At 62.8% G+C, this 53820-nt stretch carries 47 protein-coding genes, 3 tRNA genes and 3 pseudogenes; 37 read left to right on the forward strand and 16 right to left on the reverse strand.

The window, feature by feature from the left end; all coding sequences use genetic code 11:
* Positions 1-8 precede the first annotated feature (8 nt).
* The 14 genes from ACP2WS_RS10195 (at position 9) to ACP2WS_RS10260 (ending at position 18534) form a co-directional block, all read left to right on the forward strand.
* Positions 9-84, forward strand: a tRNA-Trp gene (locus tag ACP2WS_RS10195).
* Between the two features lie 143 nt (positions 85-227).
* Positions 228-608: a preprotein translocase subunit SecE gene (secE, locus tag ACP2WS_RS10200; protein WP_426460712.1), complete on the forward strand. Its 381-nt coding sequence runs from the start codon at positions 228-230 to the stop codon at positions 606-608.
* 2 nt (positions 609-610) lie between these two features.
* A complete protein-coding gene (gene nusG / locus ACP2WS_RS10205; protein ID WP_374494229.1) occupies positions 611-1177 on the forward strand; it encodes a transcription termination/antitermination protein NusG in 567 nt (188 codons plus the stop codon).
* 106 nt (positions 1178-1283) lie between these two features.
* Positions 1284-1715, forward strand: a complete 432-nt coding sequence (rplK, locus tag ACP2WS_RS10210; RefSeq protein ID WP_374494228.1) for a 50S ribosomal protein L11 — start codon at positions 1284-1286, stop codon at positions 1713-1715.
* Between the two features lies 1 nt (position 1716).
* Positions 1717-2412, forward strand: coding sequence for a 50S ribosomal protein L1 (gene rplA, locus ACP2WS_RS10215; RefSeq protein WP_374494226.1), 696 nt, complete (start codon positions 1717-1719; stop codon positions 2410-2412).
* 307 nt (positions 2413-2719) lie between these two features.
* Positions 2720-3226, forward strand: a complete 507-nt coding sequence (gene rplJ / locus ACP2WS_RS10220) for a 50S ribosomal protein L10 (RefSeq protein WP_374494224.1) — start codon at positions 2720-2722, stop codon at positions 3224-3226.
* A gap of 51 nt (positions 3227-3277) precedes the next feature.
* Positions 3278-3658 (forward strand): 50S ribosomal protein L7/L12, encoded by a 381-nt coding sequence (gene rplL, locus ACP2WS_RS10225; RefSeq protein ID WP_374494223.1) that lies wholly within the window; start codon positions 3278-3280, stop codon positions 3656-3658.
* A gap of 352 nt (positions 3659-4010) precedes the next feature.
* Positions 4011-8123 (forward strand): DNA-directed RNA polymerase subunit beta, encoded by a 4113-nt coding sequence (rpoB, locus tag ACP2WS_RS10230; RefSeq protein WP_426460713.1) that lies wholly within the window; start codon positions 4011-4013, stop codon positions 8121-8123.
* A gap of 89 nt (positions 8124-8212) precedes the next feature.
* Complete coding sequence (gene rpoC, locus ACP2WS_RS10235; protein WP_426460714.1) at positions 8213-12463, forward strand: DNA-directed RNA polymerase subunit beta'; 4251 nt, start codon at positions 8213-8215, stop codon at positions 12461-12463.
* A 194-nt stretch (positions 12464-12657) separates the two neighbouring features.
* Positions 12658-14166, forward strand: a complete 1509-nt coding sequence (gene rsmB / locus ACP2WS_RS10240; protein ID WP_426460715.1) for a 16S rRNA (cytosine(967)-C(5))-methyltransferase RsmB — start codon at positions 12658-12660, stop codon at positions 14164-14166.
* 181 nt (positions 14167-14347) lie between these two features.
* A complete protein-coding gene (locus ACP2WS_RS10245; RefSeq protein ID WP_426460716.1) occupies positions 14348-14926 on the forward strand; it encodes a DUF4390 domain-containing protein in 579 nt (192 codons plus the stop codon).
* A gap of 30 nt (positions 14927-14956) precedes the next feature.
* Positions 14957-17458, forward strand: coding sequence for a sensor histidine kinase (locus ACP2WS_RS10250; RefSeq protein ID WP_426460717.1), 2502 nt, complete (start codon positions 14957-14959; stop codon positions 17456-17458).
* Between the two features lie 146 nt (positions 17459-17604).
* A complete protein-coding gene (locus ACP2WS_RS10255; protein ID WP_426460718.1) occupies positions 17605-18360 on the forward strand; it encodes a response regulator in 756 nt (251 codons plus the stop codon).
* Positions 18361-18458: 98 nt separating this feature from the next.
* Positions 18459-18534 (forward strand) — tRNA-Phe (locus ACP2WS_RS10260).
* Positions 18535-18828: 294 nt separating this feature from the next.
* On the opposite strand, the gene ACP2WS_RS10265 is transcribed toward ACP2WS_RS10260, so the two are convergent.
* Positions 18829-19059, reverse strand: a complete 231-nt coding sequence (locus ACP2WS_RS10265) for a DUF2188 domain-containing protein (protein ID WP_426460741.1) — start codon at positions 19057-19059, stop codon at positions 18829-18831.
* 160 nt (positions 19060-19219) lie between these two features.
* Between ACP2WS_RS10265 and ACP2WS_RS10270 the strand changes: the two genes are divergently transcribed.
* The 7 genes from ACP2WS_RS10270 (at position 19220) to ACP2WS_RS10300 (ending at position 24504) form a co-directional block, all read left to right on the forward strand.
* Positions 19220-20287 (forward strand): ABC transporter ATP-binding protein, encoded by a 1068-nt coding sequence (locus tag ACP2WS_RS10270; protein WP_426460719.1) that lies wholly within the window; start codon positions 19220-19222, stop codon positions 20285-20287.
* Positions 20288-20315: 28 nt separating this feature from the next.
* Positions 20316-21314 (forward strand): NAD(P)H-quinone oxidoreductase, encoded by a 999-nt coding sequence (locus ACP2WS_RS10275; RefSeq protein WP_426460720.1) that lies wholly within the window; start codon positions 20316-20318, stop codon positions 21312-21314.
* Between the two features lie 3 nt (positions 21315-21317).
* Positions 21318-21935 (forward strand): glutathione S-transferase family protein, encoded by a 618-nt coding sequence (locus ACP2WS_RS10280; protein WP_426460721.1) that lies wholly within the window; start codon positions 21318-21320, stop codon positions 21933-21935.
* 11 nt (positions 21936-21946) lie between these two features.
* The gene (locus ACP2WS_RS10285) at positions 21947-22429 is read left to right on the forward strand and encodes a type II 3-dehydroquinate dehydratase (RefSeq protein ID WP_426460722.1); all 483 of its coding nucleotides are present in this window, start codon (positions 21947-21949) and stop codon (positions 22427-22429) included.
* Between the two features lie 6 nt (positions 22430-22435).
* A complete protein-coding gene (locus ACP2WS_RS10290) occupies positions 22436-23380 on the forward strand; it encodes a 2-hydroxyacid dehydrogenase (RefSeq protein ID WP_426460723.1) in 945 nt (314 codons plus the stop codon).
* A gap of 102 nt (positions 23381-23482) precedes the next feature.
* Positions 23483-24100 (forward strand): uracil-DNA glycosylase family protein, encoded by a 618-nt coding sequence (locus ACP2WS_RS10295; protein ID WP_426460724.1) that lies wholly within the window; start codon positions 23483-23485, stop codon positions 24098-24100.
* Between the two features lie 20 nt (positions 24101-24120).
* Positions 24121-24504, forward strand: a complete 384-nt coding sequence (locus tag ACP2WS_RS10300) for a DUF488 domain-containing protein (protein WP_426460725.1) — start codon at positions 24121-24123, stop codon at positions 24502-24504.
* A gap of 20 nt (positions 24505-24524) precedes the next feature.
* Here the strand turns inward: ACP2WS_RS10300 and ACP2WS_RS10305 are convergent, their stop codons facing one another.
* The gene (locus ACP2WS_RS10305; protein WP_426460742.1) at positions 24525-24881 is read right to left on the reverse strand and encodes a dihydrofolate reductase; all 357 of its coding nucleotides are present in this window, start codon (positions 24879-24881) and stop codon (positions 24525-24527) included.
* 11 nt (positions 24882-24892) lie between these two features.
* A pseudogene (locus tag ACP2WS_RS10310) lies at positions 24893-25087 on the reverse strand (transposase); the annotation flags it as partial.
* On the opposite strand from ACP2WS_RS10310, the pseudogene ACP2WS_RS10315 reads away from it, so the two are divergent.
* The 3 genes and pseudogenes from ACP2WS_RS10315 to ACP2WS_RS10325 all read left to right on the forward strand — a co-directional run.
* A pseudogene (locus ACP2WS_RS10315) lies at positions 25067-25495 on the forward strand (DUF4194 domain-containing protein); the annotation flags it as partial. The pseudogenes ACP2WS_RS10310 and ACP2WS_RS10315 sit on opposite strands and share 21 nt — an antisense overlap.
* Position 25496: 1 nt before the next feature.
* Positions 25497-25689, forward strand: a pseudogene (locus ACP2WS_RS10320) (transposase); the annotation flags it as partial.
* On the forward strand, positions 25680-26708 hold the full coding sequence (locus ACP2WS_RS10325; protein WP_426460743.1) for a Wadjet anti-phage system protein JetD domain-containing protein: 1029 nt from the start codon (positions 25680-25682) through the stop codon (positions 26706-26708). The pseudogene ACP2WS_RS10320 and the gene ACP2WS_RS10325, both read left to right, overlap by 10 nt.
* A 43-nt stretch (positions 26709-26751) precedes the next feature.
* Here the strand turns inward: ACP2WS_RS10325 and ACP2WS_RS10330 are convergent, their stop codons facing one another.
* From ACP2WS_RS10330 to ACP2WS_RS10350, 5 genes are all read right to left on the reverse strand, one after another.
* Positions 26752-27261 (reverse strand): PIN domain-containing protein, encoded by a 510-nt coding sequence (locus ACP2WS_RS10330; RefSeq protein ID WP_202635546.1) that lies wholly within the window; start codon positions 27259-27261, stop codon positions 26752-26754.
* Positions 27242-28321, reverse strand: coding sequence for an XRE family transcriptional regulator (locus tag ACP2WS_RS10335; protein WP_045468382.1), 1080 nt, complete (start codon positions 28319-28321; stop codon positions 27242-27244). Before ACP2WS_RS10335 ends, ACP2WS_RS10330 begins: the two co-directional genes overlap by 20 nt.
* An 89-nt stretch (positions 28322-28410) precedes the next feature.
* Positions 28411-29022, reverse strand: coding sequence for a type IV toxin-antitoxin system AbiEi family antitoxin domain-containing protein (locus tag ACP2WS_RS10340; protein ID WP_426460744.1), 612 nt, complete (start codon positions 29020-29022; stop codon positions 28411-28413).
* A 90-nt stretch (positions 29023-29112) separates the two neighbouring features.
* Positions 29113-29661 (reverse strand): hypothetical protein, encoded by a 549-nt coding sequence (locus ACP2WS_RS10345; protein ID WP_426460726.1) that lies wholly within the window; start codon positions 29659-29661, stop codon positions 29113-29115.
* Complete coding sequence (locus tag ACP2WS_RS10350; RefSeq protein ID WP_426460727.1) at positions 29645-30007, reverse strand: helix-turn-helix transcriptional regulator; 363 nt, start codon at positions 30005-30007, stop codon at positions 29645-29647. The genes ACP2WS_RS10345 and ACP2WS_RS10350 overlap by 17 nt, the downstream gene beginning before the upstream one ends.
* 486 nt (positions 30008-30493) lie before the next feature.
* Here ACP2WS_RS10350 and ACP2WS_RS10355 point away from each other — a divergent pair, with 486 nt between their 5' ends.
* Positions 30494-31891, forward strand: a complete 1398-nt coding sequence (locus ACP2WS_RS10355; protein WP_374494212.1) for a GntP family permease — start codon at positions 30494-30496, stop codon at positions 31889-31891.
* 118 nt (positions 31892-32009) lie between these two features.
* On the opposite strand, the gene ACP2WS_RS10360 is transcribed toward ACP2WS_RS10355, so the two are convergent.
* Positions 32010-32096: transfer RNA gene (locus ACP2WS_RS10360), tRNA-Leu, on the reverse strand.
* 88 nt (positions 32097-32184) lie between these two features.
* On the opposite strand from ACP2WS_RS10360, the gene cysM reads away from it, so the two are divergent.
* Both cysM and ACP2WS_RS10370 read left to right on the forward strand, forming a co-directional pair.
* Entirely contained in the window at positions 32185-33096 is a 912-nt protein-coding gene (gene cysM, locus ACP2WS_RS10365) for a cysteine synthase CysM (protein WP_426460728.1), read from the forward strand.
* An 85-nt stretch (positions 33097-33181) separates the two neighbouring features.
* Positions 33182-33418 carry a sulfurtransferase TusA family protein gene (locus ACP2WS_RS10370; protein WP_374494209.1) on the forward strand — a complete coding sequence of 79 codons (237 nt, stop codon included), beginning with the start codon at positions 33182-33184 and terminating at the stop codon, positions 33416-33418.
* Positions 33419-33704: 286 nt separating this feature from the next.
* On the opposite strand, the gene ACP2WS_RS10375 is transcribed toward ACP2WS_RS10370, so the two are convergent.
* Positions 33705-34163: an OsmC family protein gene (locus ACP2WS_RS10375; RefSeq protein ID WP_374494207.1), complete on the reverse strand. Its 459-nt coding sequence runs from the start codon at positions 34161-34163 to the stop codon at positions 33705-33707.
* Between the two features lie 124 nt (positions 34164-34287).
* On the reverse strand, positions 34288-34938 hold the full coding sequence (gene coq7, locus ACP2WS_RS10380) for a 2-polyprenyl-3-methyl-6-methoxy-1,4-benzoquinone monooxygenase (protein ID WP_426460729.1): 651 nt from the start codon (positions 34936-34938) through the stop codon (positions 34288-34290).
* A 317-nt stretch (positions 34939-35255) separates the two neighbouring features.
* Here coq7 and ACP2WS_RS10385 point away from each other — a divergent pair, with 317 nt between their 5' ends.
* Together ACP2WS_RS10385 and ACP2WS_RS10390 are read left to right on the forward strand one after the other, a co-directional pair.
* A complete protein-coding gene (locus ACP2WS_RS10385; protein ID WP_426460730.1) occupies positions 35256-36293 on the forward strand; it encodes a porin in 1038 nt (345 codons plus the stop codon).
* A 248-nt stretch (positions 36294-36541) separates the two neighbouring features.
* Positions 36542-38005, forward strand: a complete 1464-nt coding sequence (locus ACP2WS_RS10390; RefSeq protein ID WP_426460731.1) for an OmpP1/FadL family transporter — start codon at positions 36542-36544, stop codon at positions 38003-38005.
* 84 nt (positions 38006-38089) lie between these two features.
* Here ACP2WS_RS10390 and metK read toward each other — a convergent pair whose 3' ends face one another.
* Positions 38090-39271, reverse strand: a complete 1182-nt coding sequence (gene metK, locus ACP2WS_RS10395; protein WP_426460732.1) for a methionine adenosyltransferase — start codon at positions 39269-39271, stop codon at positions 38090-38092.
* 236 nt (positions 39272-39507) lie between these two features.
* Between metK and ACP2WS_RS10400 the strand changes: the two genes are divergently transcribed.
* Positions 39508-40422 carry a lysophospholipid acyltransferase family protein gene (locus ACP2WS_RS10400; protein ID WP_426460733.1) on the forward strand — a complete coding sequence of 305 codons (915 nt, stop codon included), beginning with the start codon at positions 39508-39510 and terminating at the stop codon, positions 40420-40422.
* Complete coding sequence (locus ACP2WS_RS10405; protein ID WP_426460734.1) at positions 40415-41368, forward strand: lysophospholipid acyltransferase family protein; 954 nt, start codon at positions 40415-40417, stop codon at positions 41366-41368. The genes ACP2WS_RS10400 and ACP2WS_RS10405 overlap by 8 nt, the downstream gene beginning before the upstream one ends.
* Here ACP2WS_RS10405 and yihA read toward each other — a convergent pair.
* Positions 41356-42105, reverse strand: a complete 750-nt coding sequence (gene yihA / locus ACP2WS_RS10410; RefSeq protein ID WP_426460735.1) for a ribosome biogenesis GTP-binding protein YihA/YsxC — start codon at positions 42103-42105, stop codon at positions 41356-41358. The genes ACP2WS_RS10405 and yihA overlap by 13 nt on opposite strands.
* 173 nt (positions 42106-42278) lie before the next feature.
* Between yihA and ACP2WS_RS10415 the strand changes: the two genes are divergently transcribed.
* From ACP2WS_RS10415 to ACP2WS_RS10435, 5 genes are all read left to right on the forward strand, one after another.
* Positions 42279-42896, forward strand: coding sequence for a c-type cytochrome (locus ACP2WS_RS10415; RefSeq protein WP_426460745.1), 618 nt, complete (start codon positions 42279-42281; stop codon positions 42894-42896).
* 297 nt (positions 42897-43193) lie between these two features.
* Positions 43194-45356 carry a cytochrome c biogenesis protein ResB gene (locus ACP2WS_RS10420; protein WP_426460736.1) on the forward strand — a complete coding sequence of 721 codons (2163 nt, stop codon included), beginning with the start codon at positions 43194-43196 and terminating at the stop codon, positions 45354-45356.
* Between the two features lie 8 nt (positions 45357-45364).
* A complete protein-coding gene (gene ccsB / locus ACP2WS_RS10425; RefSeq protein ID WP_426460746.1) occupies positions 45365-46744 on the forward strand; it encodes a c-type cytochrome biogenesis protein CcsB in 1380 nt (459 codons plus the stop codon).
* A gap of 256 nt (positions 46745-47000) precedes the next feature.
* Positions 47001-47990 carry a protein-methionine-sulfoxide reductase catalytic subunit MsrP gene (msrP, locus tag ACP2WS_RS10430; protein WP_426460737.1) on the forward strand — a complete coding sequence of 330 codons (990 nt, stop codon included), beginning with the start codon at positions 47001-47003 and terminating at the stop codon, positions 47988-47990.
* Between the two features lie 43 nt (positions 47991-48033).
* Positions 48034-48669, forward strand: a complete 636-nt coding sequence (locus tag ACP2WS_RS10435; protein WP_426460738.1) for a protein-methionine-sulfoxide reductase heme-binding subunit MsrQ — start codon at positions 48034-48036, stop codon at positions 48667-48669.
* 96 nt (positions 48670-48765) lie between these two features.
* On the opposite strand, the gene lysA is transcribed toward ACP2WS_RS10435, so the two are convergent.
* Together lysA and lptM are read right to left on the reverse strand one after the other, a co-directional pair.
* A complete protein-coding gene (gene lysA, locus ACP2WS_RS10440) occupies positions 48766-50049 on the reverse strand; it encodes a diaminopimelate decarboxylase (RefSeq protein WP_374493789.1) in 1284 nt (427 codons plus the stop codon).
* Between the two features lie 39 nt (positions 50050-50088).
* A complete protein-coding gene (gene lptM / locus ACP2WS_RS10445) occupies positions 50089-50334 on the reverse strand; it encodes an LPS translocon maturation chaperone LptM (RefSeq protein ID WP_426460739.1) in 246 nt (81 codons plus the stop codon).
* A gap of 23 nt (positions 50335-50357) precedes the next feature.
* On the opposite strand from lptM, the gene cyaY reads away from it, so the two are divergent.
* Entirely contained in the window at positions 50358-50684 is a 327-nt protein-coding gene (gene cyaY / locus ACP2WS_RS10450) for an iron donor protein CyaY (protein WP_374493785.1), read from the forward strand.
* A 133-nt stretch (positions 50685-50817) separates the two neighbouring features.
* Here cyaY and ACP2WS_RS10455 read toward each other — a convergent pair whose 3' ends face one another.
* Positions 50818-53340, reverse strand: coding sequence for a penicillin-binding protein 1A (locus ACP2WS_RS10455; RefSeq protein ID WP_426460740.1), 2523 nt, complete (start codon positions 53338-53340; stop codon positions 50818-50820).
* Positions 53341-53820 lie beyond the last annotated feature (480 nt).

A 53820-nucleotide genomic window follows, 5' to 3' on the forward strand; every position in this document is an offset into this window, starting at 1 on the left:
CCGGTTATAGGGGTATAGCTCAATTGGCAGAGCGTCGGTCTCCAAAACCGAAGGTTGTAGGTTCGATTCCTACTGCCCCTGCCACCTAAGTGTGGCAAAAAAGAGAGCCCGCCTTGTGCGGGCTTTACTGTCTGCATGAGGCAAGGTAGAATCAAAAGCTTTGCTGAATTCGCAGCGTATTCTTGTGTCGCTCTCAACGAGTGGCACCGTTATCGGAATTGCCCTCAATGGCTACATCTCAGGTCGAAACAGTCAATACGGGAGCCGACAAGGCGCGGCTCGCTGTAGCTGCCCTTCTGGTCGTGGCAGGCTTTGTTGCCTATTTCCTGCTAGGAGCGCAAGGCGCTTATGCGCAGTGGGGTGCCCTCCTGGTTGGGGTGCTGGCTGGTGTGGCGATCTTCATGACGTCGGGTGCCGGTCGTGCGCTGTGGGGCTTTGGTCAGGATTCTGTGCGCGAGATGCGCAAGGTGGTATGGCCCACGCGCAAAGAGGCAACGCAAACCACGCTGTTTGTATTTGCCTTTGCGGTGACCATGTCGCTCTTTCTCTGGCTGGTGGACAAGCTTCTTGAGTGGGTCCTGTACAGCCTGGTTCTGGGGTGGAGATAAATATGTCCAGTATGCTGCTTGAAGCGCCTGCCAATCCCGACTTCCGTTGGTATGTCGTGCAGGCCTATTCCGGAATGGAGCGCGCCGTGGAGCGCAATATCCAGGAACGCATCACGCGTGCCGGCATGCAGGACAAGTTCGGGCGCATTCTGGTGCCCACCGAAGAGGTCGTGGAAGTCAAGAATGGTCAGAAGCGCACCACCGAACGCAAGTTCTTTCCGGGCTATGTTCTGGTGGAGATGATCATGGATGACGAGACCTGGCATCTCGTCAAGCAAACAAGCAAGGTGACGGGGTTCGTGGGGGGGGCGCGCAATCGTCCCACTCCCATCTCGCAGGCGGATGTCCAGAAGATCGTTGGGCAGATGCAGGAAGGCAGCGAGAAGCCGCGTCACAAGGTGGAGTTCGAAGTGGGTGAGGCCATTCGTGTCAAGGAAGGCCCATTTGCCGATTTCAATGGCTCCATCGAGGAAGTCAATTACGAGAAGAGCAAGCTGCGCGTGTCGGTCACGATCTTTGGTCGGGCCACTCCGGTGGAGCTTGAGTTTTCGCAGGTCGAGAAGACCTGACGGATATGGTGCGCCGGCTTCGATGCCCGGCTGGCGCATGTCGATTGATGGGCTGTAACCCCGGGGAGCCTGCTGTGGCAGGCGTTGAACCCGCAAGGAGAAAAGTATGGCGAAGAAAATCGTCGGCTTTATCAAGCTGCAAGTGCCGGCTGGCAAAGCCAATCCGTCGCCGCCGATCGGTCCTGCTCTGGGCCAGCGCGGTCTGAACATCATGGAATTCTGCAAGGCGTTCAACGCCCAGACCCAAGGCGTTGAGCCCGGTCTGCCGCTGCCCGTGGTGATCACTGCCTTCGCCGACAAGAGCTTCACCTTCATCATCAAGACGCCTCCGGCTACCACGCTGATCAAGAAGGCCATCAAGCTCGACAAGGGGTCTTCCAAGCCCCACGTCGACAAGGTCGGCAAGATCACTCGTGCGCAGCTCGAGGAAATCGCCAAGACCAAGATGAAGGATCTGAACGCCGCCGATCTGGATGCTGCCGTTCGTATCATTGCTGGTTCCGCCCGTTCCATGGGCGTGACCGTGGAGGGAGTGTGACATGGCCAAACTGACCAAGAAGCAACAAGCCCTGCAAGGCAAGGTCGACAGCGGCAAGCTGTATCCGGTGGCTGATGCTCTTCAGCTGGTGAAGGATTGTGCTACGGCCAAGTTCGATGAGTCCATCGACGTGGCTGTGCAGCTCGGCATCGATGCCAAGAAGTCCGACCAGGTGGTGCGCGGCGCCGTGGTGCTGCCCAACGGAACGGGCAAGACCAAGCGCGTGGCCGTGTTCGCGCAGGGTGCCAAGGCTGAGGAAGCCAAGGCTGCCGGCGCCGATATCGTCGGCATGGAAGAACTGGCCGCCCAGGTCAAGGCTGGCGACATGCCCTTTGACGTGGTGATCGCTGCTCCCGATGCCATGCGCGTCGTCGGCAGCCTGGGTCAGATCCTGGGGCCTCGCGGCCTGATGCCGAACCCGAAGGTGGGTACGGTGACTCCCGATGTGGCCACGGCTGTCAAGAACGCCAAGGCTGGTCAGGTGCAGTTCCGTGTCGACAAGGCAGGGATCGTGCATGGCACCATCGGCCGTCGTTCCTTCGAAGCCGACAAGCTGCAGGCCAACCTGGCTGCACTGATCGAGGCCCTCAACAAGGCCAAGCCGGCTTCTAGCAAGGGTGTGTACCTGCGCAAGGTGGCGGTTTCCTCCACCATGGGTGTGGGCGTTCGCGTCGACACGCAGTCCATCGCAGCCTGATTGTCCGGTCAGCGATGACGCAATTTGCATCCCGTGTCTGCACGGGATGCAGGTGATGGGTCGATTCTCTCGTGTGGGCCGTGCATGCATGGTCTGCAAGGGGAGTCGGGTCATCCAAGACCGCTGGTGTTCCTGGGCTTCAAGGAGTCTGGGGACTTAATCCTTCAGCCAGCGCAGATGGCGATCCCGCACCGGACGGATTTCCTGGAGTGGATGCAGATTCACCCTGGGCCCGAAAGTGAGTTGGTCGCTTGATTTATGGGCGTGCGAACGGAATGGTCCGGCGCACATATTCAAGGAGTACATCTTGAGTCTCAATCGCAGTGAGAAAGAAGCGGTCATCAAAGAAGTGACCGACCTCGCCGCTAAAGCTCAGACGCTCGTGATGGCGGAATACCGTGGCATGACGGTGGCCAGCATGACCGAGCTGCGTACCAAGGCACGCGAAAGCGGCGTCACCCTGAGCGTTCTGAAGAACACTCTGGCGCGCCGTGCCGTGGCTGGAAGCAGCTTCGAGTCGGCGGTCGACCAGATGACCGGTCCGCTGATCTACGGCTTTTCCGAGGACGCCGTGGCAGCTGCCCGCGTGGTGGCTGACTTTGCCAAGACCAACGACAAGCTGGTCCTGCGCGGTGGTGTGTATGACGGCAAGGCACTCGATGTGGACGGCGTCAAGCAGCTGGCCAGCATTCCCACCCGGGAAGTGCTGCTGTCGCAGCTGTGCGGCCTGCTCATGTCGCCCATGTCGAGCACGGCACGCGTGCTCGCGGCTCTGGCCGAGAAAAAGGGCGAAGGTGCTGCCGCTGCAGCGTGATGCAGGCGCACTTTCCTCCATCCCCCATCTCATTTTTCAGGAAGATACAAAATGGCATTCGATAAAGACGCATTTCTGACCGCTCTGGACAGCATGTCCGTGATGGAACTCAACGAGCTGGTCAAGGCCATCGAAGAGAAGTTCGGCGTGAGCGCTGCCGCTATGGCTGCTCCTGCTGCTGGTGGCGCTGCTGGCGGTGCTGCCGCTGCTGCCGAAGAAAAGACCGAGTTCGACCTGGTGCTGACCGAAGCCGGCGCACAAAAGGTTGGCGTGATCAAGGTGGTCCGCGAAATCACCGGTCTGGGCCTCAAGGAAGCCAAGGACATGGTCGACGGCGCTCCCAAGACCATCAAGGAAGCGATGCCCAAGGCCGACGCCGAAGCTGCCAAGAAGAAGCTCGAAGACGCTGGCGCCAAGGCAGAACTCAAGTAATTGGGTTGCCGCAGGGGGCTGGAACATCTCTCGAAGGTGTTCCAGCCTTTGGCGTTTCTGTGAATGGCGCCATGCTGTCGTCGTCCGTTCAGGCGGAGGAAGGACAGCATGGAGGGCCATTTCCCCAGATCGCACCTTCAAGCGCAGGATTTGGCATGATGATGCCGAGTGCTTGAAAGTGTCTTCTGTTCCCGATGGCGGAAGACCCTTGGTTCGGGCTGCGTGCAATGCGCAGCCGTCTGCCATGGCTGGTAGGGGCCAGCCACCAAGTTGACCAGCCGGCACCACCTGGTCATTCATTCGAGGAAAGACTTACCGCCACACCCAGCCAACGTCTTCACCTGGAGAGTTCATGTCTTATACCTATACCGAACGCAAACGCATTCGCAAGAGTTTCGGCACCCGCGACAGCGTGCTGAAGATTCCCTATCTGCTGCAGATGCAGCGCGACGCTTACACGGCCTTCCTTCAGGCGGATGTGCCTCCCCAGAAGCGCCGGCATGAGGGCTTGCAGGCAGCGTTCGAATCCGCGTTTCCGATTGTCTCGCACAACGGCTATGTCGAGATGAAGTTCGTGGAGTACAACCTGGCCAAGCCCACCTTCGATGTGTGGGAGTGCCAGACCCGCGGCCTGACCTTCGGGTCGGCCGTGCGCGCCCGCGTGCAGCTCATCATCTATGACCGCGACGCCTCCACGGCCCAGTCCAAGGTGGTCAAGGAAGTGAAGGAGCAGGAAGTCTATATGGGCGAAGTGCCCCTGATGACCGACAAGGGCTCGTTCATCATCAACGGCACCGAGCGTGTGATCGTGAGCCAGCTGCACCGCAGCCCGGGCGTGTTCTTCGAACACGACAAGGGCAAGACGCACAGCTCCGGCAAGCTGCTGTTCTCTGCACGGATCATTCCGTACCGTGGCTCCTGGCTCGATTTCGAGTTCGACCCCAAGGACATCCTGTATTTCCGGGTCGACCGCCGTCGCAAGATGCCCGTGACGATCCTGCTCAAGGCCATCGGCCTGAACAACGAGCAGATCCTGGCGAATTTCTTCGTCAATGACAATTTCCGCCTGATGGACAGCGGCGCGCAGATGGAATTTGTGCCCGCCCGTCTGAAGGGGGAGGTTGCCCGCTTCGACATCACCGATCCGAGCGGCAAGGTGGTGGTGGCCAAGGACAAGCGCATCACGGCCAAGCATGTGCGCGAGATGGAAGCTTCCAACACCACCCATGTGAGTGTGCCGGAAGACTTTCTGCTTGGCCGCGTGCTGGCGTCGGGCATTGTCGATCAGGACACTGGCGAGATCATTGCCAAGGCCAACGAGGAACTCACCGAGGCACTCCTCAAGAAGCTGCGTGAGGCAGGCGTGCAGGACATCGCCTGCATCTATACCAACGAGCTCGATCATGGCGCCTACATCAGCCAGACGCTGCGCATCGACGACACGACCGACGAATTTGCGGCTCGTGTGGCGATCTATCGCATGATGCGTCCCGGCGAACCGCCGACCGAGGATGCTGTGCAGGCCCTGTTCCACCGCCTGTTCTTCAGCGAGGATACGTACGATCTGTCGCGCGTGGGCCGCATGAAGTTCAATGCCCGTATCGGACGCGATGAGGCCGAGGGCTCCATGGTGCTGTCCAACGAGGACATCATGGCCGTGGTCAAGCTGCTGGTCGAGCTGCGCAATGGGCGTGGCGAAGTCGATGACATCGACCACCTGGGCAATCGTCGCGTGCGCTGCGTGGGTGAACTGGCCGAGAACCAGTTCCGCACCGGCCTGGCCCGCATCGAGAAGGCCGTGAAGGAGCGTCTGGGGCAGGCAGAGCAGGAACCGCTCATGCCCCATGACCTGATCAACTCCAAGCCGATTTCCGCGGCGCTCAAGGAGTTCTTCGGTGCTTCCCAGCTGTCGCAGTTCATGGACCAGACCAACCCGCTGTCCGAAATCACGCACAAGCGTCGCGTTTCGGCGCTTGGCCCGGGCGGTCTGACCCGCGAGCGTGCCGGCTTCGAGGTGCGCGACGTGCACGTGACCCACTATGGTCGTCTGTGCCCGATCGAAACGCCTGAAGGTCCGAACATCGGTCTGATCAACTCGCTGGCTCTCTATGCACGCCTGAATGAATACGGCTTCATCGAGACGCCCTACCGCAAGGTGGTGGACGGCAAGGTGACCAACGAGGTGTCCTATCTGTCCGCGATCGAGGAAGGCAAGTACATCATTGCGCAGGCCAATGCCCAGCTCGACGCCGAGGGGCGTCTGACTGGCGAGCTGGTGTCGGCGCGCGAGAAGGGCGAGTCGGTGCTGATCGACCCGGCCCAGGTGCAGTACATGGACGTGTCCCCGGCGCAGATTTCGTCGGTGGCGGCCGCTCTGGTGCCCTTCCTGGAGCACGATGATGCGAACCGCGCATTGATGGGTGCCAACATGTCCCGCCAGGCCGTGCCGGTGCTGCGTCCCGAGAAGCCCATGGTGGGCACGGGCATCGAGCGCGTGGCGGCAGTCGACTCCGGCACCGTGGTGACGGCCCGTCGCGGCGGTGTGGTGGACTATGTCGATGCGACGCGCATCGTGGTGCGTGTCAACGACGCAGAGACCGTGCCGGGTGAAATCGGTGTGGATATCTACAACCTCATCAAGTACCAGCGTTCCAACCAGAGCACGAACATTCACCAGCGTCCCATCGTCAAGCGCGGCGAGCGTCTGGCCAAGGGGGATGTGGTGGCGGACGGCGCGTCGACCGATCTGGGCGAAATCGCCATCGGCCAGAACATGCTGATCGCGTTCATGCCGTGGAACGGCTACAACTACGAGGACTCGGTGATGATTTCCGAGCGCGTGGTGGCCGAGGACCGCTACACCAGCATCCATATCGAGGAACTGGTGGTCATGGCCCGCGACACCAAGCTGGGGGCCGAGGAAATCACCCGCGATATCCCGAACCTGAGCGAGGCTCAGCTCAACCGTCTCGACGACTCGGGCATCATCTATGTCGGAGCCGAGGTGCAGCCGGGCGACGTGCTGGTCGGCAAGGTGACGCCCAAGGGCGAGACCACGCTGACTCCCGAAGAGAAGCTGCTGCGTGCGATCTTCGGCGAGAAGGCCAGCGATGTGAAGGACACCTCGCTGCGCGTGGATCAGGGCAGCTCCGGCACCGTGATCGACGTGCAGGTGTTCACCCGCGAGGGCATCCAGCGCGACAAGCGTGCCCAGCAGATCATCGACGACGAGCTCAAGCGCTTCCGTCTGGATCTCAACGACCAGATGCGGATCGTGGAAATCGATGCCATGGACCGCGTGCGCAAGCTGCTCCTGGGCAAGGTGGCCAACGGAGGACCGCAGAAGCTCGCCAAGGGCAGCGCGATCGAGGCCGCCTATCTCGACGGGATCGACAAGCACCAGTGGTTCGACATCCGTCCGGCCGACGATGCCGTGGCCGACCAGCTCGAAAGCGTCAAGAAGTCGCTTGAGCAGGTGCGTCACAATTTCGATCTGGCGTTCGAGGAAAAGCGCAAGAAGCTCACCCAGGGCGACGAGCTGCCGGCTGGCGTGCTCAAGATGGTCAAGGTGTACCTGGCCGTCAAGCGCCGCCTGCAGCCGGGTGACAAGATGGCCGGCCGTCACGGCAACAAGGGTGTGGTCTCCCGCATCGTCCCGATCGAGGACATGCCCTACATGGCCGACGGCACGCCTGCCGACATCGTGCTCAACCCGCTGGGTGTGCCTTCGCGGATGAACGTCGGGCAGGTGCTCGAAGTGCATCTGGGCTGGGCCGGCAAGGGCATTGGCCAGCGCATCGGCGACATGCTCCAGAAGCAGGCCGCCATGAGCGAGATCCGTGGTTTCCTCGACAAGGTCTACAACTGTTCCGGCCACAAGGAACACCTCGAAGACCTGCAGGACGACGAGGTCATGCGCATGGCGCAGAACCTGACGACCGGCATGCCGTTTGCCACACCGGTGTTTGATGGAGCCTCGGAAGAGGAAATCCATCAGATGCTGTGCATTGCCTATCCCGACGAGGTGGCTGAAGCCAAGGGGCTGACCCCGACGCGCACCCAGGCCTACCTGTACGACGGTCGCACCGGCGAGCGCTTCGACCGTCCCACCACCGTGGGCTACATGCACTTCTTGAAGCTGCACCACTTGGTCGACGACAAGATGCACGCCCGTTCCACCGGTCCGTACTCGCTCGTGACGCAGCAGCCGCTCGGCGGCAAGGCCCAGTTCGGCGGCCAGCGTTTCGGGGAGATGGAAGTGTGGGCGCTGGAGGCCTATGGCGCTGCCTACGTGCTGCAGGAAATGCTGACCGTCAAGTCCGACGACGTGCAGGGTCGCACCAAGGTGTACGAAAGCATCGTCAAGGGCGAGCACGCCATCAACGCCGGCATGCCCGAATCCTTCAACGTGCTGGTCAAGGAAATCCGCTCTCTGGGCATCGATATCGAACTGGAACGCGACTGACGTCCTGTGCACGCCTCCGGCCTTCTGCGGGAGGCGTGCTGCTCCCGTTCCATTCAATATCGCATTCGTGTGATTAAGGAAAGCAACCCATGAAATCTTTGCTCGACCTGTTCAATCAATTCAAGCCCGATGACCATTTTGATGCCATCAAGATCGGCCTGGCATCGCCCGAGAAAATCCGTTCCTGGTCCTTCGGGGAAGTGAAGAAGCCCGAGACCATCAACTACCGCACGTTCAAGCCCGAGCGTGACGGCCTGTTCTGCGCCAAGATCTTTGGCCCGATCAAGGACTACGAGTGCCTGTGCGGCAAGTACAAGCGCCTCAAGCATCGCGGTGTGATCTGCGAGAAGTGCGGCGTGGAAGTGACGCAGACCAAGGTGCGCCGCGAGCGCATGGGCCACATCGAGCTGGCTGCGCCCTGTGCCCACATCTGGTTCCTGAAGTCCCTGCCGAGCCGTCTGGGCCTGGTGCTCGACATGACGCTGCGCGACATCGAGCGCGTGCTGTATTTCGAAGCCTATGTGGTGACCGACCCCGGCATGACTCCGCTGAAGAAGTTCAGCATCATGTCCGAGGATGACTACGACAAGAACGTGATCGAGTACGGCGATGAATTCCAGGCCAAGATGGGCGCGGAAGGCATCAAGGAACTGCTCGAGAACATGGACATCGAGACCGAGATCGAACGCCTGCGCGGCGACCTGACAGGTTCCGAGGTCAAGATCAAGAAGAATGCCAAGCGCCTCAAGGTGCTCGAAGCCTTCAAGAAGTCCGGCATCAAGCCCGAGTGGATGATTCTGGAAGTGCTGCCTGTGCTGCCGCCGGACCTGCGTCCGCTGGTGCCGCTCGACGGCGGTCGCTTCGCTACCTCCGACCTCAACGACCTGTATCGCCGCGTCATCAACCGCAACAGCCGTCTCAAGCGCCTGCTCGAGCTCAATGCGCCCGAGATCATCGCGCGCAACGAGAAGCGCATGCTCCAGGAAGCCGTCGACAGTCTGCTCGACAACGGCCGTCGCGGCAAGGCCATGACGGGGGCCAACAAGCGTGCGCTCAAGTCCCTGGCCGACATGATCAAGGGCAAGAGCGGTCGCTTCCGCCAGAACCTGCTGGGCAAGCGCGTCGACTATTCGGGCCGTTCCGTGATCACGGTGGGCCCGACCCTGAAGCTGCATCAGTGCGGTCTGCCCAAGCTGATGGCGCTCGAACTGTTCAAGCCCTTCATCTTTGCCCGTCTGGAGCAGATGGGCATCGCCACCACCATCAAGGCGGCCAAGAAGGAAGTCGAGAACAACAATCCCATCGTGTGGGACATCCTCGAAGAGGTGATCCGCGAGCACCCGGTGATGCTCAACCGTGCGCCGACGCTGCACCGTCTGGGCATCCAGGCCTTCGAGCCCATCCTGATCGAAGGCAAGGCCCTGCAGCTGCACCCGCTGGTGTGTGCGGCGTTCAACGCCGACTTCGACGGGGACCAGATGGCCGTGCACGTGCCGCTGTCCGTCGAGGCGCAGCTCGAAGCCCGCACGCTGATGCTGGCCTCGAACAACGTGCTGTTCCCGGCTTCCGGCGAACCGTCCATCGTGCCGTCCCAGGATATGGTGCTGGGCCTGTACTACACCACCCGCGAGAAGATCAACGGCAAGGGTGAGGGGATGCTGTTCACCGATCTGCGCGAGATCGAGCGTGCCCTCGAGAACAAGCAGCTGGAGCTGACCGCCCGCATCACCGTGCGCCTGACCGAGTACACCAAGGACAAGGCCACCGGCGAGTTCGTGCCCTTTACCCATCTGGTCGAAACCACGGCCGGCCGGGCACTGCTGTCCGAGATTCTGCCTCGGGGCCTTCCCTTCAGCGTGATCGACAAGCCGCTCAAGAAGAAGGAAATCTCCAAGCTGATCAACACCTCCTTCCGCAAGTGCGGCCTCAAGGAAACCGTGGTGTTCGCCGACAAGCTGATGCAGAACGGCTTCCGCCTCGCCACCCGTGCCGGCATCTCGATCGCCATCGAGGACATGCTGGTGCCGCCGCAGAAGCACGACATCATCGGACGTGCCGAAGCCGAAGTGAAGGAAATCCAGCAGCAGTACGCATCCGGTCTCGTGACCGCAGGCGAACGCTACAACAAGGTCGTGGACATCTGGGGCAAGGCCGGTGACGAAATCTCCAAGGTGATGATGTCGCAGCTCGCCAAGCAGAAGACCACCGACCGCCACGGCAAGGAAGTGGACCAGGAGTCCTTCAACTCCATCTACATGATGGCCGACTCGGGGGCGCGGGGTTCCGCCGCTCAGATCCGTCAGCTCGCCGGCATGCGCGGCCTGATGGCCAAGCCGGACGGCTCCATCATCGAGACGCCCATCACGGCCAACTTCCGTGAAGGCCTGAACGTGCTGCAGTACTTCATCTCCACCCACGGCGCCCGGAAGGGTCTGGCCGACACGGCACTGAAGACCGCCAACTCCGGGTACCTGACCCGCCGTCTGGTCGATGTGACGCAGGATCTGGTGGTGACCGAGGACGACTGTGGCACCCATGATGGCCAGGTCATGCGCGCCATCGTCGAAGGCGGCGAGGTGATCGAGTCGCTGCGCGACCGGATTCTGGGACGTACGGCTGCCGAAGAGGTGCTGCACCCCGAGACCCGCGCCGTGCTGACGCACCCGGGCGAAATGTTCGACGAGGACATGATCGAAACGCTGGAACAGGCGGGCGTGGACGAGGTCAAGGTGCGTACTGCTCTGACCTGCCAGACGCGCTTCGGCCTGTGCGCGACCTGCTATGGACGCGATCTGGGCCGTGGTGGCCTGGTCAACGTCGGCGAGGCGGTCGGCGTGATCGCGGCGCAGTCGATCGGCGAGCCGGGCACGCAGCTGACGATGCGGACCTTCCACATCGGGGGTGCGGCCTCGCGTGCAGCCATTGCGAGCAGCGTGGAAGCACGCTCCAGCGGCACGATCGGCTTCAACCCGACCATGCGCTACGTGAGCAACACCAAGGGTGAGCTGGTGGTCATTTCCCGTTCGGGCGAGATCATCATTGCCGATGACAACGGACGCGAGCGCGAGCGCCACAAGGTGCCTTACGGTGCCACGCTCACCATCAAGCCCGACCAGCAGATCAAGGCCGGCACGATCCTTGCCAACTGGGACCCGTTGACGCGCCCGATCATTACCGAATACGCCGGTCAGGTGAAGTTCGAGAATGTCGAGGAAGGTCTGACCGTGGCCAAGCAGGTCGACGAGGTGACCGGCCTGTCCACTCTGGTGGTGATCGATCCCAAGCGTCGCGGCTCCAACAAGGTCGTGCGCCCGCAGGTCAAGCTCATCGATGCCGAAGGCAAGGAAGTCAAGATTCCCGGCACCGATCACTCGGTGACGATCGGCTTCCAGGTCGGCGCGCTCATCCAGGTGCGTGACGGCCAGGAAGTGGGCCCCGGCGAAGTGCTGGCCCGTATCCCGATGGAAGGCCAGAAGACCCGCGACATCGTGGGTGGTCTGCCGCGCGTGGCCGAGCTGTTCGAAGCCCGCACGCCGAAGGACAAGGGGGTGCTTGCCGAGATGACGGGCACGATCTCCTTCGGCAAGGAAACCAAGGGCAAGGTCCGCCTTCAGATCACCGATCCCGAAGGCAAGGTCTGGGAAGAACTCGTGCCCAAGGAAAAGAACATCCTGGTGCACGAAGGGCAGGTGGTCAACAAGGGCGAAAGCATCGTCGATGGTCCGGCCGATCCGCAGGACATCCTGCGGCTGCTGGGCATCGAGGAACTGGCCCGCTACATCGTCGACGAAGTCCAGGACGTGTACCGTCTGCAGGGCGTGAAGATCAACGACAAGCACATCGAGGTGATCGTGCGCCAGATGCTGCGCCGTGTCGTGGTCGAGAATCCCGGCGATTCCGGCTACATCGCAGGCGAACAGGTCGAGCGCAGCGAGATGCTCAACACCAACGACCAGCTCCAGTCCGAGGACAAGATGCCCGCCACCTACAGCAACCTGCTGCTGGGGATCACCAAGGCTTCGCTGTCCACCGATTCGTTCATCTCTGCGGCATCCTTCCAGGAAACGACGCGCGTGCTCACCGAGGCGGCCATCATGGGCAAGCGCGACGAGCTGCGCGGTCTCAAGGAGAACGTCATCGTCGGTCGCCTGATTCCGGCCGGCACGGGCCTGGCGTACCACAAGGCGCGCAAGGCCAAGGACGAAATGGACGAGGCCGAGCGTCTGGCCATTGCCGAGGCAGAAGCCCTGGAACTGGCTGGCGAGACTGCCGATGCGCAGGCCGAGGTGCATGCCGAAGCCGATGCCCCTGAAGGGACTGAACCTCCGGCGGCCGAGTAAGCCATCGGTGCGGCCGGAGCCGCGCGGAGTCTGTAAGGAGACTCCGACGCTGCCCCGGCTTGCCATGCAAGGACCTGTGCAGCCCTGCTGTACAGGTCTTTTTTTTGGCATGATCGACCGTATCCCTGTGCTGCCGACCGTCCTGATCCGTGCGTGCCCGCGCAGCCTCTTTCTTGCCCTTGTTCTCCGTTTCGATGAATACCTCGCCGACACCTCCCTCCAGACCTCTGCGTCCGCACCGGTCCGGCCCTGGCCGCACCTCCCGCACGCAGGAGGCTGCGCGCACCGACGCACGCGCTTCCCAGGGCGTGCCCCTGTGGCAGCAGCTGCAGGAGGCGGCGCGGGTGCTGCAGGGAGTGCAGACCGGCAGCAGTGTCTCGGTGCGGCTCGAAGCCGTGCCGGAACCCCTGCGCCCCGGTGTGCAGGCACTGACCTATGCCGTCCTGCGGCATCTGGGAGAGGCACGCTGGCTGCGCGACCAGCTGGTGCCCCGGCGTCCACCACCTGCAGTCGATGCGCTCCTGCTCGTGGCGCTGGCCCTGGCCGCGCGCATGGACGGAGGAATGGCGGGAGAGGTGGGCGCCCAGTACACGGCCTTTACGCTGGTGAACCAGGTGGTGGAGGCAGCCAAGCGACAGCCGCGCGCGCGGGCTCAGGCGGCGCTGATCAATGCGGTGCTGCGCCGCTTCTTGCGGGAGCGGGAACACTGGATGGAGGCCCTGTGCCAGGCCAGTCCGCGCCAGCAGCCTGCCCTGCTGAACGTGCCGGGGTGGTGGTGGCAGCGTCTGGAAAGAGAGCATGGGGCGGAGGTGGCAGAACGCATCGTGCGCGAAAGTGCCACGGCGGCACCCATGACCCTGCGCATACATCCCCGTGCAGGCACGCCCCGCGAGTATCTGGAGCATCACCTGCGGCCAGCGGGGCTCGATGGGGTCTGCAACGGTGCGCATGGCGTGACCTTGCAGCAGGCCGTGCATGTGTCCCGGTTGCCCGGCTTCCAGGAAGGCTGGGTGTCGGTGCAGGATGCCGGCGCGCAGCTGGCGGCGCCCCTGCTGGTGCAGGCGCTGCAGCAGAGCCTGCCCGCACTGTCACGTCCATGGACCGTGCTCGATGCCTGTGCCGCGCCTGGAGGCAAGACAGCCCATCTGCTGGAGCTCGGGGTAGAGCAGGTCACCGCCCTGGATGTGGATCCGGCGCGGTGCACCCGCATCCACGACACGCTGCAGCGGCTGGGAGTGCAGGCCCGGGTGCAGGCAGCCGATGCCGCCGATCTGGCAGGGTGGTGGAAGGGCGAAACCTATGATGCGATCTTGCTCGATGCACCGTGCACGGCGTCGGGCATCGTGGCGCGGCATCCCGATGTGGTCTGGCTGCGCCGCCCCGAGGACATCGACGCCCTGGCCCGGCAGCAGCGCCGCCTGCTGGAGGCTCTCTGGCCGCTGGTCAAGCCCGGGGGCGTGCTGCTGTATTGCACCTGCTCGGTCTTCACGGAAGAGGGCGCAGCCCAGCAGGAGGCGTTTCTTTCGCACCACAATGAAGCAGCCGCCCTTCCGGCGCCGGGGCATTTGTTGCCACTGCACCTTTCGTCGTCTCTGGATGAAGGGGACAATAGCCCCCACGACGTGCACGGAGGGGTGAGCCTCAAGCCTCCGCTGCGCGATCATGACGGATTTTTCTATGCCCTGTTCCGCAAGACTCCCTGAGCGTTCCTCTGCGACGAACGGAGTCCGGCAGCGGGGCTTCCTTGTGTGGCACGTGTCTTTCGCAGCGTTTTCCTCCTCCTTTCCTCGATCTGACCGCACGGCGCAGAACGGCAGCCGCAGCCGTCTGGGCCAGTGTCGCGGTGTCGGCGCCTGGCGTGCCCGCCTACTGGCGCTGGTTCTCATGGCGCTGTCCCTGTGGGGGGCACTGGGGTTCACCCAGTCGGCGCAGGCGGCTTCGGCTGCCTTCAGCGATGTGCGCTTCGAAATGGCGGGCGATGCCGTGCGCATGACCGGCAACATCCGCTTCACGCTCTCGGAGCCCGTGCAGCAGACCCTGCTCAAGGGGGTGCCGGTCTATTTCGTCTTCGAGACCGACACCACCGTCAACCGCTGGTACTGGACCGACCGCTCGCTCTACAGCCATCGCCGCTACATGCGGCTCGCCTATCTGCCGCTGCTGCGCAAGTGGCGGGTCAATGCCAGCAACGAGCCCTTCAGCCGGGGATCCACCGGTGTCGTGCTCAATCAGAACTTCGATTCGCTCGCCAGTGCCCTGTCCGTGATCCAGCGCATCTCCAATTGGCAGGTGCTCGACAAGGAAGACTGGAGCAGCGATGCGCGCTACACGGTCCAGGCCCGTCTGCGGCTCGACACCTCCCAGCTGCAGGGCCTGCTGCAGATCGGGGCAGGCAGCGCCGACTGGCATCTCGACGTCCAGCGCAACTTTCGGCTGACGCAGCAGGACCTCTCCCGGTCCTGATCCCGGATCGGCCATCCTGCGGGGATCTGCATGCTGCGCACCTTCTTTCAGTATTGGCGCAATTCGCGCAACATCCGGTGGGGCGTCACGGTAGGGGCCGCCCTGACCGTCGCCATGTCGCTGGTGCTGATGTTCCTGCTCGCCCAGGCCACCAACGATCCCGAAGCCTACGAGCGCAACTTCCAGACCCTGCTGGTGGCCAATCTGGTTGTCGGATGCATGCTCGCAGCCGTGGTCGGCTGGATGGGCTGGCGGGTGTGGAAGCGCTTCCGGCGCCGCAAGTTCGGCAGCCGCCTGCTGCTCAAGCTGGTCGCCGTGTTCACTCTGGTCGCCAGCGTGCCGGGGGCCCTGACCTACCTCGTGTCCTATCAGTTCGTGACACGCTCCATCGAGAGCTGGTTCGATGTGCGGGTCGAACACGCGCTCGATGCCGGCCTGAGCCTCGGGCGCAATGTGCTGGATGCGCTCACGGCCGATACCGCCAGCAGGACGCAGGCCGCCGCTACCCAGCTCGGGGTGGCACAGCCTTTTGGCCTGGCCCTGACCCTGGAACAGCTGCGGGTGCAGCAGAATGCCGATCAGCTCATCCTGTGGGACCAGAACGGCCAGCGCATCGCCAGCGCTGGGATACAGTCCTCCACCCATGCCTTGCCGGCCCCCACCGCCGACGTGCGCGCCGCGCTGCGCACCAAGCCTGTCTACACGTCGCTCGAAGGGCTCGACGATGCAGGAGATGCCTCCACCTCCTTTGCCCCCGACAGCCCTGCGGCCAGCACCACCCCTGCCGCGACCCCCCGCACGATCGACAAGGCTCCGGCCGCGCGCATCGTGGCCTACAGCCTCGTGCGACCGGGCCAGTTCGGACTACTGGATCAGGCCTGGGTGCTGGAAGTCGTCAAGACCGTCCCCCCCGAGCTGCTGCGCAATGCCCTTGTGGTGCAGGACACCAACCGGGAATACCAGGAACGTGCCCTGGCGCGCACCAGCATGCAGCGCATGTTCATAGGCACCCTCACCCTCACGCTCATCCTGGCCGTCTTTGGGGCTGTGCTGCTGGCGGCGCTGCTGGCATCCCAGCTCACTCGCCCTCTGTTCATGCTGGCCGAAGGCGTGCAGCAGGTGGCCGAAGGCAATCTGGGTCCCAAACCCATCTACCAGGGGCATGACGAGCTGGGCACCCTGACCCACGCCTTCGCGCGCATGACCCAGCAGCTGGCCGACACCCAGCAGGCACTGCGCAGCAGCGTGGTGGAGCTCGACGCATCCCGCAGCGAACTGCAGACCATACTCGACAACCTCAGCACCGGTGTTCTCATGCTGCGAGCCAACGGATGCATCGTGTCGGCCAACCCTGCAGCCACCCGCATTCTGGGACAGGAGGCGGCTGCGCTCGAAGGCCACACCCTGGGCAGTCTGCCCGGCATGTCCCGGCTGGGCGAGGTCGTGCAGCAGCAGTTCGACAACCTGCAGGAACCTTCCGGCGACTCTGCTGTCGTGGCTGCCGTTTCCGCACCCTCTGCCGCCCAAGCGCTCCAGGGAGCGCAGGAGGCCGCTGCTCCTGCGACTCCGGGCGCCGGAGAGGCAGCACCGGCCGCCCGGTCCTCTTCCCCCTACTGGCAGCAGACCCTCGAACTCAATCCCGCCGAGCACGAAGGGCTGCAGCACGATGCCATCACCCTCGTCCTGCGCGGAGCCACCCTGCACGACGCCGCCATCCCCGACGCGCGCCTGCTGGTCTTTGAAGATATCTCGGCCATCGTCTCCGCACAGCGCACCCAGGCCTGGGGAGAGGTGGCACGGCGCCTGGCGCACGAAATCAAGAATCCCCTCACCCCCATCCAGCTCTCGGCGGAGCGTCTGGAACTCAAGCTCATGCACACCCTGCCCGAGAAGGAGCAGGCCGTGCTGCGCAAGTCCGTGCGCACCATCGTCGAACAGGTCGACGCCATGAAGCGGCTGGTCAACGAATTCCGCGACTATGCGCGCCTTCCTGCTGCCCAGCTGCGCCCCCTCGATCTCAACGGCCTCATCACCGACATCCTGCATCTCTACGGCGACGAGAACGCCACCGTCCCCATCCGGGCCGAACTCGATCCCGGGTGCATGCCCGTGCTCGCCGATGCAGCACAGCTCCGGCAGGTCATACACAACCTCGTGCAGAACGCCCAGGATGCGCAGGAGCAGGCCGGGCGCGCCAGCGAGCCTGTGCTTCTGCAGACCCAATGGCGTCCGGCCAGCCGCCGGGTGCGCATGAGCATCCTGGATGTAGGGGGAGGCTTCCCGGACAACATCCTGCAGCGCGCCTTCGAGCCCTATGTCACCACCAAGGCCAAGGGAACCGGGCTCGGACTGCCCGTCGTCAAGAAAATCGCGGACGAACACGGGGCCAGCCTCACCGTCACCAATCGCGTGCAGGACGGGCAAGTCATCGGCGCCCAGATCTCCCTCATCTTTCAGGCTGCAGATAGCGTCGAATCCAACGCCGCCAGCACACCCCGCAGCGCATCGTCCCCGGAGACGCCTTCCGCCTGAACATGAATGCACGGTCCCGCAACACAGGCCGTCTCACAGGGCGATTTTTTGCATGGCGGGAAGTCCATACCCCTTTCGCGGATGGGGCAAATTCCCTGTATCATTGACGCAACATCCCGCGTATTTGTGGAAAGGCACCCATCGAAATGGCGAACATTTTGGTAGTCGACGACGAGCTTGGCATTCGGGAGCTGCTGTCAGAGATCCTCAACGATGAAGGCCACACCGTGGACCTGGCGGAAAACGCTGCACAGGCGCGCAAGGCACGGCTGGAAAATCATTACGACCTGGTTCTGCTCGACATCTGGATGCCGGACACCGATGGGGTCACTCTACTCAAGGAATGGGCAGGGCAGGGCCTCCTCACCATGCCGGTCATCATGATGAGCGGACATGCCACGATCGAGACCGCGGTCGAGGCCACCCGCATCGGGGCGCTCTCCTTCCTCGAAAAACCCATCACGCTGCAGAAGCTGCTCAAAGCGGTGCAGCAAGGCCTGCAGCGTGAGGCAGCTCCAGCTGCGACCGCTGCAGTTCCCGTCATTGCCGCTCCCGCACCGGTCGCGACCGGTGGAGCCGTGGCGGGAGGGCAGATTCTTGCAGGCATCGAGCAGCCTGTCCTGCCGGTGCAGGCGGCACCGGTGGCCTATGTCCAGTCTTCCCTGGCAGCCACATCCCCTGCAGCCAGCGGCCCCGTTTCCTCGCAGAGCTTCGATCTCGATCGTCCTCTGCGCGAGGCACGCGACATCTTCGAGCGCGCCTACTTCGCGTTTCACCTCCAGCGCGAGAACGGTTCCATGACCCGCGTGGCCGAAAAGACAGGGCTTGAACGCACCCACCTCTACCGCAAGCTCAAGCAGCTGGGAGTCGACATCGGCCGCGACAAGAAGGCCGCCAGCTGACACTGTCGGGCACCGCAGCATCCTGATACTCACAGGGGCAGGCAAATTTTCACTCCGTTTTTGTAAACCTCTTTTTTGACGCTATAATTTCAGCTTCAGGCTCGGTAGCTCAGTTGGTAGAGCAGCGGATTGAAAATCCGCGTGTCGGTGGTTCGATTCCGCCCCGAGCCACCACAAATCGACGCCCAACCGTTCTCGGTTGGGCGTTTTCTTTTGCGGATTCCGCACACCACGCGGGCTTCCGCGCCGTTCTGCGTGTGCCAGCCGTGCAGGGCACAAGTGGCATGACCCGCCCGGTTCGCTCCTGTTCCGCCCTATCTTCTCTCGAAACCTGCGCCAACTTCTTCGCCGTGGCACACGCAGACGACGTTGTTCGTCAATGACTTGTGCGTGTGCCGATGGGAATGGTTGCCTCGCGGGTTTGCACGAGCAGAGCAGAACGGCAACCCCGCGAGGACAACCCCAACATCAACCCTTGGGCCGGAACGGGTCATGACCGTAGCTGTTGCGCTCACGGATCTGGCCGTCACGACCTTGGATGAACATCTCGCTCTGTTGGTTGATGGCGATGCCACGGGCGTGGTCAATCGCCTGCTGCTGCGTGTCATGGATGGACGTGAGGCGGTCGTTGCCCTCACCACGCACGCCCCACTGATCACCGCCGTTGACGGGAACGACCCATTGGTTTTTTCCGCTCATTGCAATTACTCCGAAAATTGAAAAGGACAGGCTCTTGATGTCGGCGCGAGCCAAGGCGCGTCAGAGATGGAACTCATGTCATCAACGTCTCTTCCTTTCCCGATGTTTGAAGTGGGACTGATGCCCGCGCGCACGGCATACCGCCGTCAGCCTCGAGGGCGTGGTCAAGAAGTACCACGAGCAGACCGTGCTGCACGAGGTTTCGCTGAAAGTCCGGCGCGGCGAGTTCCTTACCCTGCTCGGCCCCTCGGGCTGCGGCAAGACGACTCTGCTCAACCTGATTGCCGGCTTCGCCGAAGCCGACAACGGCGAAATCTTCATCGACGGCCAACTGGTGACCAGTGAGCCGCCGTACAAGCGGCAGATCGGCGTCATGTTCCAGAACTACGCGCTGTTTCCACACATGACGGTCGAGCGCAATATCGGCTATGGCCTGCGCATGCGCCGGATGCCCAAGGACGAGATCACCCAGCGCGTGAAAGAGGCCATGGCCATGGTCAAGCTCGACGGCCTGGAGCATCGCAAGCCGCGTGAACTCTCCGGTGGCCAGCAGCAGCGCGTCGCCCTGGCGCGCGCGCTGGTCATCGAACCCAAGGTGTTGCTGCTCGACGAACCCTTCTCGGCCTTGGACAAGAGCCTGCGCGGCTCGATGCAGGTGGAAATCCGCGAGATCCAGCGTCGCCTGGGCCTGACCACCATCTTCGTCACCCATGACCAGGGCGAGGCGCTGGCGATGTCCGATCGCATCGCCGTCATGTCCGCCGGTGTCATCCGTCAGATCGCGCCGCCAGCGCAGCTCTACCAGAATCCGCAGGACCCGTTCGTGGCCTCCTTCCTGGGCGACGTGAACATCCTGCCGGCCCACTACCACGGCCAGACCTCCACCGATATCCTGCTGCGCCTGGGCTCGGGGCTGCTCAGCCTGCCGCAGTCACGGCTGGTGGATGAATCGCATGAGGGCGAGCGGCTCGATGTCTACGTTCGCCCGGAACATATCCGGCTGGAGAGCCCGCATGCCGGCTCGGTGCTGAGCGGCACCGTGATCAACCACGTCTTCCAGGGCGACCACATCAATACCTTCGTCAACGTCGACATCCCGATGAAGGACCGCCAGGTCGTCACGGTTCGCAGCCCCGGCCTGGGCGCGATGCAGCAGTGGCCCATCGGCTCCGTCGCGGGGCTTGCCCTGCCCGACGAGGGTGTCAGCGTCTTCAATCCGCAGAAATAAAAACCAAGCAATCGCCATGACCGAAGCCATGAGCTCTCTTCCTGCATCGATGCAGGCCATCATTGCCCGCGAGCCCGGCGATGCCAGCGTGCTGGTGCTGGCCGACCGCCCGATGCCCGTGCCGGGTGCTGGCGAGGTACTGCTGCGCGTGCTTGCCGCCGGCGTCAACCGGCCTGACATCATGCAGCGCCAAGGTATGGCCAAGCCGGCACCTGGCATTACCGACGTGCTGGGTCTGGAAGTGTGCGGCGAAGTGGTTGCCTGCGGGCCGGGGGCTGACAAGGCGCTGCTTGGTCAGCGGCTGATGAGCCTGGTGCCCGGTGGTGGCTATGCACCCTGGTGCACCGCTGCAGTCGAGCATTCCTTCGTAGTGCCCGCAAGCCTGTCTGCGATCGAGGCTGCAGCCCTGCCCGAGGGCCTGTTTACCGTCTGGCACAACCTGTTCGAACTTGGCCGCCTGCGCATGGGCGAGACCGTGCTGGTCCACGGCGCCGCCGGTGGCATCGGCACGCTGGCGATCCAGATGGCCCGTGCTGCGGGCTGCACGGTCATCGTCACCGACAACGACGAAGCCCGTTTCCACGAACTGAAGAACCTGGGTGCCGACCTGGCAATCCACTGGCCCAGTACCGACTTCACCCAGGCTTGCCTGGACTTCACCCGCGGGCGCGGCGTGGACGTGGTGCTGGACATCGTCGGCGGCGACTATGTGCGGCGCAACCTGCAGGCCATGGCCTTTGGCGGGCGGCATGTGAGCCTGTCGTTCATGCAGGGCTCGGCGGTGAACCTCGAACTGCTGACACTGATGCAAAAGCAGCTGAGCCTGCATTCGTCCACCATGCGGCCGCAGAGCCATTACGAAAAGGCCCGCATGGCCAAGGACCTGACCCACCATGTGGTGCCATTGCTGGCCAATGGACGGATCAAGCCTCGTATCTACGGCACCTTCCCTGTTGCGGAAGCTGCCGCCTCGCATACCTTGCTGGAAAGCGGCAAGGTCTTCGGCAAGCTGGTACTGGTGCCCTGAACCATGAAACTCCTCTACGCCACCACATCGCCCTTCGTGCGCAAGGTCATGGTCTGCGCACACCTGACAGGCCAGGCCGACCAAATCGAATGGCTGGACAGCGCCGCCCACCCGGTACGGCGCGATCCCCGCATCGCCGCCCACAATCCGCTGGCCAAGGTGCCGACACTGATTCTGGACGATGGCCAGTCCTTGTACGACAGCCGGGTGATCTGCGAGTACCTGGCCAGCCGGGCGGGATCGACGCAGATCTTTCCTGCTTCAGGCGATGCCCGGTGGACAGCGCTCACCCGCCAGGCGATGGGCGATGGCCTGCTCGATGCCGCACTGCTGGCGCGCTACGAATTGACCGCGCGCCCGCCGGAGGTGCAGTGGCCCGCCTGGCGTGAGGCCCTGCTGACCAAGGTCGCTGCCTGCCTCGATGCGATCGAAGCCATCGCGCCGGACCTCGCCACCGACCAGCCCACTATTGGCGAGATCACGATCGGCTGCGGCCTCGGCTACCTGGACTTCCGTTTTCACGAGCTGGACTGGCGCACCGCGCACCCCCATGCCACCCGCTGGAACGCAGCCTTCCAGGCCTTGCCCGCGATGCAGGCCACCCGCCCCTACGACGCCTGAGACCCAAAGCCATGAGCGATACCACCACCACCTCGAACCACCCCATCACAATCTGGTTTCTCAACGGCCCCAATGCCAACCTCTATGGGCTGGACGCCAACAAGAACTATGGCAGCGACAGCTTTCCCGTCCTGCAGTCGCGCTGCGAGCAGAAAGCGGCTGCGCTCGATGTCTCGCTGCGTTTCCTGCAGTCCAATTACGAGGGCCAGCTGATCGACTGGATCCAGGAGGCGCGCGGCGTGGCCGACGGCATCATCATCAATGCGGCAGGCCTGACCTACACCTCGGTCCCCATTCTGGATGCCCTGATGTCCTTTCCGGGCAAGATCATCGAAGCCCATATGAGCAATATCTGGAAGCGCGAGCCTTTCCGCCACCACTCCTACATCTCGAAGGTGGCCGATGGCGTGATCGCCGGGCTCGGCGGCGATGGGTATGAACTCGCCATCCAGGCCGTCGCGCAGCTGGTGCGCAAGAGCAGGCAGGGCAGCTGAAGCGCGATGACACCAGCCCTCGGCACCCTGGCCTTCTACAGCAACTTCGACGATTTCAACACCTGGAAGAACGCGCTGCAGGCGCAGCTTCCCTCACTGGAAGTCGTGCACTCCAGCGCCATCGACCGGCCACAGGACATCCATTACGCAATGGTCTGGAAGCCGCCGGAAGGCTTCTTCCAGCAGATGCCGAACCTGCGGCTGATCATCAACCTGGGCGCCGGCGTCGACTCCCTGGTGGGCCGCCGGGATCTGCCACAGAACGTCCCGATCACCCGGATCACCGACCCGCAAATGTCGCGGATGATGGCTGGTTATGTGCTGTTCGCGGTGCTGCGGCATGCACGCGAGATTCCGTTCTTCGAGCAGGCGCAGCGGCTGGGCGAATGGGCCTATCGCCATCCCCGTGCGCCCGGCGAAACGACGGTTGCCGTGCTGGGCTTGGGTCAGCTGGGCGCCACGGCGGCCCATGAACTGCAGCGCCAGGGCTTCCGGACCCTGGGCTGGTCGCGCAGCCCGGCGCACATCGAGGGGGTGGAGTGCTTTGCGGGCATGGAGGCACTCGATGCCGTGATCAGCCAGGCGGATATCGTCGTGCTGATGCTGCCGCTCACGCCACAGACGAACAAGCTCTTCGACCGCGAACGCCTGGAGAGGATGCGGCCGGGCGCAGCCTTCGTCAACGTTGCCCGCGGCGCCCTGGTGGACCAGGCGGCCCTGACCGACCTGCTGCGCAGCGGCCACATCGGCGCAGCCACGCTGGACGTTTTCGAGCGCGAGCCCCTGGTGGCCGGAGATCCGCTGTGGAGCATGCCCAACGTGCTTATCACACCGCATCTCGCGTCAGTGGCAATTCCCTCGTCCTCTGCCAGGCAGATCGCAGCGAACATCCTGCGCGTTGCTGCCGGAGAGTCGCCGGACAACATGATCGATCCGACGCGCGGATATTGAGCGTCCCCTCGTTGTGAACCGCCAGGGCATGGAGCGGACTGGGGTAGCGAGCGAGGTCCATACCAGCACGCCATGGCGCGGCCACCGGAGTACAATCGTGCGATGTCCCGCGCCTACGATTCCCTTGCTTCGCTGCTGACCCGGGCGCGTGACTGCCGTGTCTGTGCGATGCAGTTGCCCTGTGGAGCACGGCCCGTGCTGCAGGCGGGTGCAGGCGCGCGCCTGCTGATCGTGGGCCAGGCGCCGGGGGCCAGAGTGCATGGCACGGGCGTGCCCTGGAGCGATGCGAGCGGCGAGCGCCTGCGCGACTGGCTGGCACTGGCGCCCGCCCAGTTCTATGACGAGAACCGGGTGGCTATCCTGCCCATGGGCTTTTGCTATCCAGGGCGCGGGAATGGCGGCGACGCACCGCCACGGCCCGAATGTGCGCCGCTGTGGCACGGCCGTTTGTTGTCGCAGATGCCGCACCTGGGCCTGGTGCTGCTGCTTGGGCATTACGCGCAGCGGCGCTACCTCGGCCAGCAGGCTCGGCGCGAGAGCCTGGCGGCCCGGGTGCGCGCTGTCGATGCGAGCAGGCCGGGCATCATGGCTTTGCCGCACCCCTCGCCGCGCAACCAGGCCTGGTTCGTGCGCCATCCCTGGTTCGCAGCGGAGGTGCTGCCGGTGCTGCGCCGGCGTGTGGCCGCACTCTGGCCCGATCCAGAGCGCGCCGGTGGATGACGAGTCAAGGAGAAGCCTTCATGGTGACGAAAACCCCGGCCCGGCGCATTGCCATCCAACGCGCCTATGAGGACCCTACGCCGCACGACGGCTACCGCGTGCTGGTCGATCGCTTCTGGCCGCGCGGGCGCAGCAAGGAGGCCCTGCACCTCGATGAGTGGGCGCGCGATCTGGCGCCGCAGCCCGAGCTGATTCACTGGTTTGGCCACGATCCCATGCGGTGGGATGCCTTCCGCGCGCAATACCGTGCAGCGCTGGCCGCCCCCGTGCAGCAAGAGCGGTTGCGTGCCGTGCTGACTGCTGCAGGCAGCCACCCGATCACGCTGGTCTATGGCGCGCACGACACGCAGCACAACCAGGCCGTGGTGCTGGCCGAGGTGCTGGCGGAGATCGATGCGGCTTGACCGGCGGGGCGAGCCCGCCTTCAGGCACGCACCAGCGTCACGAAGCTGAAGGGCAGGCCGTCTGCGCTGACATGGCGGGTGCGCGCGGTCTCGGTCCACTCGGATCCGAGCGAGGGGGCGAATGCATCACCCACGAAGTTCTGGTCGATCTCGGTCACTTCGATGCGCCGGGCGAGCGGCAGAGCCTGGGCATAGATCTGCGCGCCGCCGATCACCCACGCCGTGGGGGATTGCTCGCAAATTTGTAGCGCTTCGCCTAGGGACAGTCTGAATAACCCACATCCAGTGCGAGCACCGGCGTGAACGCTGTGAACCAACCGATCCGCTGCGTGCGATGCGCGCCCCTGGGAGCGTATTTGAGGCCGCCAGGGTTGCATTTCTGCGTTCTTCAAGCCGCATTCGCCGCTTTCGGACGGAGTTGTCCATCCAGTGCCAGCAACGCTCGACGCGCCATCCACAGGTTCGACAGAGCGAACAGCGTCACCAACTGCGCCGTGTTCTTCTTCAGTCCGCGGTAGCGCACCTTCACATGCCCGAACTGGCGCTTGACGACGCGGAACGGATGCTCAACCTTGGCGCGCACGCTCCAGATGCTGCTCAGACACCTGCCAACACCCTGTTCTTGGGCGACAGCGGCGAGTTGGCACTGGATACCAGACGCGCCCTGGTGCAGCTACTGGCAGGGCCATCGCTCGACGGGCGTCGGCATCCAAAACTCTGGCCGATCTTGGTAAGAGACGAAGCGGTGATCCGTCGGCGTCTTGCCGAGCTGTTTCTCGAACTGGTTATCGACCGAGACGTACAAGTGGCTTTCACGCGCCAGGCAGATACCGGCGACCTCGAAGTGCCACTCCTGCTGCGTCGCGCTCAGCTGACGTTCATTGATTCCATCCTGCTGCTCCACCTTCGCCAGCGATTGACCCAGGCGGACTCGCAAGGCGACCGTGCAGTGGTGTCGACAGACGAGATCACGGAGTTCCTCTCCCTGTACCGGCACCATCGTGGGCGCCACCATCATCGGCGCGCCCAGCTCGACCAAGAACGCCGACAAACAGCGCGACCCCGAGATGCACCAAACCCGCAAAGGCCAGCAGTGGTATTTCGGGATGAAGCTGCACATTGGCGTGGACAGCCGCACCGGGCTGGCGCACAGCGCTGTGGTGACAGCAGCCAACGTGCACGACAAGCACCCGCTGAGCGCATGGCAAAGGTGGCAGGCTAACACCGTACAAACATCGGGCACCTTGTCCTGGTGTGAGCGCCGGTGGAAAGCCCTTGGCGTCCAGCGACTGCCGGAGAAGCTGGCGTTGCGCGGCCCAGAGGATGTTGCCATGTGGATTGGTGAGTCCGCACGATGGGAGTGTGCTCAATCTCGCTACCAGACGCTCACCGCTCGCTGGCCGGTACTGGCGCAGCAGTTGCCGAGGTACTTTGATGTCCTGGCGGACTACGGCGATGCCGATTTTCGTCGGCTTGCAGAGATGCTGGATTGGATAGCGAACCATCCGCAATCCGACCTCTATCCCCGCCAGCTGCCGGTGTCCGGGCTGGACAGCAAATGGCTCGATGGACGCAAAGGACTGCTGACGGATCTGGTGGCCGCAATACAAGAGGACTCTTCCAGCGACCTGGATTTCTACCAGCGCTGCGGACTGAAAGCACCTCCACTCCTTGTGCGAATGCGGGTGCTGGATCAGGCATTGCGAGCGAGGGTCGGTGGCGTGGGTGACATCACTGCACCAGTGGAAGACCTGGCGGGACTCAATTTGCCCGTCTCACATGTGTTTATTGTCGAGAACCTTCAAACGGGACTGGCAATGTCCGACATGCCGGGCGCTGTCGTGTTCATGCGCCTTGGCTATAACGTCGACGTGTTGGCTCGTTTCCCTTGGCTTGACCGCGCGAAGTGCATCTACTGGGGTGATTTGGACACCCATGGATTTGCCATCCTGCATCGAGCCCGTTCATACATTCCAGAGTTGCAATCCGTGCTCATGGACGAGGGCACCTTGCTGCAACACAAGGCGCTGTGGGTGGATGAATCGGCGCAGCATCCATCAACGGAACTGACGCTTCTGACGGAGCAAGAGCAGCAACTCTATCGGGATCTCAAGCAGCAGCGCTGGGGACAAAACGTTCGCTTGGAGCAAGAGCGGATCGACTGGGCTGCCGCATGGAGCGTGTTGCAGCGGACATTGGCCTAAAGTCACTGGCCCGCAATGGTTGCCTGCCGATGGCAGAACCTGATCAACGCAGCGCGTTCAGCACTTTTTCGGCTTCCGGCCAGGGCAGCCGTCGCTTGCCAGACTTCATTCGGTCAAGTGCCTTGAAGGCGTCGTCGACTGACAGCAGCTGGTTCTCGATCATGGCGCACAGCAGCCCGATGGTGCCCATGACGTTGACCTGCTCCTTATTGGCAACAATCCGCAAATTGGCGTCGCCGGTCAGCAAAGTGCAAGTCTCTTGCTTCGCAAGCGCCAGTGCCAAGTAGTCGTTGTGACTGGGCTTGGGACCATTTTTCGCGGGAAGCAGATGGTTGTGCTGGCCTGGCAACTGCTCGGCATACGCCACGAAGTCGCCGCTGACCTCCATGACCTGCAAGCCCAGGTCTTCAAGGCCAGGGCTGCCCGGTTCAATTTCTTCGTAGTACAGCAGATCAGGGATGCCGAACTGCATCGGAAGCTGGAAGAGCGTCTCCATCAACGCTCCTGCTTCCATATCGATCAAGATGTTCGCATCACTGATGAGCAACCGCATCCGATGACTCCAGCTGGCGTTCTTTGTGGAAGCGCATCATCGGGATGCCCAGCAATTCCGCCGCCTTGCCTTCGGAAATGTATTGCTCGGCCAAGGCGCGGTACACCAACTGATCAAACAGTCGGGGATGCTCTTGCGGCAGTGGTTGGCCAGGCTCGGTCTTGCGCCAGCCCTTGGCCGAAAACCGCTTGAACATAGAGAGGTGAGCGGCCTCGGTGATCACGCCACACTGTTTGGCGCGCTGCAGCCATCCGGTCATCGACAGACCGAACTCGTGCTTGAGCACATACAGCTCTTGCCACTCCAGCGCATGGCGTTGTGCCCCAAGCAACTGCAACACCGCGACACGCGGAGCCAGGAAGGCACCGGCGAACCGGTCGCAGGCTTTCTCTTCGTTGATACCGTCAGCCAGCCGTCCTTCGAGCAGCAGGTGCCCCAACTCATGCGCCAGCGTGAACCGCTGCCGATCACCGGGCCAGCGCTTGGAAACAGCCACGACCGGATACTCCCGGCCATCTTCGGTCCGTGCCTTGGCCGTCAAGCCAGAGAAGCCTGGGTTCTCTTCATCGACCACGATGACCAGCAAGCCAAGGCCTTCGAGGGTGTCGGTGAGGTCAGCAATCGGATTTAGCCCCAACTGCCAAGCGTTGCGGACCGAATCCGAGAACGCATCGATCTCATCCAGCGAGGTGATGTGCTCGGGCAGATTCGCGGGCGGCGCAAAAGCCGGGAACGGCAGTTCGGGAAATGCGCCGAGCAACTCCACGCGCTTCTCCACCAACTCGACGACTTTGATCTTCAGCGCATCCTGCGCCGTCTTGCCAAAGGTCGAGAGCTTGCGGAACTCGGGCTGCAGCAGTTCAACCGTATGCGTGCGAAAGAAGTATTCGGTCCGGATGCCGCAGGCGCGGGCCAGCTTGAGCAGCTGAGTCGACGACGGCGTCAGCAGACCCTTCTCGTACTTCTGGATGGCGGTGTGAGAAACACCCACCTGTTCGCCCAACGCACCCAGGGTCAGACCTGCCGCCAATCGTGCTTGACGAATGCGATCTGCAATCATGACGCCTCCTTGGGTTGGGTTTAAAACAACCGTCATCCTACCAAATTTTTAAACCAAAGAGAAGCCCGCCCGTCTCGGAGGCCGAGGCGTCAGTCGTGGGCGATTGCCTCCATGTAGGGGCGCATCACGGTGGCGACGCGGCAATCCTGAGCGTAGCGCCACAGATCATCTGCAGACGCCTTGCGCGTCCTCCAGGCGTCTTTCAAGGCCTCCAGCGCCACATCCAGACCGATCTTGTTGCGATGTTTGAAGCAATCGACCACGGTCCTGGCCGGGCTGTAGATCCGCACCTTCACCCCGTTGCACAAGTGCTCCTCGATGCCTGCCAGATGAGCGCTACCGGCCATCTGAACCATCCGGATCGGCGGATGGTCGATCCGGGGTGAGTGGCTGCCGCGTGGCATGGCGATCCAGACTTGACGCGGTAGTTGGGTGGTCAGCCCGTGAAACTGGAGTGCGGCGAGCAGGCAGAACACGGCTTGTGGCACCCTGGTGGCGACAAGGGCAAGACTCTCAAATTCCGTCACCTGTGCGCCTGGCAGACGGTAAAGACCACGCCCGACCCGTTCCAGCAGTCCTGCTGCAGTCATGCGCGTCAGGATGACCCAGGGCGAGCCGATGGCGTCCAAGTCGCTGGCACGCAGCAGCCCTCTCTGGCTGGCCAGATCAAGGATGCGCTGGGTGTGGGTCTCGGAGAGCATTGATGGAGTGTGTTCCATTTGTTCTCCAATTTCAATTAATCAACGAAATATCGGAACGCAGGGCAACACACTTCGCCACGACCGCCCCAACTACGGGGCATCAGCATTCCCTTTTGCTGGGTACCGGCATGGGCGCAGGTGATGCATCTCCCAGAGGAAGAGTTCCTCGATGCTGAAGCGGATGACGTCACCGTTTGCGATCCGGTAGAACGGAATGCCGAGCCGCAGGCGTTCCTGATTCTGGTGAATCCAGTAACTGGGCAATCCAGTGATGTCGACCACCTCTTTGGCGCAGTAGAAAACCCGATCACGGCGTTCAGGCCGCTTCTGCATCATCTGCTCGATGGCGTCTTCACGTGCTGTGGGAGACGATTCGGACAACGGGCGTCCGGCAGGGGATTTCCAAGTGACCCGAGCCTTGCGCTCGAAGGACTCGACCCCCATCAGAAGGTAACGGATAGATCTGTTGAGGTGCCAGGCGGGCGGGCCGATTCCTTCCGAGCGCCACTTTTGCAGCGTCTTGGGTGAGAGATTCCACCTCAAGGACAACTGGTTTTCATCGAGGACCGGATACGCGATGACTGGCTCATCCGGGCTGGGCGCAACGCCCTGCTTGTTGGCATCAACCTTGGGCTTCATCGCGCGCCTCCGTCAGCGCGGCCTCGGCCGCATCAAGACTGCCGTACTGCGCGATGAGTGCGAAGGCCTCGCTCAAGTAGTACCGCTTTGGTTCGGGGGCGGCGGGCGCGGGAGATTCGACAACGGGCTGCGCTTCGTTCAAGGATGGCAGCGGCACTTCGTGGGCCATGCCCTGGCGGATCGCCTGCTCATAGGTGACGATCTCATCGACTGGATAGCGGATGGCCTTTGAGAGCTTGATGTACGGCGGGCCGCGTTCTTCGCTGCGCCAGCGTTGCAGGGTCTTGATGCTGACGTTCCACCGACGTGCGAGCTCCGTTTCGGTGAAGGCGGGTTCGGTTTGCATGGCATTTCCTTTCGTCGTTCGTGCCGGGCATTACGGCGACAAACGAGAGGAAAGCCAAGTTGCAGCCCCCAGATTCCCTGGCAATTGCGGTAACTGCGAGTGCCAATCGGCCTCTCTGAACTTACAATCATGGGCATGTGCGGTTGCGCGAAATCCTTCCCCGGAATCGCGCGAGGGTCTCAAGGCTTCCGACCGGGGCTGAGAGACTGCTGATATGTGGGTTTGGTTTTCTGTTAAACTCCACCACCAGATCAGACGCCCTGCATTCACAAGATGCAGGGCGTTTTGTTTTTCTTGCCGTCCAGTCAGCACATGCGCATGGCATGCCATGGCGAAAATCCTTGCCCTACACCGGGAGGATTCCTTCGCACAGGCGGGTATACACCTACCCGGTGCACGATCATTCGTGCAGGCAGCTCCTGATAATGAATTGCATTCCGACGGATGCTGCTGTGAGCGGCATCCGTTCCTCATGGAGGTTTCAAGATGCAATTCCTGATCGTGCTGGCAGCCCTGTGCTTCCTGATGTTCGTGGCCTATCGGGGCTACAGCGTCATCCTTTTCGCACCCATCGCCGCCCTGGGGGCCGTGCTTCTCATCGATCCCCATCTGGTGGCACCCATGTTCACCGGCCTGTTCATGGACAAGATGGTGGGCTTCGTCAAGCTCTACTTCCCGGTGTTTCTGCTGGGAGCCGTCTTCGGCAAGGTCATCGAGCTCTCGGGATTTTCCAAATCCATCGTGGCCTGGGTCATCCGAGCCATCGGTCACCAGAGGGCCATGCTGGCCATCGTGCTGGTCTGTGCGATCCTGACCTATGGAGGGGTCTCGCTGTTCGTGGTGGTCTTCGCGGTCTATCCGTTCGCCGCAGAGATGTTCAGACAGAGTCAGATTCCCAAGCGCCTGATCCCCGGCACCATTGCGCTGGGAGCCTTCACGTTCACCATGGATTCACTGCCGGGCACTCCCCAGATCCAGAACATCATTCCCACCACCTTCTTCAAGACCAACATCTACGCGGCCCCCTGGCTGGGCATCATCGGGGCTCTGTTCATTCTGGGGTGTGGCCTGGTCTATCTGGAGTGGTGCCGTCGCCGTGCAGCACGTGCGGGTGAAGGCTATGGCACCGACCTGGTCAACGAGCCGGCCCCCTTCGAGCATGAGCGCCTGCCCAACGCCTTCATCGCGCTGCTGCCCCTGCTCATGGTGGGCCTGATGAACAAGGTGCTCACGGTCTTCATTCCTCAATGGTACGGTCCTTCGGTCTCGTTCGCGTCTGCCGTGGTGGGCAAGGCCAAACCCGTGGTGCAGCAGGTGGCGCCGATTGCTGCCGTATGGGCCGTGGAGGGAGCGCTGCTCATCGGCATCGCCACGGTGTTCGTGTTTGCGGGGCGTACCGTGGCGCGCAACTTTGCCGACGGAACCCGCACGGCCATCGGCGGTGCCTTGCTCGCCACCATGAACACCGCTTCCGAATACGGATTCGGTGCCGTCATCGCAGCCCTTCCCGGCTTCCTGGTCATTGCCGACGCGCTGCGCACCATTCCCAATCCGCTGGTCAACGAGGCCATCACCGTCAGTGCATTGGCCGGCATTACCGGATCGGCATCGGGGGGCATGGGCATTGCGCTGGCAGCCATGGCCGATACCTTCATTGCCAATGCGCAGGCAGCCGGCATTCCCATGGAAGTGCTGCACCGGGTCGCCGCCATGGCCTCCGGCGGCATGGATACCCTGCCACACAATGGAGCCGTCATTACCGTGCTGGCCGTGACAGGCCTCACGCACCGGCAATCCTACAAGGACATCTTTGCCATCACCTGCATCAAGACCCTGGCCGTCTTCGTCATCATCGCCGTGTTCTATATGACAGGGTTGGTCTGATCAGGGCCGCCGATGGGGGGGCAGGGGGCGGGCAGCAAGGCCGTGGCTCTCCCTCATGACGCAGAAAAGCCTGCATGTACCGCTGCTTCAAAGGTGGTGCATGCAGGCTTGTCGTGTCTGGTGCCGAAGGCCGGAATCGAACCGGCACGGTGTTGCCACCGGCAGATTTTGAATCTGCTGCGTCTACCAATTTCGCCACTCCGGCAGGAGAAGTAGAATGGACTGATCATTATGACACAAGCCATGGGGCGCCCTTGTCTGTGTGCACCCGGCGTGGCTACAGCACTTTTCTCATGCGTTCTCCCCGTTATCCCACCATCGAACAGTTCATCGGCAAGACCCCTCTGGTGGCCTTGCAGCGTATCGGAGCGGCCGAAAATGCCGCCCGCAACAACATCATTCTGGGCAAGCTCGAAGGCAACAACCCTGCCGGTTCGGTCAAGGACCGGCCTGCACTGTCGATGATCGCCAAGGCAGAGGCACGAGGAGATATCCGTCCCGGAGACACCCTGATCGAAGCCACGAGCGGCAACACGGGCATTGCCCTGGCCATGGTGGCAGCCATCAAGGGCTATCGCATGATCCTCATCATGCCCGAGGATCTGAGCATCGAGCGCGCGCAATCCATGCGGGCCTACGGAGCCGAGCTGATCCTTACCCCCAAGAGCGGAGGCATGGAATACGCCCGTGATCTGGCCATCCAGATGCAGGCCGAAGGCAAGGGGCGCGTGCTCGACCAGTTCTCCAACCCCGACAATCCGCAGATCCACTACGAAACCACAGGGCCTGAAATCTGGTCCGACACCCGTGGGCGTATCACCCATTTCGTCAGCGCCATGGGCACCACCGGCACCATCACCGGGGTGGCGCGCTATCTCAAGGAGCGCAAGCCTGCTGTGCGCATCGTCGGTGCCCAGCCCGCCGAAGGATCCCGCATCCCGGGAATCCGCAAGTGGCCTGAGGCCTACATGCCGGCCATTTACGACGCTGCCGTGGTCGACGAACTGGCCTATGTGACCCAGGATGATGCAGAAGACATGTGCCGCCGCCTGGCACGCGAAGAGGGTATCTTCGCCGGCATTTCGGCAGCGGGCGCCTGTGTGGTGGCCCAGCGCCTGGCTCAGCAGGTGCGCAATGCCACGATCGTGTTCATCGTGTGTGACCGCGGGGATCGCTATCTCTCGACAGGGGTGTTCCCTGCCTGACCGGGGCGCATGAGGCCGGTCTTCGCCTGCACGCCGCCGAGGGGATGAGTGCCCTCGGATTTCTTTTTTCCGATATCCACGCATCATGAACGCCACCCCCATCGACCAGGAACTCGACACCTCCGGTCTGACTTGCCCCATGCCCATCCTCAAGGCCAAGAAGGCACTGGCCGGCATGGCCAGTGGACAGGTTCTCAAGGTCATCACGACCGACCCTGGCGCCCTCCGCGACTTTCAGGCATTTGCCCAGCAGACAGGGCATGCCCTGCTGAGTCAGCAGCAGGAAGGAGCGCAGGCAGTGCACCTTCTGCGCAGGCGCTGATCCCACCCTGCAAACAGCAAAAAAAACCTCCAGATCTCAATCGAAACCTGGAGGCTGAATCCACCTGATAGGAGGGTGGAGGAGACAACTATTGCATGAAACTGAATATGCAACACTTTCAGTGTAGCAAGAAGATGCTGCACTGCACAAGTGATATGTGACATTTGACACGACACCTGCATAAAAGGCGAGAAATGTCAGCAAGCTGTCATTTTTTCACCACATCTTGGAAATGCGGCAAGAAAAAAGCCCGGGCCACGGCCCGGGCGGGCAAAAATGTGCGCATTCAGCTTGCGGTGGTGTCGGTCAGGGTATAGCCCGTGGTGATCTCGGCCGACTTGCCCAGCATGATGCTGGCCGAGCAGTACTTGTCATGGCTCAGTGCAATGGCGCGCTCTACCGCACTGGCCGGAATGCCCCGTCCGCGCACATCAAAGTGCAGATGAATGCGCGTGAATACCTTGGGGTCGATTTCCGCACGCTCTGCCTGCAGCTGCACGGAGCAGCCTTCGATGGCATGCCGGCCCCGCTTGAGGATCAGCACCACGTCATAGGCCGTGCATCCTCCCAGACCGGCGAGCAGCAATTCCATGGGACGTGCCGCCATGTTGCATCCGCCATTCTCGGGCTTGACCGAATCCGGTGCTCCATCCATCGGGACCACGTGTCCACTGCCGGTTTCGGCCACGAACCCCATTGCAGACCGGGTGGCAAGTCCCCCCGTCCAGCTCACCGTGCATTCCATGCTGTCCCTCCCGTGAATTCATTGCGTGTGATGTGAAGCCATGGCGCACCATGGCCGCCCGTGCCTCCAGGATGAGGCACTTGTGGGATGTGGCGCCGCAGTGGGGTGATATATCACCTCGCCGTCAGAGCCGGTGCGCCACGGTGGTCATGATACGGGCCGCCATCCGCATCAGTGCAGGAAGGGGAAATGCCAGCGGCGCTCCTCCTGCCTTCAGTGCCTCGTCGGCGTGGCGGCGTTCGTCGGCTTCCATGCGGGACACCACGCGCCGGGAGGCCGCATCGTTTTCCGGGAGCCGATCGAGATGGGACTGCAGGTGCGCCTCCACCTGGCGCTCGGTTTCCACCACAAAACCCAGGCTCCGGGCATCCCCCTGCATCCCCATCAGGCATCCCAGGGCAAAAGCGCCTCCGTACCACAGCGGGTTCAGCCACGACACATGGGTGCCCAGGTCCTGGATTCGGGCATGGGTCCAGGCCAGATGGTCCATTTCCTCCTCGGCAGCATGCAAAAAATGGGCGCGCAGCGCAGCATTCGAAGTCACGAGCGCCTGGGACTGGTACAGGGCCTGTGCGCACACCTCGCCCACATGGTTGACCCGCATCAGCGCGCCGGAGAGCGCACGTTCCTCAGGCAGCAGGCACGTGTCATGGGCTGCAGGCGGGTCCCCCTCGTCGGCAGGGGAGGCGGTGCAGCCTGAGGGCGGGGCGCACACCGTGCGCAGACCGGCGTCGGCAGCGCTCAGCCAGCGATCCAGAGGAGAAAGATGTCGCATCAGCAGAAATCTCAAAGAGGTTATGGGCAAGGGAATGGGGACCTCTGCGTGAGGGCTTTTACCCCATGAGATCCGCAAAAATGGATCGTACACAGCGGGAAAACAAGGGTGTGTCCCTTGTGCAACAGTTGTGTTGTCGACCTGCAACGCGATGCAGATAAAAGGCTGATTTCCTTTGCAGACCCCCTCAAGGTCTGGTGCAATAGAACCAACTTCCGAAAAGGAGGTTGGCCCGGGGAGTCGGGGTCCGCACCGAGGCGCAAGCCGCGCGAACCTGCCACACCGGCGCCCCATGTTTAACCTTGGAGAAACTTGCAATGAAAAAATCTCTGCTCGCACTTGCCGCCCTGGCTGCCGCTGGCGCTGCTTCCGCTCAGTCTTCCGTGACCCTGTACGGCATCGCCGACATCAGCGGTGGCTACAAGGAAGTGAATGTCGATGGTGCAAAAACCAAGACGACCGGTGCCAACGTCGGCAACCTGAGCGGCAGCCGCATCGGCTTCAAGGGCGCTGAAGATCTGGGCAATGGCCTCAAGGCTGTGTTCAACTACGAATTCGGCATCGACTCTGCTCACGGCAACTGGACGTCTGCCACGAACCTGAACAACGAAGGTTCTAGCTCTACCTCCACCCGCGAAGCTTTCGTTGGCCTGGAAGGCAACTTCGGTCAAGTGCGCGTCGGTACCACCGATACCCCGGTGCGTAACCTGGCCATTGCTGGTACCGCTGACGGCTACAGCGATTTCGACACCACGACCGCGCGCGCTGTGCAACGTGCTTCCGGTGTCCATTACTTCGGCAACTTCTCCGGCGTGGGCATCCAGGCATTTGCTGGCTACCACAAGGATGAAAGCCTGGGCACCACCACCAACAACTACAAGGGCTATGGCCTGGGCCTGAGCTACGCCAACGGTCCTCTGCTGGTTGGTCTGGCTGCACAACAGTTCAAGCAATCTGAAGCTCCCACGTCCAAGAAGACTGAAGCTGTTGTGGGTGGCGCTTACGACTTTGGCACTGCCAAGGTGTTTGCCAACTACGTGTACGGCAAGGTGGGTGTTGACGGCAACTTCAACACCGCATATGCCGGCGTCTTCGACAAGGTTCAAGAACTGAACCTGGGCGTGACCGTTCCTTACGGTGCAGCGTCCTTCGTGGCTGAATACGGCCGCAACCGTTACAACCTGGCTGGCACGAACGAAAAGTTCAGCGGCAATGACTTCATGATCGGCGCCAACTATGCCTTCAGCAAGCGCACCGACGTGTATGTCCGCGCTGCTCAGCAAGAAGACCTCAAGGACGGTGACGTCAAGCTGTGGACCCGCACGTACGCTGCTGGTATCCGTCACAAGTTCTAATTCACAGCTGGCCTAGCCAGCTTGGATGACGACTTGTCAGGCCACCCCTTCGGGGGTGGCTTTTTTTATGGGCGTTGTGTTGCTGTCACATTCGAACGATCGTGCGGGAATACACGGAGTTACGTTTGCGGAGGGCTTCTTTAGAATTCAGGCTCCTGAGCAAGGGAGTCTCCAAAGCATGCACCATGCAGGTGCTGGATGGCGTGCCCTTGCTCGTTGCACCATGACATGATGAATGGAGACAAGCGATGCGCAACAAGGCATTCGGGTTCGCACTCAAGGGAAGCATGCTGTGCGTGCTGGCGGGCTGGGCAGGGCAGGCCGCTCTGGCGTCGGGCTATCACTTCGGCACGCAGTCGGTCAGTGAACAGGCTACGGCCAATTCGTCTGGCGCCGAGGCAGCGAATCCCTCCACCATTTTCTACAACCCCGCCGGCCTGACCTATCTGCCGGGGGTTCAGTTCGGGGGCAGCCTGAATCTGGTGGCTCCCAGTGTGAAATACAGCAATGCGCAGGCCAAGTACCCAGGAGGGACGGCCGTGCAGGGACAGACCAGCGGCAAGATCACCAAGGATCTGGTGGCTGTGCCCCACCTCTATGGTTCCTGGCAGCTCAATGACCGCTGGACGGCTGGGCTGGGTATCTATGTGCCCTTCGCATCGGAGACCGAATATGACGGCAATTCGGTTCTGCGCTACAACGTCAACCGCACCAAATTGACGTCCATCGACATCAATCCCACCATCGCCTACAGGCTGACCGATCGCCAGTCGGTGGGCTTCGGCCTGATTGCCCAGTACAGCGATGCAGAGCTGCGGCAGTATGCCAACTGGGGGCCTCTGGCTGCGACCGATCCCCGCGTGCAGGCGGTGATGCGCGCCAGGGGGCGTGCCAATCCCAATGGCATGCTGGACGGGGTGGCGAATGTCAGTGGCAATGACTGGGGGTTCGGCTTCAATGCCGGCTGGCTGTGGGATGTGACGGATGCGGTGCGCATTGGTGCCAGCTACCGGTCCAAGATCTCGCATACGCTGAGTGGCACGACGGAATGGTCGGTGGGGAGTGATGCACTGGGGATCGGCAGCGCCGTGCTGCCGGCGATCCGTGCGGCAGGGTATGCAGCCTCCGAGGGCACCAAGGTGAAGATCGTCACGCCCGAGTCGCTGTCCCTGCACGGCATGTGGAAGGTCAATCCGGTGCTCAACCTGTTCGGTGATGTGACCTGGACCCGCCATTCCCGCTTCAACCAGCTCAACATCCAGTATGACAACGCCAAGATGGTGGCCAATGCGGTCTCTGGGGGTGTCACGACCGCCAGTGCAACCACGATTGCCCCTCTGTGGCGGGATACGTACAAGGTGGCGATCGGGGCGAGCTATCAATACAGCGATCCGCTGCAGCTCCGCTTCGGGATTGCCTATGACCAGTCGCCGGTGCGCAGTGCCGATACCCGGCTGAGCACCATGCCGGACAACGACCGCATCTGGCTGTCGACCGGGTTCAAGTACGATCTCAACAAGCATGCCAGCCTGAACATGGCCTACAGCTACATCTACATCAAGCCGGGTTCGGCCAATGTGAATGGCTACTGCGGCAGTTCGGTGGCTTCCGGCGCGGGGGCGACGAGCTGCGTGTCCAGCCGCACGAATGGCAGCGCGGACTACAACAGCCACGCGCATATTCTCGGCATCGCCTATACCTACCGGTTCTGAAGAAGCCCTGGACATTTGAGGCCCCCATGGCAAGAAGGCCCCTCTCTGGAGGGGCCTTCTGCATGGAGGAGGGCGGGGAGCGCGTCAGGCCAGTCCGGCAGCTGCGCGGAGAATGGCAGCACGGTCAGTCTGCTCCCAGGAGAATTCCGGCTCGTTGCGGCCGAAGTGGCCGTAGGCGGCCGTCTTGCCGTAGATGGGGCGCTGGAGCTTGAGCATCTCGATAATGCCCTTGGGGCGCAGGTCGAAGTGCTCCTGTACCAGCTGCTCGATGGCCTGGTCGGGGATGACGCCGGTGCCTTCTGTGTAGACGGTGATGTTGATCGGGCGTGCCACACCGATGGCGTAGGACACCTGGACCTGACATTGACGCGCCAGCCCGGCTGCCACCACGTTCTTGGCGACGTAGCGCGCTGCGTAGGCTGCCGAACGGTCGACCTTGGTCGGATCCTTGCCGCTGAAGGCGCCACCGCCATGGGGGCAGGCTCCGCCATAGGTGTCGACGATGATCTTGCGCCCCGTCAGGCCGCAGTCCCCCTGGGGACCCCCTACGACAAAGCGGCCGGTAGGGTTGATCAGGTACTGGGTGTCGACGAGCCATTCCGCCGGGATGACGGGCTTGATGATCTGCTCGATGATGGCTTCGTTGAATTCGGGCTTCATGCGGTCGCCCACACTCATGTCCGGATGGTGCTGGCTGGAGATGACGATGGTCTGGATGCTGTGGGGCTTGCCGTCGACATAGCGCATGGTGACCTGTGCCTTGGCGTCGGGGCGCAGGAAGGGCAGTGCACCACTCTTGCGCAGGGCGGATTGCCGCTCCATCAGCCGGTGGGCATAGTGGATGGGCGCAGGCATGAGTTCCGGAGTTTCGTCGCAGGCATAGCCGAACATGAGGCCTTGGTCGCCCGCGCCGATGTTGAGGTAGTCGTCGCTGGCTCGGTCCACGCCCTGGGCAATGTCGTTGCTCTGCTTGTCATAGCCCACGAGCACGGCGCAGCCCTTGTAATCGATGCCGTAGTCGGTGTTGTCGTAGCCGATGTGCTTGATGGTGTCGCGCGCCACCTGAATGTAGTCCACGGTGGCATTGGTGGTGATTTCCCCTGCCAGCACCACGAGACCGGTGTTGCAGAGGGTTTCGGCCGCGACCCGGCTGTAGGGATCCTGCGTGAGACAGGCATCGAGAATGGCGTCGGAAATCTGGTCAGCCACCTTGTCGGGGTGACCTTCGGAGACCGATTCGGACGTGAAGAGAAAGTCGTTCGCCATGAGAGAACTCCAAAAAACGGCACGGGTTGAGAAAGGGAAAACGCGTTGCCATTGAGGGAGCCTGGCGAACGCTTTAGCAGTGAGCCGCTGTGCCATGGAGGCTGGCTGTCTGGCCCATGCGACAATGTCGAATGGGGTGTCGCCCTGCAAGTTGCTCGTTTAACTCGACGACGGGAGGCATTGTACAGAATCTGCCCGGAATGGGGGTGCGGGGACGTTGTTCCCGGTCAAGCATCATGGATGGATTGTTTCGTTTCTTCTCTGTGTTTCCTCTGTGGCTGCTGCAAGGCATGGGGGCTGTGGCCGGCTGGGCCACCTATTTGCTGGCGCCGTCCTATCGCAGGCGCTGGAATGACAACCGCGCACAGGCGGGCCTGACGGCCGGGCAGGTGCGAGGGGCCGTGGCCCATGCCGGACGCATGATCTTCGAGCTGCCGCGCCTGTGGCTTGGACGCCCCGTCCCCTATCGCTGGACGGGGCTTGAGCATGTCGAGCGAGCCTATGGAGCGCACAGGGGCATTGTGTTTCTGACGCCCCACATGGGCTGCTTCGAGATCACGGCACAGGCCATGGCGGAGACATTTGGTCCGCAGTACGGGGACCTGACGGTGATGTACCGCCCTGCTCGACAGAAGGCGCTGGCAGACATGATGGTGCATGTGCGCAATCGCCCGCATCTCAGGACCGTCACGACCACCCTGACGGGAGTGCGCCAGATGATCAAGGTTCTGCGCAAGGGGGAGGCCGTAGGGGTGCTTCCCGATCATGTGCCGCCGGAAGGACAGGGCGTGTGGGCTCCCTTTTTCGGTCGTCCTGCCTATACCATGACTCTGGCAACCAAGCTGGTGCAGCAGACGGGCGCCGAGGTGATTGTCATCTGGGGCGAACGGCTGTCCTGGGGGCGGGGCTATGTGCTGCACTGCAGCCCGCTCTCGGCTCCGATGCCCGAGGGGCTGGAAGCAGGGGTGGCCCATATCAATCACGAGATGGAACGGCTCATCCTGAGCAATCCCAACCAGTACATGTGGAGCTATGCACGCTACCGCAGGCCGCGCGGTCAGCCGGAACCTGCGCGTGCCGCGACCGCGCCCGCGCCTGAAGGAGGCACCGGCGTACCACCCCAGTCCGGGCAGGGGAACGGACATGCATGACTCGGCACAGGAGGCGGAACATCCGCTGTCTTCCCAGGAAAAGGCGCTTCCTCCACTCGGGTGGCGGGGACGTCTGGTGTATGCCCTGCTGGGCGTGTTGGCCCATTTGCCGCTGGTGTTCTGGCGAGGGCTGGGAGCGGTCATAGGCTGGGTGCTGTACTGGGCCATTCCTGATCGGCGCCGGATTGCCGACATCAACCTGCAGCTTTGCTTTCCCGAATGGAGTGCGCAGCAGCGCCGGCATGTGCTGAAGCTGCATTTCCGGCGCTTCGTGCAGGCCGTGCTCGACCGCATCTGGCTCTGGCATGGCTCGGAAGCCCTGCTCCGGCGCCGCCTGCGCATGGTCGGGGATGTGCGTGCGTTCGAGGGGGATGCTCCCACCATTCTGTTTGCGCCCCACTTTGTGGGACTCGACGCGGGGGGGATGGCCCTGTCGGGGCAGCTGCCGGAACGGGATTTCATTTCGATCTACACGCCGCAGCGCAGCGCGCTGGCCGATCGGTGGACAAGACGGGGGCGCACACGGTTTCCCAATGCCCGTGTGGTGTGGCGCCGTGACGGTGTCAAGCCGATCATCTCGGCGCTGCGCAGGCACGGTCTGCTGTATCTGCTGCCGGACATGAACTTTGGGCCGCAGGAGTCGATCTTCGTGAAGTTCTTCGGCCAGCCGGCTGCGACCGTGCCCTCTCTGTCACGCTTTGCGCGGCTGGGCCGGGCGCAGGTAGTCTCCACCATGACCTTCATGGACCCGCACGGCTATACGCTGCATGTGGAGGGTCCCTGGAAGGACTTCCCGACAGCCAATGTCGAGGCCGACACCCAGCGCATGAACGATTACCTGGAAGGCTGGGTGCGGAAGCGTCCCGAAGAGTATTTCTGGGTGCACAAGCGGTTCAAGACCCGCCCGCCGGGCATGGCGTCGGTGTACGACGCTCAATCTGCCTGAGGCGGTTCGCCGATGGCCGGATCGGTGGCTGGCAGGGAAGGGGCGGCCGGGGAGTGTGTCCAGTCCCACAGCAGACGGGCCACGTCTTCGACCCCCTGTTTCTTGAGGGCGGAAAACAGTCGAACCTCGCCGCCGCCTGCCTGCAGGCGGGTGATGCCCAGAACCTTGGCGCCTTCGCTGCGCGTGAGCTTGTCGGCCTTGGTCAGGAGCACGAGAAAGTGCAGGCCTTCCTCGACGCGGGGGCGCACCACTTCCAGCAGGGCTTCATCGAGCTCGGTCATGCCGTGGCGTGGATCGCACAGCAGCACGATGGCGCGGAGGTTTTGGCGTGTGACCAGGTAGTTCGCCATGACGCGCTGCCAGCGCAGCTTGTCAGCCTGTGGCACGGCCGCATAGCCGTAGCCGGGCAGATCGGTGAGGACGGCGTCGGTCAGGCCTTGCTTGCCCAGGGCAAACAGGTTGATGTGCTGGGTCCGTCCGGGAGTCTTGGAGGCAAATGCGAGCTGCTTTTGCTGTGTGAGCGTGTTGATGCAGGTCGATTTGCCCGCATTGGAGCGTCCCACGAAGGCGATTTCGGGAACGTCGAGTGCCGGCAGCTGGTCCAGCTGGGCCGCCGTGGTCAGAAAGCGTGCCGTGTGCAGCCAGCCCAGAGGGCTCGGCGTGGCGGGGGCGGAAGCTGGAGCGGATGCCCCGGATTTCGGAGGAAGGGGGCTGCGTGGCGGACGTCGTGCGGGCATGGTGTGGGGCTGGGGCGTGAAGCGGAAAAGCCGGATGGCAGAAGGGTTTCCGGTTGACAGAAAAGTATCTGGCCGGCCAATTTTGCAACAGCGCGTTGTAGAATTGGCCAGTTTACCCGTATTGCGCTTGCTCTGGGCTCGGGTGTATCCGCTCACTTTGGACTATTGCGATGATGAAGCCTCTTACCTCTATTGCCGCTTCCCTGATTTCCGCCACGACTCTCCTGGCTGCCAGCGCGGCCATGGCGGCCGGTGCTCCCGACCTCGCCAAGGGCAAGGCCAGTTTCGTCACCTGTGCTGCCTGCCATGGAGCCAATGGCAATTCCGCCATCGCTGCCAATCCCAGCCTCGCGCAGCAGCATCCTGAATATCTCGTCAAGCAGCTCAAGGAATTCAAGGCCGGAGTGCGCAAGAACGCCATCATGAACGGCATGGCTGCGCCCCTGAGCGAGCAGGACATGCGCAACATCGCCTACTGGGTGACCACCCAGAAGATGATGCCTGGCTCTGCCACCAACAAGGACACCATTGCCCTCGGCGAAAAGATCTGGCGCGGCGGCATTGCCAACCGTGGGGTGCCTGCCTGTGCTGCCTGCCACAGCCCGAACGGTGCTGGCATTCCCATCCGCTTCCCGCGCCTTGCCGGGCAGCACGCAGCCTATGTCGAGCAGCAGCTCAAGGATTTCCGCGACGGCGTGCGCACCAACGACAAGGTCATGCCCGAAGTGGTCAACGGCATGAACGACGCCCAGATCAAGGCTGTGGCCGATTTCGTGCAAGGGCTGCACTGATCGGTGTCTGGGGCAGAAAGAAAGGCTGCGGGTGCTGTTTCCCGGCTCGCGGCCAGACGAAATGTCTGCGCGAACAGCGGTCTTTGACTGGCAAGGCGGGGTTTTCCCCCGCCTTTTCTTTTGGATTGCTTAACCGGACCACGGGTGTCTGACTCGCGGCAAGGCGAGGAGCTGGGGTTTCCGCTACCATGCGGAACCTGAACCTGCTGGAGGGACGGGCGCATGGGGTGCTCTCTGGAACTGTGGACGCAAGGGACGCAGAGACGGTTGGCCGGTATGCAGCAGGATGGATCACACATGACCACTTTTTCCACTGAAGGCTTCCAGGTAGGCAAGGGCGGGCGCCGCATGCGTGCCGCTGTCGAGCTGTTGTCCTCGATGCGCTTTGCGATTGCGTTGTTGACGGTGATCTGCATCGCCTCGGTGATCGGCACCGTCGTCAAGCAGCATGAGCCTTACAACAACTACATCAACCAGTTTGGGCTTTTCTGGGCCCAGGTGTTCGATGTGCTGGGGCTCTACAGTGTCTACAGTGCATGGTGGTTCCTGCTGATTCTGGCTTTTCTGGTGACCAGCACCAGCCTGTGCATTGCGCGCAATACGCCCAAGATCCTGCAGGATCTCCGGAGCTTCAAGGAAAACATCCATGAGCAGGCGCTGCGGGCTTTCGGGCAGAAGGCCACTGCAGAGGTGGCGGGCACTCCCGAGGAGGCCGCGCGGCGTCTGGGACAGAGCCTGGTGCGCAGCGGATGGAAGGTGCGCCTGCAGGAACGCCGCACCGCCCAGGGCATGGGCTGGATGGTGGCCGCAAAGGCAGGGAGCTGGAACAAGATCGGCTATCTGGCTGCGCACTGCGCGATCGTGCTCATCTGTCTGGGAGGGCTGTTCGATGGGGATCTGATGGTGCGGGCGCAGACCTGGTTCAATGGCAAGCAGGTCTATCGTGGCGCAGGCATGATTGCCGAGGTGCCGGCTGCTTCGCGACTGGGACCGAACAACCCCAGCTTTCGTGGCAATCTCTTTGTGCCGGAGGGGGCTTCGGCTTCCAGTGCCATCCTGAGCCAGAAGGATGGCGTGCTGGTGCAGGATCTGCCTTTCTCGATCGAGCTCAAGAAATTCATCGTCGAGTATTACCCCACCGGCATGCCCCGGCTGTTCGCCAGCGATGTGATCTTGCGTGACCGTACTACGGGAGAACAGCATCCTGCCCGCATCGAGGTCAATCATCCGGCCAGCTTCAAGGGCATCGAGATCTACCAGAGCAGCTTCGAGGATGGCGGTTCCTCGGTGACGCTCAAGGCGGTTCCCATGGGAGGGGCTGCTGTGGCCCCGTTCGAGGTGCACAGCAAGGTGGGGGAATCCACCACGATCAGCAATGGCAAGGACCAGCGCACGCTGGAAATCACCAACCTGCGGGTCATCAACGTCGAGAATTTCGGCAAGGAGGGCGAGGGCAACGGAGTGGATGTGCGCAAGGTCGACCTGCAGCACACCCTCAATGCCAATCTGGGCTCGGCCCAGAGCAGGAGCGACAAGCAGCTGCGCAATGTGGGGCCGAGCATCGCCTACAAGCTGCGCGATGCGTCGGGACAGGCGCGCGAGTTCAACAACTACATGCAGCCCGTGGCTTCGTCCCAGGGGGGCGTGCCCGAATTTCTGTTCGGGGTACGCAGCGACCCCAACCAGCCGTTCCGTTATCTTCGCATCCCGGCCGATGACAAGGGCGGGCTGGGCGAGTTCCAGCGTCTGCGCACCGCGCTGATGACGCCGGCCATGCGGGCCGAGGCCGTGCGGCGCTATGCAGCCGAAGCCACCACAGGGCAGCCCCCCGAGGTGGTGAAGCAGCTCACGGCATCGGCCGAGCGGGTGATGGATCTGTTTGCGGGCGATCCGGCCAAGATGGCGCAGGCCGGGCTGGACCCCAATGGCGACGCCGCGCGCGGCTTTGGCCTGCAGGCGGTGGCGAGCTTCATCGAGAAGACCGTGCCGGCCGACCAGCAGGCACGTGTGGGCGATGTGCTGCTCAAGATTCTCAACGGCAGTCTGCTGGAGCTGGCGCAGCTGGAACGTGCCCAGGCCCATCTGCCGGCACTCGACATGGGCCAGGAGCGCAACCGCGCGTTCATGGTGCAGGCGGTCGTGGCTCTGAGTGATGCGCCGCTGTATCCGGAGCCCCTGCTGTTCCAGCTTCAGGACTTCAAGCAGGTGCAGGCCAGCGTGTTCCAGGTGACGCGTTCGCCGGGCAAGTGGGTCGTCTATACAGGCTGTTTCTTCCTGATTCTGGGAGTCTTTGCCATGCTGTACATCCGCGAACGTCGCGTTTGGGTCTGGCTGACACCGGTCGATGGACAGGAAGGCGTCAGCGCCGCTACCATGGCGCTTTCAAGCAATCGTCGCAACCTCGAAAGCGACCGGGAATTTGAAGTCCTCAAGGACAAACTGCTGGGAATCCACGCATGAGCACCCCCATGAACACCACGCTTGATCTGTCTGCAGGCTCCCAAGCCACACGCATCATCCATCTGCAGGAAGGGTGGCTGTCGGGCCGCACCTGGTTCGACTGGCTCTTTGCCGTGCTGGCCGTGGCCGGCGGCATTGTGGCATTTGCCCAGTACGGCGGTGCCATGGATGGCTATGAAAAGGCCATTCTGGCCGGCACAGTGCCCTTCGTCATTGCGCTCGGATGGTTCTGGCGTCCAGCCGCGCGGCTGATGCTGGTGGTGGCGGCCTTCTCGCTGCTGGCCATCTCAGCCTATCAGGGAGATCTCAAGCGGGCTGAGTCGGTGTTCTGGCTCAAGTATTTCCTCTCCAGCCAGTCCGCCATTCTGTGGATGTGTGTCCTCATCTACATGAGCACGCTCTTCTACTGGATCGGCCTGTTCACGAGCGAGAAGCATCCCGTGGACGGCGTGGCACATGCCAATACCGCACAGCGCATGGGAACCTGGCTGGCCTGGGGCGCGGTGGGCATGGCGCTCATCGGGACCATGGTGCGCTGGTACGAAAGTCACCACATCGGGGCTGGCATCGGCCACATCCCCGTCAGCAACCTCTATGAAGTGTTCGTGCTGTTCTGCTGGATGACCACTCTGTTCTACCTGTACTACGAGCAGCTCTATCGCACCCGTGCGCTGGGGGCCTTCGTGATGACGGTGGTGAGCGCGGCGGTCGGGTTTCTGCTGTGGTATGCGCTGGTGCGCGAGGCGCAGGCCATTCAGCCGCTGGTGCCTGCCCTGCAGAGCTGGTGGATGAAGCTGCATGTGCCAGCCAACTTCGTGGGCTACGGCACGTTTGCCCTGGCGGCCATGGTGGCCCTGGCCTATCTGCTCAAGACCAGCAGCTTGCGGGCCCTGTTGATCGGGCTCGTGGGGGTGCCGGCTGTGGTGCTGGCGGGAGTGGGTCTGTACGCGCTGCTCGGCTCACCGGATGCCACCATGACGCAGGCTCTGACCAAGAGCGGCCGCATGCTGGGTGGGCTGCTGGTGTTCTTCGGGCTCATGGTGGCGCTGCGCGGCACCATCAACCAGCACACGCCGAGCCTGACGGTGATGGATGATGTGCTGTACAAGGCGATTGCGGTGGGATTCGCCTTCTTCACCATCGCTACCGTGCTCGGGGCGCTCTGGGCGGCCGAAGCCTGGGGCGGATACTGGAGCTGGGACCCCAAGGAAACCTGGGCTCTGATCGTGTGGTTGAACTATGCGGCATGGCTGCACATGCGGCTCATGAAGGGGCTGCGCGGGACGGTAGCCGCCTGGTGGGCTCTGGTAGGGCTGGTCGTAGTGACCTTCGCCTTCATCGGTGTCAACATGTTCCTGAGCGGCCTGCACAGCTACGGCACCCTGTAAGACCCGTGTCGAGTCGGGCAGGCAGGACTGTCTGGTGGACAGTCCTCTTCCCGTGGCGGGCAGGGCCGAGTCCCTTGGCCGATGAGGGGAATTGCTTTCGGCAGGGGGTGTGCATGGCGCACAATGAGTCGAACTCCATGCTGAACGAGACCTGCTGCCGGGATGCCGGTGATCGCCATGGCTGTACTCCCCTTGGGACGCCGGCTGCAGGGGGGATCCGGATGCGTGCAATGACTTCTTGACCCACGGAGGAGAAATGGCGAATCGCTTCGGGGCGGTTCCGCCCATTCTTTCCAGCGACATCACGCCCGAGGCGGTGGCAGGCAGCCGCAGGCGCTGGATGCAGCACGCCGGGGCATGGATGGCCGGGGCAGGCCTGGCGGCCTGTCGAGGCAATGGCGAGAGCGATTCCGTGCAGTCCCCGAAGGACATGGGCACTCCCCTGTCCTCCGTGCGAACTTCCGTGGCTGGCGGCTGGGCCGTGGATCGGCCCACACCGGTTCGTGATGCCACGCACTACAACAACTTCTACGAGTGGGGAACCTCCAAGACCGATCCGTCCGAGCGTGCGGGTGCCATGCGGCTGCGTCCCTGGACGCTGCGCGTGGAGGGGGAGGTGCTGCACCCCTATACCCTCGGAGTCGAGGACCTGATGCGGCTCGCCCCTCTGGAGGAGCGGCTCTATCGGTTGCGGTGCGTGGAAGGGTGGAGCATGGTCATTCCGTGGCAGGGGTATGCGCTTGCGCATGTTCTGAAGCGTGCCCAGCCCACGGGAAATGCCCGCTACGTGGCCTTCGAGTCGCTGGCCGACCCTGGGCAGATGCCGGGAGTGCGGGATGCGGTGCTGCACTGGCCCTATACCGAAGGCCTGCGGCTCGACGAGGCCCTGCACCCCCTGAGCCTGCTGGCCTTTGGAATGTACGGGCATGCGCTGCCAGCCCAGAACGGTGCCCCGCTCAGGCTCGTGGTGCCCTGGAAGTATGGCTTCAAGAGTGCCAAGAGCATCGTGACCATCCGCGTGATGGCAACTCCGCCGGTCACGACCTGGGTGCGTGAGGCACCCGCCGAGTATGGGTTCTACGCCAATGTCAACCCAGAGGTGGATCACCCACGCTGGAGCCAGGCGACCGAGCGCCGCATAGGCGAAGGTGCGTGGGAACCGCGGCGCCTGACCCTGCCCTTCAATGGCTATGCCGAGCAGGTGGCCGGGCTGTATGCCGGCATGGATCTGCATCGGTATTTTTGAGCAGATTTGCCGATTCAAGAGAAGAGAAAGGAAGGTTGTTTTCATGTCCACTGTCATTGCCAGACATTCCTGGCTCACGAACCCCTGGAGCAAACCTCTGCTGTGGGGAGTGGCGCTCATGCCGCTGGCATGGCTGATCGGGCGCGCCTCTGCAGGGGCCTACGTCAATCCCGAGGAGGCCCTGGTGCGGGGAACTGGAGATTGGGCGCTGCGCATGCTTCTGCTTACTCTGGCGGTGACGCCTGCCCGGGTGAGTCTGCACCTTCCCCAGCTGCTGCGGTTCCGGCGCAGTCTGGGTCAGCTGAGCTTTGTCTATGCGTGTGTGCACCTGTCCCTGTATCTGTGGCTCATCGTGGGCTTCGAGAGCGGAAAGCTGGTGCATGACCTGGCGCGTCACCCCTATGTCTTTGCAGGAATGGCGACGTTCGTGTGCATGCTGCCGCTGGGACTCACGTCGTCCAATGCGGCCATTCGGGCACTGGGGGCTGCACGCTGGCAGCTGCTGCACCGGCTGGTGTATGTGGTGGCTGCACTGGCCATGCTGCACTTCTTCTGGGTGCGCGCCAGCAAGAATCAGGTGATTGAGCCCATGCTGTATGCCGCCGTGCTGGGAGGGCTGCTGGCATGGAGACTCTGGTACTGGAACCGGAACGCCCCTGCCGGTGGCTGCGGGCATTGACACACGGGGACAGGGGGCCGCGTGGAGCAGACGGCATACACCCGCCCCATGCCCATGGGGCGGGAGACCACAGCACCCGGCGGGATGGCCGATCGATCAGAGCAGCCGTTCGCGGGCATGCAGGGAGGCAATGTCCTCGCGGGTTGCAATGAGGTGCGGCTGGCCATCGACGACCAGCACTTCGGCCGCCCGTCCCCGGGAGTTGTAGGTGCTCGCCATGCTCATGCAATAGGCTCCAGCCGACATGACGGCCAGGATGTCGCCCGGCTGAACATCGAGCGTGCGGTCGCGTCCCAGCCAGTCCCCGCTTTCGCATATCGGGCCCACCACATCGTAGGTCGGCATGTCGCCTGTGGCCGGACGTGACTGCACGGGCAGGATCTGGTGATAGGCCTCGTACATGGCTGGACGCGGCAGATCGTTCATGGCGGCATCCACGATGCAGAAATTCTTGGCCTCGCCGGTCTTGAGATAGAGCACTTCGGCAAGACACACCCCCGCGTTGCCGACCATGGAGCGTCCCGGTTCGATCAGCAGCCTGCGCTGACCGAGGCCGCGTGCATCCATGCGAGCGAGCAGGGCATGCCACAGGGCATGGGCCGAAGGGGGCGTTTCATCGGTGTAGGTGATGCCCAGGCCTCCGCCGAAGTCGAAGTGCTCCAGCCGGATGCCTTCGGCCTCGATCTGTTCCACCAGATCGAGCATGCGATCCATGGCGTCCAGATAGGGACTCATCTGGGTGATCTGCGAACCGATGTGGCAGTCGATGCCGACGACGCGCAACCCCGGCAGGTCGCGAGCCAGCCGGTAGGCAGCCAGGGCCTCTTCATGGGCGATGCCGAACTTGTTGCCCTTGAGCCCCGTGGAAATGTAGGGATGGGTATTGGGGTCCACATTGGGATTGACGCGGATGCTGACGGGCGCCTGTGTGCCCATGGCCACTGCTACCTCGTTGAGCACATGCAGCTCTGGCAGGCTTTCCACGTTGAAGCAGCCGATGCCCGTCGTCAGGGCCAGGCGCATTTCGGCGCGGGTCTTGCCGACACCCGAGAAAATGATCTTGGCCGGAGGGGCGCCTGCAGCCAGGGCGCGCTGGAGCTCCCCGCCTGAGACGATGTCGAAGCCACATCCGGCCTGCGCGAAGACCTGCAGCACGGCGAGCGAGGAATTGGCCTTCATGGCGTAGCAGATCAGGGCATCGCGGCCACGGAATCCCTCCTCGTAGGCGTGCAGGGCCTTGAGCATGGCTGCGCGTGAATAGACAAACAGCGGCGTGCCATGTTCCCGGGCCAGCTCGGCAAGGGGAAGACCTTCCACGCACAGCGCTCCGGCGGTGTTGCGTGCAAAGAAGGGATGGCCAGGAAGAACGGGATGTGTCATGAAGAAAGGGGTCCGAAAGAGGGAGGAGGCACAGGGGGCTCAGTGCGCGGGCACAGTATCGACCAGGGCATCGACAGGATTGCCGGCGGTCGGCAGCGCAGCAGCGGTGGCCGCAGGACTCGATGCAGCAGAGGCTGGGCGCAGAGGCCCCAGCAGCAGCGCGTGCAGCGGAGCTCGATGGGCTGCTTCCGGAGCGGTGGGGAGATACAAATTCCCCTTCTGGCCGCAGCCGCTTGCCGCCATGATGCCGAAGGCCGCAAGGCCGCTCATTACAATGATTCGCATGTTCATCATAGGCTGGAATTGTAATGACTGACCTGGAATACATGGATGCGGCTGAGCAGGTACTGCAGCGCATTGAAGCAGCATGCGACCGCATCAACGATGAAACCGATGCCGATATCGACAACCAGCGCGTGGGCGGCATGGTGACGCTGGTGTTTCCCAACCGCAGCCAGATCGTGATCAACCTGCAGAAGCCGCTCCACGAAATCTGGATGGCTGCCAAGGCGGGGGGCTTCCACTACACCTTCGATGGCCAGCAATGGGTCGATACCAAGGGGCACGGCGAATTTTTCGACCACCTGAGCCGCTGCGCCACCGAGCAGTCAGGCATGCCGTTGCACTTTGCCTGAGTCTGGACAGACAGTCGTCACACCCTGTCGTCAGGCAGACAAGCAAGCAAACAAGGAAAAGGCCGTGCAGCATGGGAGACATGCGGCACGGCCTTGGTGTTCGTGAAGGAGACGTGACCTGAGCGGGAGCCCGTCAGTTTCCGCGGAACATGTCTTCGCTGCGGGTACTGGGGGGCGTGCTCGGGGCCGCTCCGCCACTGCCACCTGATCCGCCTCCACCCGTGCCGCCGGCGGCAGGGGGAGTTCCTGCCGCTGCGCCCTGGCTGCCATCTACCGGATTGGCTGCATCGGTGCCGTCGCTTGCAGATGGAACGGCGGCAGAACGGGGGCGATCGGACACGCCGATGCGAGAGATGCCGCGGCCACCGGCAAACTCCTCATAGGCCCAGTCACCATTGGAGCGCACCACGCCCAGGGGGGGCTTCACGTGGATCTCGTTCACGGGCACATCCTTGAGCGCCGTGCGCATGTAGTCGATCCAGATCGGCAGGCTCAGGCCCCCGCCGGTTTCGCCATCGCCCAGGTTGCGCGGATTGTCGAAGCCAAACCAGACCACCGTCACCAGCGACGGCTGGAAGCCTGCAAACCATGCATCCTTGGAGTCATTGGTGGTACCGGTCTTGCCATACAGGTCGGGTCGTCCGAGGGCCTGTGTGGCGCGGGCAGCCGTGCCATGCGTGGCCACTTCGTTGAGCAGGCTGTCCATGATGAAGGCGTTGCGCGTGGGAATGGCGCGTCGCGCCTCGTTCGGGGCAGCAGGCTTGGTTTCGAGCAGGGTATTGCCGCGCTGGTCCTTGATGAGGGAGATGATGTAGGGGTTGACGGCATAGCCTCCATTGGCGAACACCGAGTAGCCCACCGCCATTTCCAGCGGATTGGTCGTGCCGGCGCCGAGCGCCAGGGTGAGGTAGGGCGGCGTGCGGTCAGGAGGAAAGCCGAAGCGGCCTGCCCATTCCTGGGTCTTCTGGGTTCCCACCGTCTGCAGGATGCGGATGGACACCAGGTTCTTGGACTTGGCCAGGGCCTGACGCACGGTGAGCGGCGGTCCGAAGGAGCCATCGTAGTTCTTCGGAGCCCAGGGCTGTCCGCCCGTCACCCCTGCATCGAACACCAGTTCCGAGTCGCTCACGACCGTGCTGGGACTCACGCCGGCTTCCAGTGCGGCCGAGTAGATGAAGGGCTTGAAGCTCGACCCTGGCTGCCGCAGCGCCTGGGTCACATGGTTGAACTTGTTCTTGGCGAAATCGTATCCACCCACCAGCGAACGGATGGCGCCGGTACGGGGATCCATGGCCACCAGCGCAGACTCCACCTCGGGCAGCTGCCGGATGGACCAGCCACCACCAGGCGCCTTGACGATGCGGACAATGGCTCCGCGCCGGATCTGCTGCGCCGATCCTGCACGGCCCGACAGGGCCCAGGCAGCAAACCGCAGACCATCGCCGGCGATGGTGATGTCGTCGTTGTCGCTGCGTCGAACCACCACGCGGCGCGGAGAGGCAGAGATCACCACTGCAGACAGCATGTCGCCCGCATCGGGGTAATCGGCCAAGGCATCCACCACGGCGTCGTCGAGCAGGGCGGGATCGCTGGGGAGATTCACGAAATGTTCAGGGCCGCGGTATGGGCGGCGGGCGTCATACCGCAGGATGCCGGCGCGCACGGCTGCATAGGCCGCATTCTGGTCCTTGGTGGAAATCGTGGTGTAGACATCCAGGCCGCGGGTATAGGCTTCGGCTCCATACTGCGCATAGATGAGCTGGCGCACCATCTCGCCGACATATTCGGCGTGCACGGTCTCGCCCTTCGTGGCGTGCTTGAGCACGATCTGGGTGTTCTTGGCCTCCTCGGCCTGTGCTGGCGTGATGAAGCCGTTTTCCACCATGCGCTGCAGGATGTAGAGCTGGCGGATGCGGGCCCGACTCGGATTCACGACCGGGTTGTACTGCGAAGGCGCCTTGGGCAGACCGGCCAGCATCGCGGCCTCGGCCAGGTTGATCTGCTGCAGGGGCTTGCCGAAGTAGGCCTCGGAGGCGGCCGCGAACCCGTAGGCACGGTTCCCGAGGTAGATCTGGTTCATGTAGATTTCCAGGATCTGGTCCTTGGTGAGCGCATGCTCCATCTTGAAGGCCAGCAGCATCTCATAGATCTTGCGGGTGAAGGTCTTCTCCGACGAGAGGTAGACATTGCGTGCCACCTGCATCGTGATCGTCGAGGCGCCCTGGCTCTTGGAGCGGCTGAAGTTGGCCAGACCCGCGCGCAGCACACCGGTGAAATCGATGCCTCCGTGCTCATAGAAGCGGGCATCCTCGATGGCGAGCACGGCGTTTTTCATGCTCTTCGGAATTTCATTGAATGGCACGAAACTCCGTCTTTCCTCGCCGAATTCGGAAATCAGATCGCCATCTGCCGTGTAGATCCGCAGCGGCAGCTTGGGCTGGTAGTTCTGAAGACTGGAAATGTCGGGCAGGTTGGGGTAGGCCACCGCAAGGGCCACCATCAGCAGCATCGCGCCCGTGACCACGAACGCCGAAACAAGGCCGAGCACCCAGAGAACAAGCCGGGAAAACCAGCCTCTCCTTGCGGGAGGGCGGGGAGCTTGAGGGGGCGTGGAGGAAGGCTGAGGGGCAGCGTGGTCTGTGGGCATGCGCGTCATGAAGTGGCTCGTGAAATGAGGCCAGCGAAAAGGGAACGGAGCAGGAGCTTGGGACTTCCGCGAGGGATTCAGGATTCTGTCAGATCAGGGGCCTGTCGGGAGGGATTTCAGCACAGTGCCTGTCGACATGGGCAGCCGGCTGGCATCGCTGCTGGGAATCATGGGCCATTTTCTCCGCTCAGCGCGGCGAAACCCGTGCCTTGGGCCACTTCCATGAGCAGGCCCCCGAAGGGTCGCGCCACATTGTGCACCACCTCCACCGCCGGCGCATGTTTCATGTGGTGTTCATGGTGTAACAGCCTCCCACTGAAACCGCTACCGCAATTTTCAGGCAAGAAGCAAAGTGATAATAAAGCGTACTTTTTTGACAACAAAAGGCGGCGAATGTCCCGGGCGGCACCATGGGCCCGGATCAGCGCTGCTACGATGTGGCGGTGGCAGAGTGTAAGCAAAAGTCATAATCTGCTGCATTGTGTCCTG

Origin of the sequence: Brachymonas moutaii (nom. illeg.) (assembly GCF_049977365.1) — a bacterium.
Lineage (GTDB): Bacteria > Pseudomonadota > Gammaproteobacteria > Burkholderiales > Burkholderiaceae_C > Brachymonas.

What these genes read in the sequence shown, in the direction of transcription:
- secE (WP_426460712.1), top strand. Translation starts at nt 228, where the DNA reads ATGGCTACATCTCAGGTCGAAACAGTCAATACGGGAGCCGACAAGGCG.
- nusG (WP_374494229.1), top strand. Translation starts at nt 611, where the DNA reads ATGTCCAGTATGCTGCTTGAAGCGCCTGCCAATCCCGACTTCCGTTGG.
- rplK (WP_374494228.1), top strand. Translation starts at nt 1,284, where the DNA reads ATGGCGAAGAAAATCGTCGGCTTTATCAAGCTGCAAGTGCCGGCTGGC.
- rplA (WP_374494226.1), top strand. Translation starts at nt 1,717, where the DNA reads ATGGCCAAACTGACCAAGAAGCAACAAGCCCTGCAAGGCAAGGTCGAC.
- rplL (WP_374494223.1), top strand. Translation starts at nt 3,278, where the DNA reads ATGGCATTCGATAAAGACGCATTTCTGACCGCTCTGGACAGCATGTCC.
- rpoB (WP_426460713.1), top strand. Translation starts at nt 4,011, where the DNA reads ATGTCTTATACCTATACCGAACGCAAACGCATTCGCAAGAGTTTCGGC.
- rpoC (WP_426460714.1), top strand. Translation starts at nt 8,213, where the DNA reads ATGAAATCTTTGCTCGACCTGTTCAATCAATTCAAGCCCGATGACCAT.
- rsmB (WP_426460715.1), top strand. Translation starts at nt 12,658, where the DNA reads ATGAATACCTCGCCGACACCTCCCTCCAGACCTCTGCGTCCGCACCGG.
- ACP2WS_RS10245 (WP_426460716.1), top strand. Translation starts at nt 14,348, where the DNA reads ATGGCGCTGTCCCTGTGGGGGGCACTGGGGTTCACCCAGTCGGCGCAG.
- ACP2WS_RS10250 (WP_426460717.1), top strand. Translation starts at nt 14,957, where the DNA reads ATGCTGCGCACCTTCTTTCAGTATTGGCGCAATTCGCGCAACATCCGG.
- ACP2WS_RS10255 (WP_426460718.1), top strand. Translation starts at nt 17,605, where the DNA reads ATGGCGAACATTTTGGTAGTCGACGACGAGCTTGGCATTCGGGAGCTG.
- ACP2WS_RS10265 (WP_426460741.1), bottom strand. Translation starts at nt 19,059, where the DNA reads ATGAGCGGAAAAAACCAATGGGTCGTTCCCGTCAACGGCGGTGATCAG.
- ACP2WS_RS10275 (WP_426460720.1), top strand. Translation starts at nt 20,316, where the DNA reads ATGAGCTCTCTTCCTGCATCGATGCAGGCCATCATTGCCCGCGAGCCC.
- ACP2WS_RS10280 (WP_426460721.1), top strand. Translation starts at nt 21,318, where the DNA reads ATGAAACTCCTCTACGCCACCACATCGCCCTTCGTGCGCAAGGTCATG.
- ACP2WS_RS10285 (WP_426460722.1), top strand. Translation starts at nt 21,947, where the DNA reads ATGAGCGATACCACCACCACCTCGAACCACCCCATCACAATCTGGTTT.
- ACP2WS_RS10290 (WP_426460723.1), top strand. Translation starts at nt 22,436, where the DNA reads ATGACACCAGCCCTCGGCACCCTGGCCTTCTACAGCAACTTCGACGAT.
- ACP2WS_RS10295 (WP_426460724.1), top strand. Translation starts at nt 23,483, where the DNA reads ATGTCCCGCGCCTACGATTCCCTTGCTTCGCTGCTGACCCGGGCGCGT.
- ACP2WS_RS10300 (WP_426460725.1), top strand. Translation starts at nt 24,121, where the DNA reads ATGGTGACGAAAACCCCGGCCCGGCGCATTGCCATCCAACGCGCCTAT.
- ACP2WS_RS10305 (WP_426460742.1), bottom strand. Translation starts at nt 24,881, where the DNA reads ATGCAACCCTGGCGGCCTCAAATACGCTCCCAGGGGCGCGCATCGCAC.
- ACP2WS_RS10330 (WP_202635546.1), bottom strand. Translation starts at nt 27,261, where the DNA reads ATGCGGTTGCTCATCAGTGATGCGAACATCTTGATCGATATGGAAGCA.
- ACP2WS_RS10335 (WP_045468382.1), bottom strand. Translation starts at nt 28,321, where the DNA reads ATGATTGCAGATCGCATTCGTCAAGCACGATTGGCGGCAGGTCTGACC.
- ACP2WS_RS10340 (WP_426460744.1), bottom strand. Translation starts at nt 29,022, where the DNA reads ATGCTCTCCGAGACCCACACCCAGCGCATCCTTGATCTGGCCAGCCAG.
- ACP2WS_RS10345 (WP_426460726.1), bottom strand. Translation starts at nt 29,661, where the DNA reads ATGAAGCCCAAGGTTGATGCCAACAAGCAGGGCGTTGCGCCCAGCCCG.
- ACP2WS_RS10350 (WP_426460727.1), bottom strand. Translation starts at nt 30,007, where the DNA reads ATGCAAACCGAACCCGCCTTCACCGAAACGGAGCTCGCACGTCGGTGG.
- ACP2WS_RS10355 (WP_374494212.1), top strand. Translation starts at nt 30,494, where the DNA reads ATGCAATTCCTGATCGTGCTGGCAGCCCTGTGCTTCCTGATGTTCGTG.
- cysM (WP_426460728.1), top strand. Translation starts at nt 32,185, where the DNA reads ATGCGTTCTCCCCGTTATCCCACCATCGAACAGTTCATCGGCAAGACC.
- ACP2WS_RS10370 (WP_374494209.1), top strand. Translation starts at nt 33,182, where the DNA reads ATGAACGCCACCCCCATCGACCAGGAACTCGACACCTCCGGTCTGACT.
- ACP2WS_RS10375 (WP_374494207.1), bottom strand. Translation starts at nt 34,163, where the DNA reads ATGGAATGCACGGTGAGCTGGACGGGGGGACTTGCCACCCGGTCTGCA.
- coq7 (WP_426460729.1), bottom strand. Translation starts at nt 34,938, where the DNA reads ATGCGACATCTTTCTCCTCTGGATCGCTGGCTGAGCGCTGCCGACGCC.
- ACP2WS_RS10385 (WP_426460730.1), top strand. Translation starts at nt 35,256, where the DNA reads ATGAAAAAATCTCTGCTCGCACTTGCCGCCCTGGCTGCCGCTGGCGCT.
- ACP2WS_RS10390 (WP_426460731.1), top strand. Translation starts at nt 36,542, where the DNA reads ATGCGCAACAAGGCATTCGGGTTCGCACTCAAGGGAAGCATGCTGTGC.
- metK (WP_426460732.1), bottom strand. Translation starts at nt 39,271, where the DNA reads ATGGCGAACGACTTTCTCTTCACGTCCGAATCGGTCTCCGAAGGTCAC.
- ACP2WS_RS10400 (WP_426460733.1), top strand. Translation starts at nt 39,508, where the DNA reads ATGGATGGATTGTTTCGTTTCTTCTCTGTGTTTCCTCTGTGGCTGCTG.
- ACP2WS_RS10405 (WP_426460734.1), top strand. Translation starts at nt 40,415, where the DNA reads ATGCATGACTCGGCACAGGAGGCGGAACATCCGCTGTCTTCCCAGGAA.
- yihA (WP_426460735.1), bottom strand. Translation starts at nt 42,105, where the DNA reads ATGCCCGCACGACGTCCGCCACGCAGCCCCCTTCCTCCGAAATCCGGG.
- ACP2WS_RS10415 (WP_426460745.1), top strand. Translation starts at nt 42,279, where the DNA reads ATGAAGCCTCTTACCTCTATTGCCGCTTCCCTGATTTCCGCCACGACT.
- ACP2WS_RS10420 (WP_426460736.1), top strand. Translation starts at nt 43,194, where the DNA reads ATGACCACTTTTTCCACTGAAGGCTTCCAGGTAGGCAAGGGCGGGCGC.
- ccsB (WP_426460746.1), top strand. Translation starts at nt 45,365, where the DNA reads ATGAACACCACGCTTGATCTGTCTGCAGGCTCCCAAGCCACACGCATC.
- msrP (WP_426460737.1), top strand. Translation starts at nt 47,001, where the DNA reads ATGGCGAATCGCTTCGGGGCGGTTCCGCCCATTCTTTCCAGCGACATC.
- ACP2WS_RS10435 (WP_426460738.1), top strand. Translation starts at nt 48,034, where the DNA reads ATGTCCACTGTCATTGCCAGACATTCCTGGCTCACGAACCCCTGGAGC.
- lysA (WP_374493789.1), bottom strand. Translation starts at nt 50,049, where the DNA reads ATGACACATCCCGTTCTTCCTGGCCATCCCTTCTTTGCACGCAACACC.
- lptM (WP_426460739.1), bottom strand. Translation starts at nt 50,334, where the DNA reads ATGCGAATCATTGTAATGAGCGGCCTTGCGGCCTTCGGCATCATGGCG.
- cyaY (WP_374493785.1), top strand. Translation starts at nt 50,358, where the DNA reads ATGACTGACCTGGAATACATGGATGCGGCTGAGCAGGTACTGCAGCGC.
- ACP2WS_RS10455 (WP_426460740.1), bottom strand. Translation starts at nt 53,340, where the DNA reads ATGACGCGCATGCCCACAGACCACGCTGCCCCTCAGCCTTCCTCCACG.